We start from the raw sequence: 55232 nt of genomic DNA, 5'->3' as shown, positions 1-55232 counted from the left end.
GGGCACCACGCCGTTCACCGCGGACTTCCAGGACTACATCACCCGCACCGCGTGGGGCGACATCTGGCAGCGGCCGGGCCTGGCCCGGCGGGACCGCAGCCTGCTGACCCTGGCCATCACGATCGCGCTGCGGCACTGGGACGAGTTCGAGCTGCACGTGCGCGCGGCGAAGAACAACGGCCTGCGCGACGAGGAGATCGCCGAGGTCATCCAGCACGCGGCCGTGTACGCCGGCGTGCCCGCGGCCAACCACGCGTTCAAGCTGGCCCGGGCGGTGCTCGAGGAGCTGCGCGGGCGGGGTTGACCGCTGCCCGACCCGGGCCGTCGGTGGGGGAACAGCGACGGCCCGGGCCAGGGGTCGGGGGTCAGGCGACCGGCAGCAGGCTGCAGAACTCCACCGCGTCGGTGGGCGTGCTGAGCAGTTCCACCTCGCCGTCGGCCGAGATGGTCTCGGTGAAGGAGCCCGACGTGTAGTAGAAGTCGGCCGGCAGCCCGGCGGCCTCGAACGCCGCGAGCTCCTCCGGGAAGGCCGAGATCCAGTTCGGGCCAGCCAGGTCGTACTCCTGGCTCCCGTCGGCACCGAGGAACACCGAGCCCTCGCCGGAGACGTCGAGCTCGTCGACGAGCACGGTGCCGTCCGGGCCCAGCACGTCGACGGTCGCCGCCCCGCGGTACTCGATCCGGTCACCGCCGTCGTCCCGGGTCACCAGCCACTCGCCGAGCAGGTCGCCGGAGCTGACGAAGACGCCGCCGCACAGCTCCGGGTAGGGCTCCAGGTAGGCCGTGGCCGGCGCCCACACCCCGCCGGTGTCCTGCGGGAAAGCGACCGGCAGCCCGGCGTCCTCGCTGTCGGCGAAGTCGATCCGCCAGACCTCGCCACCGGGGGTGGCGGGGCTCATCGGCGTCGCCGCGATCCCCTCCGCCGGCGCGACGCTGTACGCGGACACGTAGACCTCGTCGTCCGCGCTGACCGCGACACCACCGGGGAAGGGGACGTCGACCGAGCGGTAGGTGCCGGCCGCGACGTCGACGTCGACCACGTTGCCCGGCACCCCGGTGGGGGCGGCGAGCGGGTCGGAGCCGAACAGCTGCGCGACGTAGAGGTGCTCGCCGGCGCCGTCGACGGCCAGGCCGGTGATCGTGGTGAAGCCGGTCCAGGCCTCGAGCTCCTCACCGTCGGGGCTGTACTTGCGGACCTCGGCCGCGCCCGTGACCTCCGAGCCCAGGCCGCCGACGTAGACGTTGCCGTCGTCGTCGGTGACCAGGGACGTGGGCACGTACTCGGGGGTCACGTCGTCGCCGGCCGGGGTGGGGAAGGCGGCGAAGGCGGTGATCGTGTACGGCGGGATGCACGCGTCGCCGACGCAGTCCCCGGGGACGGCGGCGAAGTCGGGCTCGACCCGCCACACCGTGTTCGCGGCGGCGTCGGCGACCAGTGCGTAGCCGTCCTCACCGGCCGTGCCGTCGGGGGTGGGGTCGACGAAGAGGACGGCGTAGGGGTTGCTCTCGTCCTGGGCGCCGTCGGGGTTCAGCTCGGTCTCCGCGGCGGCGAGGTCGGCGTAGGGCACGACGAGCTGCTGCTCCCCGTCGGGCTCCACGACCACCAGGTGGGCGAGGGTGTCCGCGCCGGCGGCGGCGAGCAGCTCGGGTGGCAGCGGGCCGAACGGGAAGTTGCCCTCGGCGACGAGGTACTCGCCGTCCAGGTCGGTGTCGTCCGCGCCGTTCGAACCGATCGCGAAGCTGCCGTCGGGGCCGGCCAGCGAGAACAGCCCGTCGACCACGCGCCCGGCGGCGCCGTCCGCGCCCCCGGGGTCCTCGATCGCGGTGATCCCGCCGGTCGAGCCGCCGCACAGCCCCTCCTCCGGTGGAGCTCCGGGCGGGGTCACGCAGGCGTCCCCACCGGACCCGGCCTCGGCGACCAGCAGGACCCCGTCGTCCCCCCAGGACAGCTGCCTCGGGTTGTCCAGGCCGGTGGCGACCACGACCTCACCCTGCGCAGCGGCCGGCGGGGCGACACCGACGGCGAGACCGCCGAGGACGAGGGCGCCCACCCCGATGTGGGCGATGGACCTGCGCATGTGTGTGCTCCTCTGCGGGACGGCGTCGTGGCACGTCCGGCCTGGTGGGGGGATCGGCTCCCGGAAACTAGGGGGCGGTGCGACGGTCCGCGGGCCGGTACGGGGCCCCGGCGGCGACACTCCGGTGATGATCACGCACGGTCACCGCGAGCGCGGTGCTGTGCGCCCGGTCACATCCCGCATGACCCGCACCCCGGCGGGGGAGATCCTGTGCACGCCCGGTGACCGTTTGTGAGGATCGGGTCCAGGACGCCCCCGCGCCGACTCGGACGTCCGCCCGCGAACGACCAGCGAGCTCCGGTCGAGCGCCGACACCGGAGGGACCGCACGTCGTTGTCCGAGACCGTCGACCCGCGCCGCGATCCGGCCCGGCCGCTCCGGGTGGCTGCGGTCCCGGAGGCGCACCCGTACCTGCGGGCGGTCCTGCCGGACGGCGTGCAGCACGTCGGCGCGGGCGCCGGCGGCCGCAGCGTGTGGCTGGACCCCCGGCACCTGGCCGGGTCCGCCGCGGACGTCGACGTGCTGCACGTCCTGGCCGGGCACCTGCCGCTGACCGTGCCGGAGATCGACGCCTGGACGACGGCGGTCCGGCGCACCGGCGTGCCTCTGGTGGTCACGGTCCTCGACCTGGCCGGACCCGACGGGCCGGACGCGGGCCCGGCCCGGTCGCGGCACCGCGCGCACCTGCGGGCGCTGCTGGACACCGCGGAGGTCGTGTTCACGCTGACCCCGGGCGCGGCCGACGAGATCGCCGATCGGTTCGGGCGGACGGCGATCGTGGTGGCCCACCCCTCGCTGGCCGAGCCGACCCTCGACGTCGGCCGGGAGACCCGGCTGGTCGGCCTGCACCTGGGCCGGCCGGAGGCGGGCCCGGCCCGGGCGGCCGCCCTGGTCCGCGGCGCGCTGTCGGGCGCGGTCTCCGGCGGCGGCCGGCTGCGCGTCGACGTGCACCCCGAGGCCGACCTCGGCGCCGGCGTGCCCGGACTCGACGAGCTGGCCGCGGCCGGCGAGCTCGAGCTGCGCCGCAGCTGGCCGGCCGACCCGTCGTCGTGGGTGCGGCAGCTGCAGGAGCTGCACGTGTGCGTGCTCCCGCCGGAGACCGGCCGCACCCACTCCGGGTGGGTGGAGCTGTGCCGGGACGCCGGGACCCGGGCCGTGGTGCCCGGGGGCGGCCACCACACCGGGCAGTGGTCCGACGTCGTCGCCTACGGCTGCGATCCGCAGACCGGCCCGGACGCCGCGTCGGTGCACTCCGCGGTGGTGGCCGCGCTCACCCGGCCGGCTCCCGGCCGGGCCGACCGCGGCCGGCGGGCCGCGCAGCGGGCAGCGGTGCGCTCGGTGTACGCCCAGGTGTACGCGCAGGTCGTCGGGGACCGCGCGGCGGTCTGAGCGGGCTCAGCGGTCTCCGCCCGCGCTCACGAGGAGGTCACGACGCGGGCTTGATCACGTACCCGGCGCCCCGCAGCGTGTGGATCATCGGCGTCCGGCCGGCGTCGATCTTGCGCCGCAGGTAGGAGATGTACAGCTCGACGATGTTGCCCTGGCCGCCGAAGTCGTACTGCCAGACGCGGTCCAGGATCTGCGCCTTGGACAGCACCCGCTTGGGGTTGCGCATCAGGTACCGCAGCAGCTCGAACTCGGTGGCCGTCAGCCGGATGTCCTCCCCGCCGCGGGTGACCTCGTGGCTCTCCTCGTCCAGCGTCAGGTCGCCGACCACCAGCCGGCCGTCGTCCGCGACGACCCGGCTGGTCCGGCGCAGCAGGCCGCGCAGCCGCGCGGCGACCTCCTCCACGCTGAACGGCTTGGTGACGTGGTCGTCCCCGCCGGCGGTGAGACCCGCGATCCGGTCCTCCAGCGCGTCCTTGGCGGTGAGGAACACGACGGGGACCAGCGGGGCGTCGGCGCGCAGCCGGCGCAGCACCTCCAGGCCGTCCGTGTCCGGGAGCATGACGTCCAGGACGACGGCGTCCGGCCGGAACTCGCCTGCCGCGCGCATCGCGGCGGCGCCGTCGTGCGCGGTGCGGACGTCCCAGCCCTCGTAGCGCAGCGCCATGGACAGCAGCTCGCAGATCGAGGGCTCGTCGTCGACGACGAGCACCCGCAGGGCGCTGCCGTCCGGCCGGGTCAGCTGCGCCCGGGAGCTGGACGCGGGGGTCGTCGTCGTCATGCCCTCGACGGTGCGCCGCGATCCTGCGCGTTCGCTGTGCGGAGAACAGGAACACCCTGGGCGACCCGATCGGCCCGGAACATGGTTAGGTCTGCCTAGCCTATGTAGTGGGAGGACCGTGCGTGACCAGGCCCCGGCGGGCGACCGCCACCCTCATCTCCGTCGTCGGCCTCGTCAGCGCGCTCGCCGCGTGCGGTGGGTCGGGGGACGCCGCGGAGGCCGAGACGCTCACCGTCTACAGCGCCCAGCACGAGAGCCTGGTCCGCACGATGCTCGAGGACTTCACCGCGGAGACCGGGATCGAGCTGGAGTTCCGCGACGCGAACGACGCCGAGCTCGCCAACCAGATCGTCCAGGAGGGCGACGCCTCGCCCGCGGACGTCTTCCTCACCGAGAACAGCCCGTCCATGGACGTCGTCGACGAAGGGGGGCTGCTCGCCCCGGTGGAGCAGGCGACCCTCGAGCAGGTGGGGGAGCAGTACCGGCCCTCCACGGGCAACTGGGTCGGGTTCGCCGCCCGCTCCACCGTGCTCGGGTACGACCCCGACGCGGTGACCGAGGCCGAGCTGCCGGCGTCCCTCCTCGACCTGGCCGACCCCGCGTGGCAGGGCCGGGTCGCCATCGCCGCGGGCGGTGCCGACTTCCAGGCGATCGTCAGCGCGGTGCTGGCGCTGCGCGGCGAGGAGGCCACCCGCAGCTGGCTGACCGGGCTGAAGGCGAACGCCGACGTCTACGCGAGCAACACGGCGGTGATGAAGGCGGTCGACGAGGAGGAGGTCGACGTCGGCGTCATGTACCACTACTACTGGTACCGGGACCAGGCCGAGTCCGGCCTGGTGGGCGACGACGTCACGCTGCACTACTTCCGCAACCAGGACCCGGGGGCCTTCGTCAGCGTCTCCGGGGCCGGCGTGCTCGCCTCCTCCGACCAGCCGGAGGAGGCCCAGCGGCTGGTGCAGTACCTGACCGGCCCGGAGGCGCAGCGGCGCCTGGCGGACAGCAGCGCGCTGGAGTACGCCGTGGGCAACGGGGTGGCGTCGGCCGAGTCGCTGCCGCCGCTCGCCGACCTGCAGGCGCCCGCCGTCGACCCCGGTGAGCTGAACGCCCCGCTGGTCACCGAGCTCATGCAGGACGTGGGACTCCTCTGAGCACGCTTCCGCGCCAGCTCGAGGAACCCGGGGCGCCGGCCCGGCCGGCGGCCCGGGTCTCCCGGCCGTCGGGCCGCCGCCCCCCGGTGCGCCTGCGGCGGCACCCGGTGGCCCTGGCCTCGGCCGGCTGCGTCGCGGCGCTGGCGCTGCTGCCGCTGGGGTACATCGCCGCCTACACCGTGGACGTCGGGTGGTCCGGCATCCAGGAGCTGGTGTTCCGGCCCCGGGTGGCGGAGCTGCTCTGGAACACCACCCGGCTGGTGGCCGGCACGGTCCTCTGCTGCGTCGTCCTGGGCGTCGGGGCCGCGTGGCTGGTCGAGCGGTCCTCGGTCCCGGGTCGCCGGGTGTGGCACGTCCTGCTGATCGCGCCGCTGGCCGTGCCGGCGTTCGTGAACAGCTACGTCTGGATCTCCCTCCTCCCGGGGCTGGACACCTACGCGGGGGCGCTGCTGGTCGTGACGCTCTCCTACTTCCCCTTCGTCTACCTGCCGGTCGCCGCCGCGTTCCGGGGCCTGGACCCGGCGCTGGAGGAGACCGCCCACGGTCTGGGGCTGTCCGCCTGGGCGGTGTTCCGGCGGGTGCAGCTGCCCCAGCTGCGGGTGGCGCTGCTCGGCGGCGGCCTGCTGGTCGCGCTGCACCTGCTGGCGGAGTTCGGCGCCCTGCAGATGCTGCGGTACCCGACCTTCACCACCGCCATCTACGACCAGTACCGCGCCACCTTCAACGGCCCGGGCGCCACGATGCTCGCCGGCGTCCTCTGCCTGCTGTGCCTGCTGCTGCTCCTGGCCGAGCTGCGGCTGCGCGGGGACCGGGGCTACGCGGGCAGCGGGCGGGGCGCCGTCCGCCCCGGGCGGCCGGTGGCGCTGGGCCCCCTGACGGCGCCGGCGCTGCTCGCGCTCGCCGCGCTCGTCGCGCTCGCCGTGCTCGTGCCGCTGGCCGGCATGGGCCGCTGGATGGCGGTCGGGGCGTCCACCGCGCTGGGCTGGGACGTGTTGAGCACCACGGGGACGACGCTGGCCCTGGCCGCCGCCGCGGCCGTGCTGACCACGGCCCTGGCGCTGCCCACCGCGTGGCTCGCGGTGCGCGCCCGCGGCCGGACCGCCACGCTGCTGGAGCGGAGCACCTACCTGGGCAGCGCCGTGCCGGGCATCGTCGTCGCCCTGGCGCTCGTCACCCTCAGCATCCGGGCCACCCCGTGGCTCTACCAGACCGTCCCGGTGCTGCTGGCCGCCTACGCGATCCTGTTCCTGCCGCGGGCGATCGTGACCGTCCGGGCGGCGGTCGAGCAGTCCCGCCCGCTCTACGACGAGGTCGCCGCCTCCCTGGGGTCCTCCACGCCGGACCGGCTGCGCCGGGTCACCCTCCCGCTGCTGGCACCGGGCATGGGCGCGGGCGCGGCCCTGGTGTTCCTCGCCGTGGTCACCGAGCTGACCGCGACCCTGCTGCTCGCGCCGACCGGGACGACCACGCTGGCGACGGCGTTCTGGTCGGCGAGCAGCGCGCTGGAGTACGGCGCGGCGGCGCCCTACGCCGTGGTCATGGTGCTGCTCTCCGCACCGGCTACCGTGCTGCTCTCCCGCGACGCCCGGCGAGGTCTGACGACATGAGCTCCCTGACGGTGGAGGGCCTGACCAAGTCCTTCGGCGCCACCCCGGTCCTCACCGGGGTCGACCTGCACGTCCCCGAGGGCAGCCTCACCGCGCTGCTCGGCCCGTCGGGGTGCGGCAAGACGACGCTGCTCCGGCTGATCGCGGGGTTCGAGGACCCCGACTCGGGCACCGTCGTCCTCGGCGACCGGGTGGTGGCCGGAGCCGGCCGCAGGGTGGCCGCGCGGCGCCGCGGTGTGGGACTGGTCCCGCAGGAGGGCGGCCTGTTCCCGCACCTGACGGTGGCCGGCAACATCAGCTTCGGGCTGCCCCGGCGGCAGCGGCGGGACGGCGGCCGGGTCCGCGAGCTGCTCACCCTGGTCGGCCTCGACGGCGCCCTCGCCGACCGGGCGCCGCACCAGCTCTCCGGCGGCCAGCAGCAGCGGGTGGCGCTCGCCCGCGCCCTCGCTCCCGAGCCGTCGCTGGTGCTGCTCGACGAGCCGTTCTCCTCGCTCGACGCCGCGCTGCGGGAGGAGACGCGCGGCGCCGTCTCCGCCGCGCTGGCCGCCTCCGGGGCCACCGCCGTCCTGGTGACCCACGACCAGGCCGAGGCGCTGTCGATGGCCGACCAGGTCGCCGTGCTCCGCGGCGGCCGGCTGGTGCAGATCACCGATCCCCGGACCCTCTACCGCCGGCCCGGGGACCTCGACGTCGCGGCCTTCGTCGGCGAGGCCGTCGTCCTGGACGCCGACGTGCGCGACGGGCGGGCGCACTGCTCGCTCGGCGCGCTGCGGTACGAGCCGGCGTCGCCCGGCGGCCTGCCCGGGGGCCGGGCCCGCGTCCTGCTGCGCCCCGAGCAGCTCCGGCTGTCGGCGCCGGTGCCGACCGCGCCGGTCGCGCGGGTGCGCCGCGTGGACTTCTTCGGTCACGACTCACGGGTCTGGCTGGACCTGCCGGACGGCGTGCGGGTCAGCGCGCGGCTGGACGGGGCGGACGTGCCCGCGGCCGGGGACGACGTCTCCATCACGGTCCGCGGTGCGGCCCTGGCCTTCGCCGCTGTCGACGCCGCCGCTGCCGCTGCCGCTGTCGACGCCGCCGCCGTGGGGCCCCAGCCGGGATCGGCCTGACGAACGCGCACACTCGACACCCGGCAGATGCTTAGGCCAGCCTAAGCTCACCCCGTGGACCTCTACCTCTTCACCACCGACGAGCGGTGGGGCGCCGACGTCGTGGCGGCCGGCGCGGCCGGGATCGTCGTCGACTGGGAGCGCCGCGGAAAGGCCCGCCGGCAACTGGGGGAGGGCACGCAGATCAACGCCGACACCCCCGCCGACCTCGCCCGGGTGCGCGCCGCGACCGACGGGCGGCTGCTGTGCCGGGTCAACGGCTTCGGTGCCTGGACGGCGGCGGAGGTCGACGTGGCGGTGGGCTGCGGCGCCGACGAGATCATGCTGCCGATGGTCCGCACGACCGACGAGGTCGACCGGACGCTGGAGCTCGTCGCCGGCCGGTGCGGGCTGGGCATCCTGATCGAGACGCAGGACGCCGTGCACCGCGCCGCGGAGCTGGCCCGGCGGCCGCTGACCCGGATCTACGTGGGGCTCAACGACCTGCGCATCGACCGGCGGTCCGACCAGCTGTTCCGGCCCCTGGTGGACGGCACGGTCGAGGACGTCCGGGCCCGGGTGACCCAGCCGTTCGGGGTCGGTGGCCTGACCCTCCCCGGCGGCGGCTTCCCGGTGCCGGGCGACCTGCTGGCCGCCGAGCTGGTGCGCATGGCGACCGACTTCACCTTCCTGCGCCGCTCGTTCACCGCCGACATGGCCGGCCGCGACCCGTTCACCGAGGTGCCCCGCCTGCTCGCGTCCCTCACCGCGCTGCGCAGTGCCCCGCCGGCCGAGGTGGCCGAGCGCCGGGCCCGGTTCGTCGCCGCCGCCGCGGCGGAACGGGACGTCGCCGGTGCACCGGTCGCCGCGCTGGCCCGGCCGGCGTGAGGGCCCTGGTGACCGGTGCCGGCGGCTTCGTCGGCCGGCACCTGACGGCCCGGCTGCGCGCCGACGGCTGGGAGGTCGTCGCGCTCACCCGGGCGAGCGTGGACCTCGCCGATCCGGCCGCCGCAGCCGCCGCGGTGCGGACGGCCGACCCGGACGTCGTGTTCTCCCTGGCGGCGGGCCGGGCGAAGGCCACCGCCGCCGAGCGGGCCGCAACCGTCGCCGTCAACACGAGCCCGTGGCTGGTGGACGCCCTCCCGGACCGGTGCCGGACGGTCGTGCGGCTCGGTTCCTCCACCGAGTACGCCGCCTCCCCGCGCCCGCTGACCGAGGACGCCCGGCTCGAGCCCCGCGGCTTCTTCGGGGCCACCAAGGCCGCCGGGTCGCTCCTGCTGCAGGCGGCCGCCGCCGAGCGCGGCATCCGGGCGGCGGTGCTGCGCGCGTTCCAGGTCTACGGGCCCGGGGACCACCCGACCCGGCTGGTCCCCGTCGTCCTCGCCGCGGCGCGCACCGGCGCGGCGGTGCCGCTGCCGGCCCGGCTCAGCCGGCGCGACTGGGTGTGGGTCGGGGACGTGGTCGACGCCTGCGTCCGCGCCGCCGAGCGCACCGCCCTGCCGGCCGGCACCGTGCTCAACATCGGCACGGGGCTGCAGACCAGCACGGAGGAGCTGGTCGCGACGGCGCAGCGGGTGACCGGCCGCCCGATCGCGACCTCGCCGGGCGCGCATCCCGGCCGGGACTGGGACACCGCGGACTGGGTGGCCGACCCCGCCGCCGCCCGGCGCGCGCTCGGCTGGGCACCGACCGTCGACCTCGCCGAGGGGCTGGCCCGGACGTGGGCGGCGTGACCGGGCCGCGGGTGGCGGTGGTGTCGCCCGTTCACGGCAACGAGGCGACGCTGCCGGCGCTGGCCGACCGGCTGGCCGCGGCGCTGGCCGGGCGGCCCTGGCGGCTCCGCCTGGTGATCGACGCCTCGCCCGACGGCAGCCTGGCCGTGGCCCGGGCGCTCGCCGAGGCCGACCCGCGGATCGCCGTCACCGACCTGCCCGTCAACGTCGGGCAGCACGCCGCGCTGGCGGAGGGGCTCGACGCGGAGCCCGACGCGGACGTCTGGGTGTGCCTGGACGCCGACCTGCAGGACCCGCCGGAGGCCGTGCCCGGTCTGCTGGACCGGCTGGCCGCCGGGGACGTCGGGGCCGTGTTCGCCGGACGGCGAGGCGGCTACGAGTCGCCCGCGCGGCGGCTCACCGGGACGCTGCACCGGCGGCTGGCCGCCGGGTTGACCGGCCTGCCGCCGGACGCGGGCGCCTTCCTCGCCCTGGACGGCCGGGTGCGCGCCGCCGTCCTGACCGCGATGGCGGACGAGGCCGCGCCGAGCGTCGTCCTGGGGGTGGCGCGCGCCCGGGTCCCGGTGGCGAGCGTGCCGGTGGCGCGGGACCGGCGGCCGGTCGGCCGCTCGGCGTGGACGGGCCGGGCGCGGCTGGCGCAGTCGGCCCGCTCGCTGGGCTGGGCGCTGCGGGTGCGGGGCCGACCGGCGGTCAGCGTTCCCAGCGCTGGAGGACCAGCACGGTCTTGCTCCCGGGGAGGGTGACCTCGTCGACCTGCCGGAAGCCCGCCGCGGCCAGGACGGCGTCGTCGTCCGTGGGCTCCGGCTCCCAGTCGACCAGCCGGCGGACCAGCCACACCACGTCGCCGGCGTCGGCGGGGGCGTCGTCCGGCGGCAGGACCACGTCCGGTCGCAGCCCGGGCTCGAGGGTCCGGACGTAGTGGTCCAGCCCGATCGCCGAGCGCTGGTCGGCGGCGACGATCGGCTCACCGGGCCGGTGCACCTCGGCGAGCAGCCGGACGACGTCGTCCGCCCGCTCCCGCGGGGCGCGGTCGAACATCGTCAGGCTGGCCCCCAGCGAGAAGGCCACCAGCAGGGCCGCCACCGGACCGCGGGCGGCGCGGGGCAGCGTGCGGACGCCGGCCGCGGCCAGCACGCCGACGCCGAGCAGGCCGGTCAGCAGGTACCGCGGCAGGTAGACCGGGCGGAGCAGCTCGGCGGCCAGGAGCAGCAGGAGCGGCACCAGCGCCCACGAGGCGGCGACGCCCCGCAGACCGGAGGGACGGAGCGCGCCCAGCACCGCCAGGCCCACGGTCAGGCAGAGCAGGGGCGTCTGCCCGCCCGACCAGTCGCGCAACGCCAGGCCGGCCAGCTGCCCGCCGGTGCCGCGCAGGTGCTCGGCGTTGCGCCCACCGGTGCCGTTGAGCAGGTTCAGCGCGACGAGCCCGACCACGGGCAGCGCCGCCGCGCCGCCGGTGAGCAGCAGCGGCAGCGCGGACCGTCGCCGCAGCAGCAGCCCGGCGACGACGAACGCGGCCAGGACGGTGACCGCGTACCAGTGCGCCAGGCCCATCCCCGCGCCGGCGAGGCCGAACAGCACCAGTCCCCGGGGCGGGTCCTGCAGCCACCGGACCAGCCCGAGCGCCGTCCCGCCGGTGGCCAGGACGGCCAGGCCGTAGCTGCGCGCCTCCACCGCCTGCTCCAGCACCAGGGGGCTGCACGCCAGGACGGTCCCGGCCAGCACGCCGGTGGCCCGGCCCGCGAGCCGGGCCACCGCCCGGGTCGTCAGTGCCAGCCCGCCGGCCGTGGCGAGGAGGGACAGCACGCGCAGCGAGGTGTCCCCGCCGAGGCCGGGCAGCGCCGTCCAGCCGTGGGCCACGACGTAGTAGGGCGCGTTGTAGGACGGCGGCACCCCGGCCAGGTAGCTCGTCGTCCCGGCGCCGGTGACCACCGCGGAGAGGATCTCGCCGAGCGGCAACCGGGCCACCTCGGCGGTGAACAGCTCGTCGAACCACAGGCCGTGGCGGGGCCGGAGCAGCAGGGTGCCGAGCAGCAGCACGAGCAGCGGGGGGAGGAGCTCCAGGGGATGCCACCGGCGGCTGGTCCCGGGGGCCGGCGAGGGCCGCGCGCCGATCCGGGGGCGCGTGGACGTCACCGGCACAGGTTAGGGGAGCCTTCCCGAGCAGCGCGGGAGGACGGGGATGGAGGTGGGCAGGGGCGGGGTCGAACCGCCGACCTCTCGCTTTTCAGGCGAGCGCTCGTACCGACTGAGCTACCTGCCCCGGCCGGAACCGGGTGGGACATCTGGCGCCGGATGGCGACCCTGACGGGACTCGAACCCGCGACCTCCGCCGTGACAGGGCGGCGCGCTAACCAACTGCGCTACAGGGCCTTGCTGGTCGTGCTGGTGGTGCTCGGTCGTGCGTGCCCCCAACGGGGTTCGAACCCGTGCTACCGCCTTGAAAGGGCGGCGTCCTGGACCGCTAGACGATGAGGGCTCGTGGAGCGCCGGAGGCAGGTCGAACTCTACATGCCCCTCGGAAGGGGGGTTCACCGGGGGGTCCCGGGCGTGGCACTGGGGGCGCGGGACCGGGCCGTGTCAGCATCGACCCGTGCGCATCCGTCCTCGCTCCACCGCTCCTGCCGTCACCCTCGCGGCCGTGCTGCTGCTCGCCGGCTGCGGCGGGACCACGGGGACGGAGTCCGTCGCCTCGACCGGCGAGGCACCCGCCTCCTCGTCCGCGGCCGGGAGCCCGTCCGCGTCGTCGGCCGCGCCGGCCCCCGCCGACCCCGCGGACGCGGAGGTCGACGCCGCCGCGCCGGCCTTCCCGGCGGACACGAGCGCCGACACCTCCGACGCCGTCTCGCCCGCCGGCCTGACGCTCACCTCGGTGCGCACCGGCAGCCACGACGGCTACGACCGCGTGGTGTTCGAGTTCGCCGGCAGCGGGACGCCCGGCTGGCGGGCCGAGTACGTCGACGGCGCGGTCGCCCAGGGCAGCGGGGACCCGGTCGAGGTGCCCGGAGCGGCCACCCTGCAGCTGGACCTCAACGGCATCAGCTACCCCTACGAGACCGGCGCGACGGAGGTCGCCCGCGGGCCGCTGGCCGCCTCGGGGACCGACGTCGTGCAGGGCGCCTTCTACGACGGCACCTTCGAGGGTGTCGCCGTCGCGTGGGTGGGCACCGCGGCGCAGACGCCGTTCCGGGTGTTCGCGCTCAGCAACCCGACCCGCGTGGTGGTCGACGTCGTCGACGCCCCCTGAGGCCCTGAGGTCTGACGCCCGCGGCCTCAGCCGGCCGAGGCGGTCAGCTCCACCGAGTTCTCGGTGACCGTGGTGCAGGTCAGGGACAGCGGGCCCAGCGAGACGCGCTCGCCCTGCGCGCAGGTGACCGACGCGTCCCCGAGGGACAGGCCCGCCCGGCCGTCCTGCGTGCCGGCGAAGCCGATCTCGTTGCCGAGGATGTTCGCCGAGGCGCCGTTGCCCTCCAGCGTCACGGTGCACTGGCTGCCCGAGCAGGAGACGTTGTCCGACGTGAAGCTGCAGGCACTGAGCGGCAGCGCGAGGAGGCCGCCGGCGAGGGCGAGACGTGCGGGCCCGAGGAGTCGCGTCGGCATGCCGTCAGCCTAGGACGGTCCGGGACGACGCGCCGGGACGGCGGCTCAGTGCTGCTGCTGGGCCCCGGCGAACACCCAGCTGCGCAGCACCAGGAACTTGATCAACCCGATCAGTCCGGTCACCGCGGCGACGAGGCAGAGCTGGGGCACGGTGCCGACGTCCCCGACGAGGCCGTGCACCCCGGCCAGCGCGAGGGAGGTCGCGACCAGACCGATCCCGGCCAGCCCGCCGGCCTCCCACTGCGCGGTGAACCAGGAGACCCGCTCCCCGGCGTGGAAGGTGAGCCGGCGGTGCAGCTCGTTGGCCAGCAGCGTCGACCCGACCACGCCGGCCAGGTTGGCGGGCTGGGCACCCCAGCGCTCGAGCGTCACGAACAGCAGCGCGTACAGACCGCTGGACAGGCCGCCGACGACGACGTACCGGGTGAACTGCGCGGTCCCGGTGTCGCCGCGCAGTCGCCTGCGGAGCGTGACCGCCGCCCGGGGCGCACGCCCGGCCGGGTCGCCGGCCTGACCGTCCGCCGACCCGGCCGGCGCGCCGTCCCCGGGGGAGCGGCGCAGCAGGGCCGGGCAGGTCACGGGGGTGCTCCTCGGTCAGGGACGGCGGACGTGCGGGCCGCACTGTCCATGCTCCGACGGCAAGGCGGCCAAATAGCTGCACATTCCCGGAGCGTCGGCCGCAGCCCCGGTGATGCCGCTCACCGAGCGTGGTCCCCGGACCGGGTCCGACCTGCGGGTTCCCGATCCGCCTCCGCGGGGTAGGAGCAGCCGCATGAGCCTGTTCGGGATCCTCGACCGCCTCGCCGACGTCCCTTCCTTCGACAAGGTGATCGAGCCCGTGCGTTCGGCCGTGGACAAGGCGCTGCAGCCGCAGGCGTTCAAGGACCTGCTGCACGGCAGCTGGCTGGGGCACCCCGTGCACCCGGTCCTCGCGATGGTGCCGGTCGGCACCTGGCTGTCGGCGGGGATCCTGGACCTCACGCCGCCGACCCGCCCGGCGGCGACCGCGCTGATCGGCACCGGTGTCGCCGCCAGCCTGCCGACCGCCCTGGCCGGCGCGGCCGACTGGTCGGAGCAGGAGATCGGCGTGCGCCGGCTCGGCGCGGTGCACGCGGTCGCCAACGTGGCGGCGCTCGGCCTGTACATCGGCTCGCTGGTCGCCCGGGCGAAGGGCCGCGGCGGGCTCGGCCGGGCGCTGTCCTACACGGGCCTCGGCATCGCCGGCGGGTCGGCGGCCATCGGCGGGCACATGTCCTACGCGCAGTCCTCCGGCGCCTCGCACTCCGCCGCCGCGGCCCGGACGCTGACCACCGACTGGATCGACCTCGGCCCGCTGGACGACCTGCCGGACGGCCGCCCGGCGGTGCGCACCGGCGAGGGCAGCGGCGGGGCGCCGGTCCCGCTGGCCGTCGTCCGCCGGGGCACGCGGGTGGACGCGTTCGTCGGCGCCTGCACGCACCTGGGAGGGCCGCTGGGCGAGGGGACCGTGGAGGAGGTGCGGGGCCGCACGTGCGTGGTCTGCCCCTGGCACGGCTCGGCGTTCGACCTGGAGGCCGGCCAGCCGCGGCGGGGCCCGGCGGCCGACCCGCAGGTGAAGCTGGAGGTCCGCTACGAGGCGGGCCGGGTGTTCGCGCGGCTGCCGGGACGCCACCGGCAGCCCTGACCGGCCTAGGGTGCCGCCATGGGGCGGACACCCGTCGTCGTGGTGGTGCTGCTGCTGGCCGGGTGTGCCGCGGAGGACGGCGCCCCGGCGGGACAGGGCACACCTCCCGTCGGGGCGCCTCCCGTCGGGGCGCCCACCGTCTCGGCACCCCCGGCGGTGGCCGGCATCGAGGCCGAGGCGGTCCGGCTGCGCAGCGACGTGACGGCCGGTCGCCGGCTGCAGGTGCGGATCTCCGACACCGGCCCGGCGCCCTTCACCGTGACGTCGGTCCAGCTGGACACCCCCGGCTTCGCCGCGCTGCCGCCCCGGGACACCGCCACCGAGTTCACCCCCGGCCGGGTCATCGACCTGCCGGTCGAGCGCGGCGCCGTCGACTGCGCGACACGGCCGGAGCCGGCGGCCGCGCGGCTGACCGTGGTGCGCCCCGACGGCACCACCGAGGAGCTCCGCGTGCCGCTGGGCGGGGACACCCTGGCCCGGCTGCACGCGCAGGAGTGCGCGGCTGAGGCGCTGCTCGCCGTGGTGGACGTGCGGGTGGAGGACCTGGCCGGGGAGGGGGACACGCTCGCCGGGGACGTCGTCCTCACCCGGCGGAGCGGGGACGACGAGATCGTGGTGTCCGAGCTGTCGCCCAGCGTCGTCCTCGCGCCGGTGCCGCACCGGCAGCTGCCGCTGCGGCTGGCCCCCGGCGAGGAGCGTCTGGAACTGCCGGTGACCTTCGACGCCACGCGGTGCGACCCGCACGCGCTCGCCGAGACAAAGCAGCCGTTCGTCTTCCCCGTGCGCGTGACCGTGGGGGACGGCGAGGACGCCCTCGTCGACCTCCCCCTCGACGACGGCCAGCGCGCCCGGCTGCAGGAGTTCCTGACCAGCGCCTGCCGCTGACCGCTGCGGCGGAACGTGCTGCGCGGTTCCGCGGTCGCGGCAGTGCTGATGTCCTCGGGGACTCTCCAGCAGCCGCAGCTGCCCCCGCGCGGGTTGTTGCGGTCGAGCTCCGCCGCTCCAACACTGTGGTGCGGCGGGGCCGCCCTGCTCGGATCCGCTGGAGCCGTCCCGCGGATCACTCAGGGCGGCCGCGGCTGGGATGGTGTGCTCGTGCGGTCGGCGCCCGGGCGCCGGATCCCGGCACCTGGAGGGTTGCCGTGACCGAAGACGTCACCTTCAACGAAAGGCTCGCCGCGATCGCCCGCGCCCTGCTGCACGAGCCGGACGTGCAGGCCACCCTGCAGCGCGTCGTGACCGACGCCGCAGCGACGCTAGACGGCGCGCTGTACGCCAGCGTCTCGCTCGTGCTGCAGCGCAGGCAGGTGGAGACCCCGGTGTACACCGACGAGCGAGCGCTGCGAGCCGACGAGTTGCAGTACGAGCTCGAGGTGGGGCCGTGCCTGGACGCGGTCTGGAACCAGGACGTGTTCCAGATCGACGACCTGGCCACCGAGCCGCGCTACGTGCAGTGGAGCCGCCGCGTCGTCGCCGAGACCGGCATCCGCAGCAGCCTGTCCCTGCAGCTGTTCACCGACCCTGCGGGCGTCGTCAGCCTGGGGGCGCTGAACCTGTACTCGCTGGAGCCGCGGGTCTTCGACGTCGACACCCGGGGCGAGGCCGTGGCGTTCGCCGCCCACGCGGCCATTGCACTGCAGAACGCGCGGACCGAGGCGCACCTGCGCAGCGGGCTGGTGACCCGCACCGTCATCGGTCAGGCGGAGGGCATCCTCATAGAGCGCCTGAAGATCACCGCGGACGAGGCGTTCGGGGTGCTGAGCCGTTTGTCCCAGCGCAGCAACCGCAAGCTGCGGGACGTGGCCCGGGCCCTGGTGGAGACCGGGGAGGTCCCCAGCACCTGAGCCGCCGTGTCTGGCCGTGGCCATGCCGTGGCGCGTTAGCCTCGCAGCGGGCCGCGGATGCCCCAGACGGCCCGTGCGTCGTCTGGAGGTCTCCCTGCGCCCACCGGGCCTCTAGCTCAACTGGCAGAGCAGCGGACTTTTAATCCGCGGGTTGTGGGTTCGATCCCCACGGGGCCCACCGTCCTGACCTGCGCCTTCGCCCGATTCGGCCACCGTCGCGGTGGTCTCGCGGGCCGATGTGGTCGCAGTGTGGTCGCGGGCTGCCGCTGCGGTGGTCTCGAAGGCCTGCTCGAGCGCGGCGGCCATGGCGTCCGACGCGGTCCGGGCAGTGTCCTCCGACAGGTGGCCGTAGGTGTCGACTGTGATCCCGATCGAGGAGTGGCGCAGCATCTTCGACTCATGGGGACGCCGGCCGCGAGCATCAGCGACGCGGCACCGTGCCGGAGGTCGTGCAGCCGCACTTGGCGGAGGCCGGCGGCCAAGGTCAGGGCGACGAAGCGGCGGTGACGTACTCCGGCCGCAGCGGCAGCCGCTGTCCTTCGCGCTGACCGACGCCATGCGTCGGGTGGCCCTCGGCGCGGACATGCCCGGGGTGTCGCTGACCCGCCGCGCCACCGAGCGGCTGGCCGTGGTGCGTGAGGACGTCGCGCCGACGGTGTCCACGGACACCAGCCTGGTTCTGCCGCACGACAGCGGCCAGGCGCGCTGGTGGACCTGGGCCGGTGGCCGGGCGAACGGCGTCCTGGCCGCGGCACTGTCTGCTGCGGCTCCCGGGCTGGTCGACGAGCTCGAGCGTTACGACAACCGGTACGTGAAGCTGCGCGGCGACGCGACCACCGGCGCGGTGCGGCAGGCCGTCGCCGAGGCGCGGAAGCGGCTCGGGGACGACCTGGCTGGCGTCGAGCCGAGTGTGTCGGACGAAGCACTCAAACAGCTGAAGTTCGCCGACCTGCTACCGGCTGACCTCGCCAGCTCGACGCTCGGTTGGCGCGGTAGCGATCATGACGGCGCAGCGAGGGTGCTGCGTCGCCCGGTGGCCTGACGGAGGGCCGAGTGTGCTACTTCCAGTCGCGCTCGGGTTCGGCGCCGTGGTGGGAGGGTTCGGCTCGGCGCGGCGACGACTGAGCGCACCGCGAGTGCAAACATGGGCGCGGTACCAGCGGCGTGGCGCAGTCGAGGTTGTGCGATGGAAGTTCGACGGCTTGCCACGTCGCCGGCCTCGTCCTCGGTCCTCGGTCGGCACAGCAAGGTCAGCACGCCGTCGATGCTGCCCGCTTTGGCTACGCCTCCGTCGCGGGGTCGGGCAACGCCGGCGGCAACGTCCTCAGGTGCTCCGTGAGCCGGCCTGACCCTGTCCGCAGGCTCGCACAGGTGAGGCCCCCGGACACGATGCCACCGACCAGAGGCACGACCTTGGTCACCGTCCTGGCGAAGATCTGCTTGTTGATCTGTACGCCGACCCGCTTCAGCGTCTGCTTGACCACCGGGTAGCAGGCGGTTCTCGTGAGCGCCTTGCTCGCCAGCTGCTTCTGCAGCGCCGGGCGGGCGACGTTGCTGGCGAAGCCGGTCAGTGCCGTGCTGGCACCGGCGACACCCAGCATCACCCCCAGAAATGCGCCCAGTTCACCCAGCGTCTCGTCGTCCACCTCGAGGCAGTCGTCGAGCAACGACTGCCACCCGTAGAGGTAGGCGAGCTCTTGCATGACGCGGAACGCGTGGACGTAGTACTGGGCGATGTCGGCTGGCACGGTGCCGACGAGAGCGAAGCCTCCGGGCAGTCCCGCGGCGAACGCCATCGTCGCGGACTTCTCCGTCTCGAAGGCGATCGAGTGGCGGGCTATGTCGTCGAGGGTCTCGGCTGCCACGCCGGCAGCGGCGGGGCGGTCGGCGACGGCTCGCACGATGACGTCCTCCGCCACGCGCCTCCTGCGCAGCTCGGCGGTGAGGAAGTGCTCCCGGTCGATGCGTACGCCGCGCAGGCGCAGGAGCTTGCCCATGAAGGCCAGGGCGAAAGCCTCCCCATCGCCGTCCTGCGCACGAATCGTCGCGCCGATTCCCCCAGCCGCCGGGACGAGTGCATCCGGATCCCCGCCTGGGCGGACGATCTCCGCGTGCGCGCCCCCGTTGTCTCCGCTCACTCGCGCCTGTCCTTTCCAATGCGGCCCGCCGACTGGCCCCCGGTTCCGGAGGCCAGTACCAGGACCGCTTCACCAACCCCGCTCCCGCCACTCCGGCAGGTGCAGGCCTTCTGCGCTGAGCACGATGTCCGGGCGCAGCTGGGGTAGACCGACGCCGAGTCGGGCGCCGCCGAACAACCGCTAATCCGCGGCGTCGCCCAGGCTCGCGAAGGGGCTGGGCGTGATGACCGTCGAACTGCGCTTCGAGCCTGCGGATCAGGTATCCGCAGGCGCACCCACTGACCTGCGGTTATGGGCGGTGTGGTCGCGGTGTGGTCGCACGGTCCTGTGGCTGGACGGGGACCTTCGGCCGTCCGGCTGGACTGCCTGGAGTATTGCGTTCCGCCGCTCCCGAACCGTTACTCGGCTGCTCGGCCAGGGGATCAGCTCTCCCCGGGTCACGGGGTCATACCCCGACGGCCCAGCCTCCGCCGGCCTGCTCGAGGGGACGCTTTGGGAAGTGGGTCGCCCGGTACACGCCCTGCTCGGCAATGAGTTCGGTGCCGACCAGCTGCCAGCCCTCGCGGCCGTAGTCGTTGAGCGCCCGCAGCGTGCGCTTCAGGGTGTTGCTCTCCGGGTCGATGACCTCCGTGCCTCCAGTCGGTGTGTAGGCGACGATCTGCCGTCCGGTGCCGGTCGACCTGGACTCGATGGCCATGTGCTCCCACTGCTGCAGTCGATGGTGCCTTGACGGCAGTTGCCGCCGACGATGTGAGGGCTGGTGGTGCCCGGCCACATCTTCGGCTTCACAAGTGAAGCGGGCAGTCCGATGACATAGTCGCTTCAGAGCAGGATTCTGAGGCGTTCCCCGGCCCGAGGACGACCGTGCAATCGCCTATCCGTACCTGTGTTGAGTGCGCCCGGCAGGACGGGTGGCGGGTAGCTTCGCGAGCCCTCGTGGCCGTCGTGATCGCGTTCGGCCTCCTGCTGCTGACCCTCCGGCCGGAAACCAGTAGCGCCTCGGCCGGCTCGGCCGACTGTCCCTGCACCATCTTCGGCGAGGCCGTCCCCGAAACGCCCTCCTTTCCCGATCAGCAGGCCGTCGAACTCGGCGTCAGGTTCCAGGCGGATCAGCCCGGCTGGGTCACTGGCGTGCGCTTCTACAAGGGAATCGACAACGAGGGGCCGCACACCGGGACCTTGTGGTCCTCGGATGGGAGCCTGCTCGTAAGCGGTTCCTTCTCCGAGGCGAGCTCGGAGGGGTGGCAGCAACTCACCTTCTCCGCGCCCGTCGCCGTCGCGGCGGGGACCATCTACGTAGCGTCCTACCACGCACCTCACGGCGGCTACGCCGCCGACCACCACTACTTCGCGGATTCCGACTCCGGGGGTACGCCGATCCGGGCCGTCCACGGTGGAGCGGACGGGTCGAACGGCGTATTTCGCTACGGCGAACAGTCCGGCTTTCCGTCCGAGAGCTACCGCTCCACCAACTACTGGGTGGACGTGGTCTTCACCCCGCAGTCCCCGGACGCTGCCACCCCGACGCCGACGTCGGTCCCGGCCACCCCGACGCCGACGTCGGTCCCGGCCACCCCGACGCCGACGTCGGTCCCGACCCCCCCGACGCCGACGTCGGTCCCGGCCACCCCGACGCCGACGTCGGTCCCGACCCCCCCGACGCCGACGTCGGTCCCGGCCACCCCGACGCCGACGTCGGTCCCGACCCCCCCGACGCCGACGTCGGTCCCGGCCACCCCGACGCCGACCCCCCCGACGGCGGCCACTGACGAAATGGGAGCGGCGCCCGGCCCCGCCGCTTCCGCGAGCCTCGGTGTGGAGCCCCTGTCCGCGGGCATCCCCCGGGCACGGACGCCACCGTCGAGCGATCCGAGGACTGGACCTCCGGCCGGGCCGAACGGGTACGGCGAGGCCGCGCAGACCACACCCGGCGTGGCCGCTCCTGCGGTGACGGCTCCTGTCGCCGGACGGCCGACGACCCACTTGGCCGGTGGTGTTCAGCCGGGATCCAGCCCCGGGGTTGCCGGGCCCCTCGTCGTGATGGGTCTGCTAATCGGCGGCGGTAGCACGCTGGGTCTCAAGGTGTGGCGCCGATCCAAGGTGTCGTGAGCCCGAGGTACGCGGCGTCCTGTACGGCGACATCTCCCCCTTGTCCCCGCCGGCGACTCAGCCTCCGATGATGCCGTCCATCGCCGTCACGAGCGGTGACAGACCGCACCCGGGGGAGGCAACGGTGAGCGCGGGGGCCGTCGTGGTGATGCGGCTCACGATGGCTCAGCTCGGGGCACGGGCCCCTGCGCAACGTGGTGACCGCGGCACGCAGCTGATTGCCACGGCGCTCAGCGACCTCGACGACAGCGTCCCGGTCGATGGGCAGCGGTGACCGCCCAGCCCGCCCGAGACGGGCTGAGCGGGCTCGGCATCTCTACGAGGATGGGCTGCCGTTGCGGGAGCTGGCGGCGCAGCTCAGGGTGTCGGTGCTGCCGGCGGAGTGGTACCTACTCGGGGGGTGCGTGCAGACCGTGCCCGGCCGGTCGGAGGCGATGAGTGCCTCGAGCTCTTCCACCGAGGGGCCGCCGGGCTGTCACGCGGCCTCGCGCGGGGTCCTGGCCGCCTGCTCCCCGACGACGAGGGCGAGGTACGCCCCGGCTGCGGCGATGCGCGCGTCGCGAGTCGGCCACGGGTCACTGAACGTCCCCGGCCTGTCAGGCGCGAATCCCCGCCTCGAACCCGGCGACCGCGGGGCCGCCGGGTACGTAGGCCACCAGCGCGGCCTCGTGCGAATCACGCGTCGCCAGCCGCTCCATCGCCGCGGCGTGCGCTGCGCCGGCGCGGGCGATGGCCTCCTCGCGAGTGTTCGGGAGGTCACCGAAGTCGTCTCGTCCGTCGCTCATGCCGGTAACTTCGCCTCGAGGTCTGAGGACTCCGTGTGGTCGCCTTGTGGTCGCGGACTACGCGCTAGTGGGGGACCGGGGCAGTACCGCGCGGCAGCGCGCGCGGCTCTGACCTGCAGGGACGGCATCATGCGGCACCGTCTGGCACGCCCTGGTCGGGACTTTGATCCGCGGGTTGTGGGTTCGATCCCCACGGGGCCCACCGCCTTGACCTGCAATCCCATACCGGGACGAGGTGCCGGTTGGGGCGCGCGCGCCCTGAGGTGCCCATGCCGGCTCTTGTCCGGGACCGGGGGCTGTGAGCCGGCTCAGGTGCGCGGGGTGACCCGCAGCAGCCGGTCGGTGCCCCCGCCGTTGTCGGTGGTGACGTACAGCGCGCCGTCCCCGCCCTGCTGCACCGTGCGGATCCGGCCGTACACCCCTTCGAGCTCGGGCAGCCGGAACTGCTCGAGCAGGGTGCCGTCGTCATCCAACCGGAGCGCGAGCACCCCCTGGTCCTTGAGGACGCCGAGCAGCAGCAGCCCCTCGTAGTCGCCCCAGTGCGGCCCCGCGAGGAAGGTCGACCCGCTGGTGGCGATCGTGGGGTCACCCGAGGCCCAGTTGGGCAGCATCACGTCGGGCAGCGACGGGTCGGTCATCGGCACGCTCTCGTCGTAGTCGCCGCTCCCGACGGGGTTCCACCCACCGTTGCCGCTGGGGCGCAACAGGGTGACCTCGTCGTCACGGTAGCTGCCCTGCTCGGTCGAGTAGACCTGTCCGGAGCCGGGGCGCACGGCCAGCCCCTGGACATTGCGGTGCCCGTAGGTCCACATGTAGGCCGCCGCCCCGGACTCGTCGGCGGACGGGTTGTCGGAGGCGGGCTCGCCGGTGGCCGCGTCGATCCGCAGCACCTTGCCCGCGAGGGTGTCCTGGTCCTGCGGAGTGGTGCCCACGACGGTGTCGCCGGTGCCGACGAGGAGCGCGCCGGTCGGGTCGAAGCGCAGCCGGCAGCCGCTGTGCGAGCCGATCTGCTCGTTGACGGGGATGTCGTCGAGCAGCGGGTCGGCGACCCGGGTGGCCGTGCGCCACCCGGCGTCCACGATCCAGGCGACCACCTCGACGTCGGCCGAGTCGCCGTCGCGGGCACCCTGGCAGGTGTAGAAGCGGCGGTTCTCCGCGAACGCCGGGTCGAGCACCAGGCCCATCAGACCGGTCTCGCCGAGGACGAAGAGGTCGGCGAAGTCGGCCTCGACCTCCCGGACGGTGCCGTCGGGCAGCACCGCGGTCAGCCCACCGGGCCGCTCGTCGAGCAGGAGCGTGCCGTCGGCGGCCTGGGCGACGTCCCAGGGGTGGTCCAGGTCGTCGACGACCACCGCGACGTCCAGCGCCGGTGCTGCGGCGGCGATCGCCAGCGGCGGCACCGGGACCACGGCGGCTCCGGCCGGCGCCACCGCGCAGGCCACCAAGGGCGGGACAGCGAGCAGGGCGATCAGCGAGCGGCGCATCGCGACAGCATGCACCCGTCGGGCCGCCGAGGCACCGCCCTCGGCGGCGACAACTACGTACTGCGGTCCCGAGACGAACGGACGTGCCCTCCACGCGGCGAACGCGACAGCCGATGACTCCCGCGCGCTGGGGCAGTCGATCCTGTGTGTGCAGCGCAGGAGGAGCGGACGCCGATGGGCGGGACCGGGCAGTCGTGGGTGACCGGCGGCCTGCCGGCCACGACGGGTGGGTTCTGACATGGCAGTGATCGATGACGTCCGGCCGCTGGGCGCCGAGCTGGAGCGCTCGTACCCGGTGTACGTCCGCGGCAGGCTGAAGTTCCGCGTGGGGCAGATCGTCTACGTGGCGTTCTCCCTGGACGAGCGCGTGATGGGCTTCGCGTTCCCCAGGGAGGAGCGGGAGGCGCTGGTCCGGGGCGAGCCGGGCAAGTTCCAGCTGCCGACGGCGTCCGACATGCGCTTCAACTGGGTCTCCGCCGACCTCGCTGCACTGGACCCGACCGAAGCGCGCGAGCTCGTCGTCGACGCCTGGCGCATGGTCGTCCCCAGAAAGGTCTCGGTCGCTCACGACCTCGTCCACCCGATCGGCCCGGGCTGAGGTCCGGTCTCCACGACTCCCGTCGGTTCCCCGGTCGGTGGCGCGTCCGGCCGCGTCCCGACGGCGGCCGGATGCCAATAGCGTGAGGTGGCCACTGGTCGCAAAGATCGGATTCGCTCATGGAGATCCTGCACTCCGCCATCGCGATCCTGGGCGCGATCGTGCTCATCATCCGGTTCAAGGTCGACCCGGTGATCTCCCTGCTGATCGCCTGCGTGTACCTCGGACTCGCCACCGGACTGGGCGCCGAGGGCACGGTGGCGCAGATCACCGGGGGGTTCGGCGAGATCATGGCCGAGGTCGGCCTGCTCATCGGCTTCGGCGTGCTGATCGGCGCACTGCTGCACTCGATGGGCACCTTCAGCGACCTAGTGGAGCTCCTCGCGCGCAAGGTGGGCCGCCGACTGCCGTACGCCATGGCCGGCACGCTGTCCACGATCTTCCCGTCGATCTACGTCGACGTGCAGGTCGTCCTGGCCGCGCCGATGGCCAAGGAGTCGGCGCCGGCGGTCGACCGCCGCATCGGTCTGCCGTGGCTGGCCGGGGCCATGGCGATCGGCATCTTCGCCGGGTACGTCTTCGTCGTGCCCGGCCTGGCAGCGGTTGCGATCGCCGGGCTGATGGAGGTGCCGCTGGGCACCTACCTGCTGTACGGGCTGCCGATCGGCCTGACGACCGCGCTGGTCACGACGTTCCTGTTCCGGCTGCTGCTGGGGCGGGGCTACTGGAACGACGAGACCGACTTCGACCCGGACGTGGTCGTCGAGGAGGGCCGACCCCACGACGAGACGGAGGACGTGCCGCGGGCCGAAGGCGCCGCGCGGTTGCCGCTGGGGGTGCGCCTGTTGCCCATCCTCGTGCCGCTGGTGCTGATCGCCACCGGGGCGATCGCCGGCCTGGCGGAGTTCTCGAACCCGGTGATCACCTTCCTCGGCGACGCCAACATCGCGCTGTTCATCGGGCTGCTGATCGCCTTCGGCATGGTCCGGCCGTCGCTGGGCGCCGGAGGGGTCGGCACGGTCCTCACCGCCGGGTTCCACACGACCGGCGAGATCCTGCTCGTCACTGGCGTCGGCGGGTCCCTGGGTGCTGTCATCGCCGAGAGCGGCATGGACGAGACGCTCACGACCCTGTTCTCCGCCGATGAGAACGCGCCGGTGATCCTCAGCATCCTGCTCGCCTGGTTCATCGCCGCGGTGCTGCACTTCGCGATCGGGTCGGTGTCGGTCGGGGCGATCACCGCCGCAGGCATCATCGCGCCGATCGTCGGCTCGCTGGCGGTCGATCCCGTCGTCATCGCACTGGCCATCGCATCGGGCGCCATGTTCGCGCTGCACGTCAACAGCAACTTCTTCTGGATGTTCAGCACCCTGCTCGATCTCTCCACCAAGGGCAGCCTGAAGACCCTGACGATGGCGACCTCGCTCGGGGCCGTCGTCTCCCTGCCACTCGTCCTGGTAGCCAGCCTGGTGGCCGCGGCCGTCTGAGCCCGGTCGAGGTCGGGGGCGGGCCGCGGACCGAGCGCGCGGCGTGCCGCGGCCCCGGCGCAGGGACCTACCGCCTCACCACTCGACCCAGGCCGACCGGGCGTCCGGCGCACTCGCGGGGCACGGTGACGTGGTGGCGTAGACCACGGCCCCGTTGGGCGCCCACGTCCAGGCCGAGTAGGTGACCGCCTGTCGTTCCCCGCACTCCTGCACCACGCGGAAATGGGTTCCCCCGGACGCGCCCCGGCAGGCGCCCGTGGACTGGCTGCCCCGCACGTGGGCCCACCAACTGCTGCACGTCCCCGGCGCCGCCTCCGCGGCGGGGACGTGGACGGCCGCCGGCGCGAGGAAGGCGGCACCGAGCAGGAACGCGACGACGATGCGGCGGAGCGGACCACGCGTGATGGACATGCGGCGGACGGTAGGACCGGAAGCCGCCCGTGCCCAGACATTCCTGTACCGGAACGAAGAAGACGGTGTGCCGTGCCGGCCCCACGGGCGCAGCGGGGCCCGTGGCGCCGCCGTCCGGGGCTAGCGTCGTCGTCCCTCGGGGCGCATGCAGGCGGACAAGGGGGCCGGACGATGCCGCTCTACCTCACCAGGTTCAGCTACACGCCAGAGACGTGGGCCCGGTTGATCAACAACCCGGAGGACCGACGGCAGGCGGCGCGGACCTACATCGAGTCGATCGGCGGGCAGCTCCACGGGTTCTGGTACGCCTTCGGGCCCCAGGACGGCTACACCCTCTGGGAGGCCCCCGACAACGTGTCGATGGCGGCGGTCGCCGTGGCGCTCGCCGCCGGCGGCGCGCTCAGCCCGGTAGAGACCACCGTCCTGCTCACCGTCGACGAGACGATGGAGGCCATGGCCAGGGCGCAGCAGGTGCGGTACCGACCGCCGGGCAGCTAGGCGCCGGCGGGCGCGGCAGCCGTGCTGAGCACCGCGGCCACGGCGTCGAGGGCGCCGGGGACGAGCGCGTAGTACGCCCACACGCCGCGCTTCTCCCGCCGCAGCAGGCCGGCGTCCACGAGCACCTTCAGGTGGTGCGACACCGTCGGCTGGGAGAGGCCGAGCGGCTCGGTGAGGTCACAGACGCACGCCTCCCCGCCGGCGTGCGCGGCGACCAGCGAGAGCAGCCGCAGCCGGGCCGGGTCGGCGATCGCCTTGAGGACCCGCGCGAGATCCCCGGCCTCCTCGGCGGTCAGCGCCCGGCCGACCAGCGGTGCGCAGCAGGCGACGGCGGCCGTGGGGGAGGGGAGGACGTCGACGCTCACATGAACAGTATGCAGACGACATTGACCACCGTCGATCTCTCGTGCAGGCTGGGGCATCGATGGACGTCGATGACGGTCTCCTGCCACCGAAAAGGAACAGCGCTGCACGTGAGCGACACCGTCGCCGAGCACCCCCGCCCCGGCACGTCCCTGGACGCCCCGGTCCTGACGCGGTTGTCGACGCTGGACCGCTTCCTGCCGGTGTGGATCATCGCGGCCATGGCCCTCGGCCTGGCACTTGGCCGCTGGGTACCGGGCCTGGACGACGCGCTCTCGGCCGTCGAGGTCGGCAACGTCAGCCTGCCGATCGCGGTCGGCCTGCTGCTGATGATGTACCCGGTGCTTGCCAAGGTCCGCTACTCCGAGCTCGACCGCGTCACCGGTGACCGGAGGCTGCTGGGCGCGAGCCTCGCGCTCAACTGGCTGGTCGGCCCGGCCCTGATGTTCGCGCTGGCCTGGCTGCTGCTGCCGGACCTGCCCGAGTACCGCACCGGGCTGATCATCGTCGGCCTCGCCCGATGCATCGCCATGGTGCTCATTTGGAACGACCTGTCCTGCGGTGATCGCGAGGCCGCCGCAGTACTCGTGGCCCTGAACTCGGTCTTCCAGATCCTCGCCTTCGCCGTGCTGGGCTGGTTCTACCTGCAGGTGCTGCCCGGCTGGCTGGGCCTGTCGACGACGTCGGCGGAGTTCAGCGTCTGGGCGATCCTCCTCAGCGTCCTGGTCTTCCTCGGCATCCCGCTGGTGGCCGGCTTCCTCACCCGCACGGTCGGGGAACGTGCGAAGGGCCGCGACTGGTACGAGCGTCGCCTCCTCCCGCGGATCGGCCCCATCGCCCTCTACGGCCTGCTCTTCACGATCGTGATGCTCTTCGCCCTGCAGGGCGACGCCATCACGTCACGTCCCTGGGACGTTGCCCGGATCGCGCTGCCACTGCTGGCCTACTTCTCCCTCATGTTCGGCGGTTCGTTCCTCCTCGGCATGCGTCTCCGACTCGGCTACGCGAAGACGGCCACGCTGGCCTTCACGGCAGCCGGCAACAACTTCGAGCTGGCGATCGCCGTGGCCATCGGCACCTTCGGGGTGACCAGTGGGCAGGCGCTCGCCGGCGTCGTCGGGCCGCTGATCGAGGTGCCGGTCCTGGTGGCCCTCGTCTACGTCGCCCTGTGGGCGGCCCGCCGCTGGTTCCCCGCAGATCCCACCGTCCCCGACGCCGTCCGGAGCGCGCGATGACCGCAGACAAGGCCCTGTCCGGCCTGCTGACCCCCGAGGCCGCGCTGCACCGGCTCGCCGACCGGCTCGCCGAGCGGTTCACCGGCGTGTTCGCCCGGGAGACGATCGACCGCTACGTCTTCGAGTCCTACACCGCGCTGGCCCGCAGCGCGTCGGTGACGACGCACCTGCCGGTGCTCACCGAACGGTTCGCCACGGACAGGTTGACCGCGCTGGCGCAGGCCAAGGGGGCCATCGAGAGCAGCGTGTGCGAGGTCCTCTTCGTCTGCGTGCACAACGCCGGCCGGTCGCAGCTGGCCGCCGCGCTCCTCGCCCATCGAGGCGCCGGGCGGGTGCACGTCCGCTCCGCCGGCTCGCTGCCTGCGGCCAGCATCGACGACGCCGTCGTCGTGGCGATGGCCGAGATCGGCATCGACATCACCGCGGAGTTCCCCAAGCCGCTCACCGACGATGTCGTCCGGGCGGCCGACGTCGTCGTCACCATGGGCTGCGGCGACGCCTGTCCGATCTACCCGGGCAAGCGCTACCTGGACTGGCAGGTCCGCGACCCGGCCGGGCTGACGCTCGGTGAGGTGCGCGCCATCCGCGGTCAGATCGACGAGCGCGTCCGAGCGCTGCTCGCCGAGCTCCAGCCCGCCACCGCCTGACCACCCCCACGACCACCCGAGAGGTACCCGTGATCGACAAGCCCAGCGTCCTGTTCGTCTGCGTGCACAACGCCGGCCGCTCGCAGATGGCCGCCGGCTGGCTGCGGCACCTCGCCGGGGACGGCGTGGAGGTCCGCTCGGCCGGCTCCATCCCCGGCGACCAGGTCAACCCGGCCGCCGTCGCGGCCATGGCCGAGGTCGGCATCGACATCGCCGACCAGCGGCCGAAGGTCCTGACCACCGAGGCGGTCGAGGCCTCCGACGTCGTCATCACCATGGGGTGCGGTGACGCCTGCCCGGTCTTCCCCGGGAAGCGCTACCTGGACTGGGCCCTCGAGGACCCGGCGGGCAAGGGCGTCGAGTCGGTCCGCCCGATCCGCGACGAGATCGAGTCGCGCATCCGCGGCCTGCTGACCGAGCTGGACGTGCCGGTCCGCGGCTGAGGGTCAGCGGGTCCGGCTGCTGATCGCGGCGAGCGCCACGGCCACGCCCACCAGCGCGGCGAGCCACCAGAACATCGCCGGATGGCTGCCGGTCAGCTCGGCCAGCGCGGTGCCTCCCCACGGCGCGAGCGCGGCCGCCGCCGTGATCGGGGCGGAGAACCACCCGGCGAGCGTGCCGTAGCGCGCCGTGCCCCACCGGTCCGCGACCACGGTCGCCTGCAGCAGCGTGCCGGCGCCCCGGACCGCGCCCGTGGCGATCGCCGCGGCCACGAGCAGGGCCGGCGGGCCGGTCAGCGCCGCGAGCAGGGCGACCGAGACCGCCGAGGCCGCGACGATGGACATCGTCCGCCCGGTCGCCGTGGTCCGCGCCGTCAGCGGTGCGTAGCCCAGGCGGCCCAGCAGCTGGCCGGCTCCCAGCAGGCCGAACGTGGTGGCGGCCAGCCCGGCCGACAGGCCGCGGGAGGTGAGCAGCGGGATGAGCGTCAGGCTGGCGGCGTACATGCCGAACGCGGTGAGGGTCAGCGCCGCGGAGAGCAGCACGAAGCCCGGCGTCCGCGCCTCGGCCGGCAGCCGCCGGCCGCGGTGGTGCGCCGGGGGCTCCGCTGCCGGCGTCCACGGGGGCGTGAGGGCGAGGGCGTGCAGCGGCACGGTGACGACGGCGAGGACGCCGGCCAGCACGAGGTACGTCGTCCGCCAGTCGAGGCGTTCGAGCAGTGCGTGGGTGAGCGGGGCGAAGACCGTGCTCGCGAGACCCGCGACCAGCGTGACCGCGGTGATCGCCTGCACCCTCCGGTCCCCGTACCAGCGGGTCAGCGCGGCGAAGGCGGCCTGGTAGAAGACCGCGGCCATGGCCACCCCGGCCACCAGCCAGGCGACGACGAACCACGCGTACGTCGGGGCGAGGGCGATCCCCACCGTCGCCGGGACGGCGAGCAGCGAGCCGCCGGTCATCACCCGGCGGGGCCCCCAGCGGTCGAGCCAGTGCCCGATCGGGATGCCGGCCAGCGCGGAGACGACCAGGCCGGCCGAGAAGGCCGCCGTGGCCGCGGGAGCCGACCAGCCGGTGTCCTCGGTGATCGAGGCAAGGGCGACCGGGAAGGCGTAGTAGAGGACGCCCCAGCTGGTGATCTGCGTGATGCAGAGCGCCACCAGGGCCCGCCGGGGCGTCCCGACGCCCGCCGCGGTGGTCTGCAGCCGTTCCACGCCAGGGTCAGCCGCGGCCGCTGATCGCCACCGGTTCCGGCGCACCGCTCGCGCAGCAGCCCGCGGCAGCGGGCTCCTCGGCTGAGCGGCCGTGGGCCGAGCCGGTGGCGAAGCCGACCCCGCCCGTGCCGCACGAGGCCGACGCGGTCTCGGCGGCCTCCCGGTCGCCCAGGTCGGTGGAGCAGACGCCGGTCGAGGGCAGGTGCAGAGCCACCCGCTCGGCGGCGGCGGTGTCGCCGGCCAGCGCGGCGGCGATGGAGCGGACCTGCTCGTAGCCGGTGGCCAGCAGGAAGGTCGGGGCGCGGCCGTAGGACTTCATGCCGACGACGTAGATGCCCTCGTCGGGGTGGGCCAGCAGCGCCTCGCCGTGCGGGGGCACGGTGCCGCAGGAGTGGAAGTCCGGGTCGATCAGCGGCGCGAGCCGGGCCGGGGCCTCCACTCCGGGGTCCAGGTCGAGGCGGACCTCCCGCAGCACGTCCAGGTCCGGGCGGAAGCCGGTGGCCGCCGCGAGCGCGTCCACCGCGAGGTGGAACGCCGCGCCGTCCCGCCCGGTGCCGGTGACCTGCAGCTGCCCGGTCCCAGCCGGAGCCAGCGCGGTGAGCGTGACCTCGCGGTGCAGCTCGACGCGCCCGGCCTGGACGGCCGCCTTCAGCGTCGAGCCGAGCAGGCCGCGGGCGGGCAGGCCGTCGGCGTCGCCACCGCCGTAGAGCCGGGCGGGGGAGCGACCCCGGATCGCCCAGCCGATCCGGGTGCCGGGCTCGCTGCGCTGCAGCTCGACCAGCGCCAGCAGCGTGTTGGCCGCCGAGTGACCCATGCCGACCACCAGCGTGTGCCGGCCGGCGAAGCGCGCACGGTCCGCGCCCAGCACGTCGGGCAGCGGCCCGGCCAGCCACGGACCGGCCTGCTCCTCGCCGAGGGCCGGCAGCCCCGCCGGGCCCAGCGGGTTGGGTCGACCCCAGGTGCCCGAGGCGTCGATCACCGCGCGGGCCTTCACGTCGAGGATCGAGCCGTCGCGGACGGTGCGCACCAGGTAGGGGCGGCCGGCGCGGCCCACGGTGCGCGTCTTGTCCACGCCGTCCCGGCTCACCGCCAGGACGCGCGTACCGGTCCGGATCCGCGGCGCCAACGGCGGCGTCGCGGCGAGCGGGGCGAGGTAGGCGTCGACGAGCTCCGCGCCGGTCGGCAGCGCGTCGCGGTCGGGGGACTCCCACCCGACCTGCTCCAGCAGCCGGACGGCGGCGAGGTCGACGTCGTACTCCCACGGGGAGAACAGGCGGACGTGGCCCCACTGGCGGACCGCGGCGCCGACCCGGTCGCCGGCCTCCAGGACGAGTGGCTCGAGGCCTCGCTCCAGCAGGTGGGCCGCGGCGGCCAGCCCGACGGGCCCCGCTCCGATCACCACGACCGGCAGCTCCGACGTCATCCCGACCAGCTCCCAAGACATAGACGGCCATCGATGTAAGAAAGGTAGCAGAGGAGCTCCCCTCCTGCTGCGGGATGGAGCGCTCCTCAGGCTTGACCTTGGACCGGACTCCGAGGTCTAGCGTCCGCCGCATGACCACCACGGCGGTGCGCGGCCTCCGGGTCGCCGAGCTGGCGACGGCCGCAGGCGTGCGGCCGGACACCGTCCGCTACTACGAGCGCGCCGGGCTGCTGCCGGCGCCCGAGCGCACCGCCGCGGGCTACCGCAGCTACGACGCCGCGGCGCTCGACCGGCTGCGGTTCATCCAGGGAGCGCAGCGGCTCGGCCTCCGCCTGGCCGACATCCGCACCCTGCTCACCGTCCGCGACACCGGCACGTGCCCCTGCGAGCCGGCCGAGCAGCTCCTGCGGCGGCGGATGGCCGAGGTCGACGCCGAGATCGCCCGGCTCCTCGCGCTGCGCGCGGAGATGGCGGCCATGGCCGACGCCCTGCCCAGCGCCGACTGCCCGCCCCCGAGCCCCGGCACCTGGTGCCCGCCCGCGGGAGGAGGTGATCCCTCATGCCCGAGCTGACCTGTCCGTGTGACCCGGACTGTGACGACGAGACCTGTGGCTGCTGAGCAACGCCAGCGGTCGGGCGGACGCCGGGCACCCGGGACCGGCGGACGTCCCACCGGTCGGCCCGCGTCGGGGGCCGTCAGGTGCGGGCGAGGGTGACGGACCACTCCACGGAGGTGGCACCGCAGTTGAGGGACTGCCCCGTGGACTGCTCGTAGCTGCCCACCAGCCGGCCGCCGGAGACGACGAGGTCGAGGCGCCACATGGCGCTTGTGGACGGCGCCCCGACGCAGGCGGGCGCGACCTCCGCCCGCACGGGCCCGGCCGCCCGGTAGCGGCCGGCCTCGAACCTCAACGGTGGACTGCCGGCGCCCCGGCCCACGGCTGTCACGGTGCAGGACTCCCCGGGGCAGCTGATGGCGAGCGTGAGCGAGGGCGTCCGGGGGCAGTCGTCGAACCCGGCGCAGTCGGTCAGCGACCCCGTCCCGGACCACCGTCCCGCCAGCTCGGAGGGCGGCAGTGCCGGACCGGCCGCCGGCGCGGGGATCGGCCGCGAGAGGGTCCTCGGCCGGTCGTCGACGACGGCGGCGACCACCACGGCGAGGATCCCGGCGAGCGCCGCCATCACCCACCGGGGCGGGCGCCCGGGACCCGGTGGCCGACCGGTCGAGGAGGCGGGGCCCACCGGCTCACCTCCGGATGCGGGGGCTGTCCGGCGCACGCTACGCGCGTCCGGCCGCATGGCGTGTGCCGCTGCGGGGCAGGAGGGGGCTCCGGACCACGCCAGGAGGACGACGATGACCCCCCGCTCGATCGCCGACCAGACCGTCGAGGAGCTCGGCGGCCCCAGCAGCGTCCTCGTGCGGCAGCGCCGCGACCACGAGGAGCTGGACCGGCTGCTGCACGAGCTCGACGGCACCACCGGCCGCGCGCAGGAGCGGGTGCTGCGGAAGATCGACCAGCTGGTGTTCAGCCACGCGTTCGCCGAGGAGACCGTGCTGTGGCCGGTCCTCCGCCGGGTGCTGCCGGACGGCGACGCGCTCACCCTGCAGGTCGAGGAGGAGCACCAGGAGGTCAACGAGCTGGTCAGCGAGCTGGAGGCGCTCCCCCACGACGACCCCCGCCGGGCTCAGCGGATCGCCCGGCTGGTGGAGGTGCTGCGCGAGGACGTCCGGGACGAGGAGGACGTGCTCTTCCCCCGGCTGCAGCAGGCCCTCGACCCGAAGGCGCTGCGCCGGCTCGGCCTGCAGTGGGAGGTGGCCCGGCGGGTCTCGCCGACCCGGCCGCACCCGACCGTGTCCCGCCGTCCACCGGGCAACGCCGTCTCGGGCCTGCCGCTGTCGCTGATCGACCGGACCCGCGACCTGGTCGACGCGGGCGTGCAGCACGCCCCCGAGCGCATCGCCCCCGCCGGGGAGGCGGTCAGCAAGGTGCTGGCCGCCGCCGCAGGCTGGGTCGAGCGCGTGCCGCTCGCCCGACGCGGCGACCGGCCGCCGACCAGCCGGTGAGGCCCGTGGTCTGATCGGCCGGACACGGGCGGGCACCGGCGCCGGCCCGGGAGGGAGCTGGCATGGCATCCGACGAGGTCCTGCTCGAGGTCGACGGGGCGGTCGCCGTCGTCACGCTCAACGCCCCCGAGCGGCGCAACGCGCTGACCCCCGCCATGGCCGCCGAGCTCATCGCCGCCTTCGACGAGGTCGACGCCCGCACCGAGCTGGGGGCGGTCGTCGTCCGCGGGGTCGGGAGGTCGTTCTGCGCGGGCGGTGACGTGCAGACCCTGACCGACGCCGGCCGGGACCCCGCGGCCCCCGACGCCTACGCCGGCATGGGCGCGATCTACGACTCCTTCTACCGGCTCGGCCAGGTGCACGCGCCGACCATCGCCGCCGTCCGCGGTTCCGCCGTGGGCGCCGGGATGAACCTGCTGCTCGCCGCCGACCTGCGGATCGTCGCCCGCGATGCCCGGCTGCTCTGCGGGTTCCTCAAGCGCGGCATGCACCCCGGCGGTGGCCACTTCGTGCTGCTGTCCCGCCTCGTGGGCCGCGAGGCGGCGGCCGCGATGGCGCTGTTCGGCGAGGAGGTCGACGGGGAGACCGCCGTCCGCCTGGGGCTGGCCTGGGAGACCCTGGACGACGACGCCGTGGAGGACCGGGCGCTGGAGCTGGCCGCCCGGGTCGCCCGGGACCCGTCGCTGGCCCGGGTGGCCGCGGCCAACTTCCGCAAGGAGACGGGCCCGCCGCACGTCAGCTGGGAGATCGCCACCCAGTTCGAGCGCCCGGCCCAGATGTGGTCGATGCGCCGTCCCGCCCCGTGACACGCGTCGGGCCCGGCTCCCGCAGGAGCCGGGCCCGACGTCGGGCCGGAGGGCAGATCAGGTGGTCTGCTTGTCCTTGGGCGTGGCCCGGGCGTCGAGCTGGATCTCCTTCTCCGCCCGCGGCACGCCGTCCTTCAGCTCCTTCGTGCGCTCGATCTCGGCGTCGAGCTCGATGCCGAACAGCAGCGCCAGGTTGATCAGCCAGAACCAGATCAGGAAGATCACCACACCGGCCAGCGTCCCGTACGTCTTGTTGTAGCTGCCGAAGTTGGCGACGTAGAAGGCGAAGGCCGCCGACGCCACGACGGCCACCAGGATGGCCACGAGGGCACCGGGGCTGACGAACTTGAAGCCGCGCAGCTTCACGTTCGGGGTCGAGTAGTAGAGGACGGCGATCATCAGCGCCAGCAGGACGAGCATCACCGGCCACTTGACCCAGGTCCACACGGTGAGCACCGTGTCGCCCAGCCCGATGGCCTGACCGATCGCGTCGACGACCGGGCCGCTGAGCACGAGCATCGCCAGGATCAGCGCGGCGAACAGGATGCCGATCAGCGTGATGAGCAGCTGCAGCGGCTTCAGCTTCCAGACCTTCCGGCCCTCGGGCGTCTCGTAGACGATGTTGGCCGCCCGGGTGAAGGCGCCGACGTAGCCCGAGGCCGACCAGACGGCCGCCGCGACACCGATGATCAGGCCGAGGCTGGCGGCGCCCGAGTTGCCGGCGATCTGCTGGATCACCGGGTTGAGCGTCTCGGCCGCCTGTGCCGGCACGACGGCGGTGATCGCCTCGGTGAGCTGCTGCGGGTTGGTGAGCAGCCCGACGATCGACAGCAGCGCGGTCAGCGCCGGGAACAAGGCCAGCACGCCGTAGTAGGTGAGGGCGGCGGCCCAGTCGGTCAGCCCGTCCTCGCTGAACTCCTTCAGCGTGCGCTTGATCGTGCCGCCGGTGGTCGGCTTGGGGTCGGCGCCGGTGGGCGCGAAGTCGGCCCGCTCCCGGCTGATGTTCTCGTCACCGGGTGCGGTGTCGTGCGGATCGCGGTCCTGCTGCGCGGTGCCGCGCGCGCCCTCCTCGGGGCGGTTCTCTCGTGCTCCGGCCATGCGTGGCCTCCGGGGTAGACGCGGGCTTGTCCTCCCCGCTGTTCCCCGGAGGGGCGCCGGCCACGCGTGACGGAGGTGGCAATCCGGTCACGACGCGAGCGCAGCGTCACCACGGAACCGCGCTGAGCTGCGCGACGCCATGCCGCCCGGTCCAGTGACGCGACGATCGTCACACAGTGTTCACCGAGGAATTCGCCGCGTGCAGGATTCACCGTGTGGTCAGCCGGGCACCCTGCCGCTCAGACGAGAGCCGCCGGCTCCCCCCGGCGGACGCGAGAGGACGTGGAGCGCACAGATGGTGATCTGGCCGACGCTGACCCTGATCGGGTTCCTGGTGCTGACGGCGCTGGTGATCGCGATGGGCACCCGGTCGACCGCCCGCTACGAGGCCGAGCAGCGCGCGGCCGCGGCCCGACCGTCCCGGGCCCGCAGCGCGGCTCCCGAGGCGGCCACCGCGACCGCACTGCTCTGAAGAAGGACCCTCCTGCCCCCCGCCACCCGCAAGCTCGCGACGGGGCCCTGCAGCGGGGCCGGAGCTTAGTACCAGTCGCTGCGCATCTCCAGGACGGTTGAGTCCATCGACGCGAGCAGGGCCAGCTGCGGGCCCACCTTCGGCAGCTCCCAGCGCTGGAAGAACCGGGCCGCCTGCCGCTTGCCGGCGTAGAGGTCGCCGTCCCGGCCCTCGGCGGCCAGCGCCTGCTCCAGCCACAGCCAGCCGACCACCACGTGCCCGGCGGCCTCCAGGTAGACCGTGGCGTTGGCCAGCGCCTGCTCCGGGTCGCCCGCCGACCACAGGGTCGCGGTGACCGTGCCGAGCTGCTGCACCAGGTCCTCGAGGGTGTCGGCCAGCTCGGCCCACGGCGTGCCGGCCGCCCGCCGGGTGGTGGCGGTGATCGTCTCGCCGAGCAGGGTGAGGCCCGCGCCGCCCTGCATCACCACCTTGCGGCCGAGCAGGTCCAGCGCCTGGACGCCGTGGGTCCCCTCGTGGATCGGGTTGAGCCGGTTGTCCCGGTAGAACTGCTCGACCGGGAAGTCGCGGGTGTAGCCGGCGCCGCCAAGCACCTGGACGGCCAGGTCGTCGGCGGCCAGGCACCACTGGGAGGGCCAGCTCTTCGCGATCGGGGTGAGCACCTCCAGCAGCAGGTGCGCCCGGGCGCGCTCCTCCTCGGTCTCCGCCGTCCGCTCCTCGTCGACCAGGCGTGCGCAGTACAGCCCCAGCGCCAGGCCGCCCTCGACGTAGGACTTCCCGGCCAGCAGCATCCGCCGCACGTCCGGGTGCTCGATGATCGGCACCGGCGGGGCCGCGGGGTCCTTGCCCGCCAGCGCCCGGCCCTGGGTGCGGGTGCGCGCGTACTCGACCGCGTGCAGCCAGCCGGTGTAGCCCAGCGCCGTCGCGCCCATCCCGACGCCGATCCGGGCCTCGTTCATCATGTGGAACATGTAGGTCAGGCCGCGGTGCAGCTCGCCGACCAGGAAGCCGACCGCGCCGGGCCGCCCGCCGGGGGTGTGCCCGCCCTCGCCGAAGGACAGCAGGGTGTTCGTCGTCCCGCGGTAGCCCATCTTGTGGTTGAGCCCGGCCAGCACGACGTCGTTCCGCTCGCCGAGCGAGCCGTCGTCGTCCACCAGGAACTTGGGGACGACGAACAGCGAGATGCCCTTCACGCCGGGCGGACCGCCGGGGACCTTGGCCAGCACCAGGTGGACGATGTTCTCGGTCAGCTCGTGGTCGCCCCCGGAGATCCACATCTTCGTGCCGGTGAGCCGGTACGTGCCGTCGTCCTGGGCCGCCGCCCGCGTGGTGATGTCGGCCAGCGAGGACCCGGCCTGCGGCTCGGACAGCGCCATCGTGCCGAACCAGCGGCCCTCGGCCATCGGCGGGACGTAGGTCCGCACCTGCTCCGGGCTGCCGTGCGCGACCAGCAGGTTCGCGTTCGCGATGGTCAGGAACGGATAGGCCGAGGTGGCGATGTTGGCCGCCTGGAACCAGGCGTGCACGGCCATGTTCACCACCGCCGGGAGCTGCAGGCCGCCCAGCTCCTCCGGCAGGGCCGCCGCGGTCATCCCGGCCTCGGCGAACACCCGCAGCGCCGCGGCCACCTCCGGGACGAGCACCACCTTCCCGTCGACCAGGTACGGCTCGTGCTCGTCGGCCTTCCGGTTGTGCGGGGCGAAGTGGTCGGTCGCGATCTCCTGCGCCAGCGCGAGGACGGCGTCGAAGGTCTCCCGCGAGTGCTCGGCGTAGCGCGGCCGCTTCGTGAGCGTCACCACCTGGAGCCACTCGTGCAGCAGGAACTCCAGGTCGCGGGAACTCAGGATCGAGGACGCGGGCACGGGCACTCCAGGCGGTGTGGGGGCGGGCCGGTGCCCGTGCCGCCAGGCTAGGCCCGGGGTTCGCCCGCGGGCGCTCGGGTACGGGCGCGCCATGGACCTGGCCACGATCATGTCGCGCGCGGCGGGGCTGGCCGGCGGTGCCGGTGGTGAGGCGCTCAAGCGGCTCCAGCACGTGCGCCTGCCGGGTGTGGGGCAGTCGTCGGTCACCGACGACGCACGCACCGCCGCCCGCCGCTGGCGCGCGGTCACCGTTCTCACCGAGCCCGCCCGGTTGCAGGAGGCACTGCCCGCGCCGCTGGCCGCCTTCGGCGACCGGCTGGAGGTGCGGGTGACGCCCGCGCCCGGGGACCGGGGTGCCGAGCTGGCCGCCCGGTTCCGCGGCCCGGTCACCGAGGAGGACATCGGGCAGCTGCGCGCTGCGCTGCGGGAGGCCAAGGCGTTGGTCGAGGTGGGTGAGGTCCTGCGCGTGGACCCGCAGCCGCACGGTCATCGGAAGCCGACCCCGCAGGGCGCGGCGGTCGAGGGGATGGCGGCCAAGGCTCCAGAGGAGGGTGTGCTGTGAGCGGACAGCGGCGTGAGCGTCGCAGCGAGGAACGAGCGAGGAGCGGAGCGGCGCGCCGGAGTGAACGGGGGGCATCGTGAGGGCCGCGACCTGGACCGGGGTCAACGAGGTCTCCGTGGAGGAGGTGCCCGAGCCGACGATCCTCAACGACCACGACGTGATCGTGAAGGTGCGGCTGAGCACCACCTGCGGCTCGGACCTGCACCTGCTCGGCGGTTACATCCCGTTCATGCGGGCCGGTGACGTGCTCGGCCACGAGTTCATGGGCGAGGTCGTCGAGGTCGGCCCGGGCGTCCGGCAGCGCCGGGTCGGTGACCGGGTCGTCGTCAACTCGTTCATCGCCTGCGGGAACTGCTGGTACTGCCGGCAGCAGCTGTTCAGCCTCTGCGACAACGGGAACCCCAACCCCGGCATCACCGAGGGCCTGTGGGGCCAGAGCCCGGGCGGCTGCTTCGGCTACTCGCACGCGGTCGGCGGGTTCGCCGGCAGCCACGCCGAGTACATCCGGGTGCCCTACGCCGACGTCGGGGCCTTCGTCGTCCCGGAGGGGGTCTCCGACACCCGCGCCCTGTTCGCCTCCGACGCGGTGTCCACCGGGTGGATGGGTGCGGAGCTCGCCGGGACGGAGCCGGGGGACGTCGTCGCCGTGTGGGGAGCCGGCGGGGTCGGCCAGATGGCCGCCCGCGCGGCGATGCTGCTGGGCGCGGAGAGGGTGTTCGTCATCGACCGCCTCCCCGAGCGGCTGGCCCAGGTGCGGCAGCACGTGGGCGCGGAGGCCATCGACTACTCCGCAACCGACGTCCTCGCCGAGCTGCGGGAGCAGACCGGCGGCCGCGGGCCGGACATCTGCATCGAGGCGGTCGGGATGGAGGCGCACAGCCCCGGCACCCACGGCGTGTACGACCAGGTCAAGCAGCAGCTGCGGCTGCAGACCGACCGGCCGGCCGCGGTCCGGGAGGCTGTCCTGGCCTGCCGAAAGGGTGGGACCGTCTTCGTGCTCGGCGTCTTCGCCGCCGCGGTGGACAAGTTCCCGTTGGGCGCGGTCATGAACAAGGGGCTGACCGTGCGCGGTGCGCAGGTGCACGGTCAGCGGTTCACCCCGCGGATCCTCGAGCACATGGCCCGCGGTGAGCTGGTGACCGAGCACCTGGCCACCCACGTGCTGCCGCTGGACGAGGCCCCGCGGGGCTACCAGATGTTCAAGGACAAGACCGACGGCTGCGTCCGCGCCGTCTTCACGCCCCACGGCTGACCCGCGACCCTCGCGGTGTGGCCGCCACCCTCGCCGCGTGCCGCGGGGGTCGCGACCACACGGCGAAGGTGGACGGTGCGTCAGCCCTGCCTGAGACGGACGTCCTCGGGCAGGTGGTCGGCCGGGACGCTGGCCAGCCCGGTCGGCTGGTCGGGCGCCGCCTCGTGCCGGCCGCCCCGGCCCGGGACGTCGTCGTCCTCCCGGGCCTCGTGCCGGTCGACGCCGTCGACCGGCGGGGCCGTGGACGTCGGCGCGGCGGCACCGGCCGCGTGCGCCGCTGCCTCGGCCGGGGTGCCGTCCGCCTCGCCCGCCCCCGCCTGGGCGGCCTGGATGCCGGACTGGGTCCGCAGGGCCAGCTGGGGCAGGAAGATCAGCACGAAGAAGCCGAGCGCCACGATCGCCGCCGCGATGAGGAACACCACGTCGAGGGTGTCGCTGAAGCCGGTCTTGAACGGCAGGGCCAGGTGGCCCGGCAGCTCCGCGATGAACGAGGTGTCGGACAGGTCGCCGCCGGTGTTCAGCTGGCCGCTCTGCACCGCCTGGGCGACCCGCGGGTCGTCGGCCGCCGCGCGGGTGAATGCGCTGGTGATGTCGCTGGGCAGCCGGGTGAACAGGACGGAGAGGAAGATCGCCGTCCCCAGCGTGCCGCCCATCTGGCGGAAGAACGTCACCGACGAGGTGGCGACGCCGATCTCCCGCGGGCTCACCGCGTTCTGCACGGCCAGGATGACCGGCTGGAAGTTGAAGCCCAGCCCGAGACCGAGCATGACCATGAACGGCACCAGGGTCCAGATCGCGGTGTCCGCGCCCACGACGACGGACAGGCTGACCAGCGACGCGACCATCAGCACGATGCCGACCAGCGGGAAGGGCTTGTAGACCCCGGTCCGGGCGATCGTCTGCCCGGAGACCACCGAGCCGACCATGATGCCGAGCACCAGCGGGATCATCTGCAGACCGGCCACCGTCGGGCTCGAGCCGTGCACGATCTGCAGGTACTGCGGGAGCAGCAGGATCCCGCCGAACATGCCCATGCCCAGCACGATGCTGGACAGGCCGCTGACCGCGAAGGTGCGGTTGCGGAACATCCGGATCGGCAGCAGCGCCTCGTCGCCGTAGGCCCGCTCGGCCAGGAAGAACAGCACGAAGCCGACCGCGCCGATCGCGTAGCAGACCAGCGACGTCGGGTCCGTCCAGCCCCAGGTGCGGCCCTGCTCGGCGACGATCAGCAGCGGCACCAGGAAGGTGATCAGCGCCAGCGCGCCGGGGTAGTCGATCCGGTGGTCGCGGCGGGTGTGCGGCAGGTGCAGGACCTTAACGACGACGGCGAAGGCCAGCACGCCCAGCGGCACGTTGACGTAGAAGATCCAGCGCCAGCCGGTGATGCCGAGGATCGACTCCTGCCCGGAGAGCAGCCCGCCGATGACCGGCCCCAGCACGCTGGAGGAGCCGAAGACGGCCATGAACCAACCCTGGTACTTGGAGCGCTCCCGGGGCGGGACGATGTCGGCGATGATCGCCAGCGCGAGGGACATCAGGCCACCGGCGCCGATGCCCTGGATCGCCCGGTAGACGGCCAGCTGGTACATCGTGTCGGCGAGACCGCACAGCGCCGAGCCGATCACGAACACGGCGATGGCGAACAGGTAGAAGCCGCGCCGGCCGTACATGTCGCTCAACTTGCCGTACAGCGGCGTGGCGATCGTCGAGGTGATGAGGAACGCCGTGGTGGCCCAGGCCTGCAGGTCGTAGCCCTGCAGGTCGTCGGCGATCACCCGGATGGCGGTGGACACGACGGTCTGGTCGAGGGCGGCCAGGAACATGCCGAGCAGCAGGCCGACCAGGATCGTCATGATCTGGCGGTGCGTGAAGGAGCCGGAGGCGTCCGGGGCCGCCGCGGCGGCGCGGGCGCCGCGCCGCTCGGCCGCGGTCCCGCGGTCGGAGGTCTGGGTCATCGGTCCGTCTCGGTGCGGGGGAGGGGTGCGCCGGCGGCGGCACCCAGGCTGGGGAGGTGGTCGGTGAGGTCGTCCACGAAACGGCGGAGCTGACCGGTGAAGCCGGCCAGCTCCGCGGGGGACCAGTCCGCGGTGACGGCGGCGAGGAGCTCCTCGCGCTCGCGCCGCATCTGGTCGAGCACGGCCTCACCGGCCGGGGTGACCACCAGCCGGCTGACCCGGCCGTCCTGCTCGTCGGCGACCCGGCGCACCAGGCCCCGGTCGACGAGCAGGGTCACGTGCCGGCTGACCGTGGAGGGGTCGGCGTGCACGAGCTCGGCGAGCGCCCCCTGCCGCATCGGGCCGAGCCGGGTGAGCGGGAACAAGAGCACGTGGGCGGCGCGCTCGCGGGCCTCGGTGCCCGAGCCGACGGCGGACTTGAGCGCGTGCAGCACCCGGGAGAGCCGGGCCAGCTCGTCGGACAGCAGGTGGGCGGCGGCGTCGGCACCGGCCGACACGGAGCCGGCGGAGGACGCGGGGTCGGTCACGGGGACTCCCAGGACGGCGAGGGGAGCGCGACGGTGCGCCGGGGAACAGGTGCACGATACGAGCCGTTGTGCCGCGCATGCAACAAGTTGCAGTCAGCATGGACTGTGACGTGGGCAACCGGGTCGACGGGGGTGGGACCCTGGACGCGACCCCCCTCGGAAGGAAGCGCGAGAGCTCCGTGACCACCCCGCACGACGACCTGCGCGCCCGGCTTTCCGCGCTGACACTCGCGGACGAGCACCGGTTGCGCCGCCGGCTCGACGGCACCCGGCGCACCAAGGACCCGGCCACCCGCGCCCGGCAGCAGGACGCGATCGCGACCGAGGTCGCGGCGGCCGAGCAACGGATCGCCCGGCGGCGCGCCGCCGTGCCCGCGGTGACCTACCCCGACGAGCTGCCGGTCAGTCAGCGCCGCGACGAGATCGCCGCCGCCCTGCGCGACTCCCAGGTCGTGGTGGTCGCCGGTGAGACCGGGTCGGGCAAGACCACGCAGCTGCCGAAGATCCTGCTCGAGCTGGGGCGGGGCGTCCGCGGCCGGATCGGGCACACCCAGCCCCGACGGATCGCCGCCCGCACGGTCGCGGAGCGGATCGCCGAGGAGCTCGGCAGCCCGCTGGGCGACGTCGTCGGCTGGAAGGTCCGCTTCACCGACGAGGTCGGCGACCGGACGCTGGTCAAGCTCATGACCGACGGCGTGCTGCTCGCCGAGATCCAGCGCGACCGGGCGCTGCGCCAGTACGACACGATCGTCATCGACGAGGCCCACGAGCGGAGCCTCAACATCGACTTCCTGCTGGGCTACCTGGCCCGGCTGCTGCCCCGCCGTCCCGACCTCAAGCTGGTCATCACCTCCGCGACCATCGACGTCGACCGGATCGCCAAGCACTTCTCGATCGACGGCGCCGACGTGCCCGTCGTCGAGGTCACCGGCCGCACCTACCCGGTCGAGGTCCGCTACCGGCCGGTGGTCGACCCGGACGGGGTGGGTGGGGAGGCGGCAGCCGACGAGGACCGCGACCAGGTCAGCGCGATCGTCGACGCCTGCGCCGAGCTGGTCGCCGAGGGCCCGGGCGACGTGCTGGTCTTCCTCGCCGGCGAGCGGGAGATCCGGGACACCGCCGAGGCGCTGGGCGGGCTGACCGAGCGCGGCGGCGCACCGATCGACGTCCTGCCGCTCTACTCGCGGTTGAGCGCGGCCGACCAGCACAAGGTCTTCGCCCCGCACACCGGACGGCGAGTGGTGCTCGCCACCAACGTCGCCGAGACGTCGCTGACCGTGCCGGGCATCAAGTACGTGGTCGACCCGGGCACCGCCCGGATCTCCCGGTACAGCCATCGCACCAAGGTGCAGCGGCTGCCGATCGAGCCGATCAGCCAGGCCTCGGCCCGGCAGCGGTCCGGCCGGTGCGGCCGCACCAGCGAGGGCATCGCGATCCGGCTGTACACGCAGGACGACTTCGACGCCCGGCCGGAGTACACCGACCCGGAGATCCTGCGCACCAACCTGGCCTCGGTGCTGCTGCAGATGGCCGCGCTCGAGCTCGGGCACGTCGCGGACTTCCCGTTCGTCGACCCGCCGGACCGGCGCGCGGTCGCCGACGGCGTGGCGCTGCTCGAGGAGCTCGGCGCACTCGACGAAGCCGGGAAGCTGACCCCCACCGGTCGGGCCCTGGCCGCGCTGCCGCTGGACCCCCGGATCGCCCGGATGGTCGTCGAGGCCGACCGCCGCGGCGTCCTGGAGGAGGTGCTGGTCATCGCCGCGGGCCTCACGGTCCAGGACGTCCGCGAGCGCCCGGCCGAGCACCAGCAGGCCGCCGACGAGCTGCACGCCCGGTTCGCCGACGAGAACTCCGACTTCCTGGGCCTGCTCGACCTCTGGCGGTACCTCGGCGAGCGGCAGGAGAGCCTGTCGGGCAGCCAGTTCCGGCGCACGGTCAAGCGCGAGTTCCTGCACTACCTGCGCATCCGCGAGTGGCAGGACCTGCACGGACAGCTGCGCAGCACCGCCCGCCGGCTGGGCATGGCCACCGGCTCGCTGGCCGCCGAGCCCGACGAGCGCGGCGTGCACGCCGCGCTGCTGTCCGGGCTGCTGTCGCAGATCGGTGTCCAGGCCGAGCCCGCCAAGGGCCAGAGTCGCGACAACGGCCGGGCGCGGGGGAGCCGGGAGTACCTGGGCACCCGCAACACCCGGTTCGTGATCGCGCCGGGCACGCCGCTGGCGAAGAAGCCGCCGCGCTGGGTGGTCGCCGCCGAGCTGGTCGAGACCAGCCGGCTGTTCGCCCGGACCGTCGCGCGGATCGACCCGGAGGTCGTCGAGCGGCTGGCCGAGCACCTGGTCAAGCGGCAGTACAGCGAGCCGCGCTGGGACGCCAAGCGCGGGTCCGTGGTCGCCACCGAGCGGGTCACCCTCTACGGCCTGCCGCTCGTCGTCGGCCGGCGCGTGCAGTACGGCTCGATCGACCCGGTGGTCTCCCGCGAGCTGTTCGTCCGGCACGCGCTGGTGCAGGGGGAGTGGACGACGCACCACCGCTTCTGGGCCGACAACGCCCGCGCGATCGAGCGGGTCGCGGAGCTGGAGGAGCGGGCCCGCCGCCGCGACATCCGGGTGGACGACGAGACGCTGTTCGAGCTCTACGACGCACGGATCCCGGCCGACGTCGTCTCCACCCGGCACTTCGACCGGTGGTGGAAGCAGGCCCGCCGCGAGACCCCGGACCTGCTCACCTTCACCCCGGAGATGCTCACCAACGCGGCGGTGGCCGGCCAGGTCGACCCGGAGGACTACCCGGACCAGGTCGAGCTGACCCGGGGGCTGACCCTGCCGCTGTCCTACGCGTTCAACCCGGGCGCGGTCGAGGACGGCGTGACCGTCGACGTGCCGCTCGGCGTGCTCGACACCGTCGCCGCGGAGACCTCCGGGGAGTCGCTGGCCTTCACCGTGCCCGGGCTGCGCGAGGAGCTGGTCACCGAGCTGCTCCGGTCGCTGCCCAAGCAGCTGCGCCGCGGCCTGGTGCCGATCCCCGACCGGGTGCGCGAGGTGCTGCCGCACATCCGCCCGACCGAGCCGCTGCTCCCGGCGCTGGAACGGGAGCTGCGCCGGGCCACCGCCGTGACCATCCCGCCGGACGCCTGGCGTCCGGCCGAGGTGCCGGCCCACCTGCGGGCCACCTTCCGGGTGCTCGACGACCAGCACCGTCCGCTGGCCGAGGGCAAGGACCTGACGGCGCTGCGCGCGCAGGTGGCCCCGCAGGCGCGGGCCGGCCTGGCCCGCGCCGCGTCGGAGCTGGAGCGCACCGGGCAGACGTCGTGGACCTTCGGGGAGCTGCCGCGCAGCGTCGAGGTGCGCCGCGGGGGCCACGTGGTCACCGCCCACCCCGCGCTGGTCGACGAGGGGGAGACCGTCGGCGTCCGCGTGGTGCCCACCGAGGCGGAGGCGACCCGGCTGAGCTGGCGCGGCGCGCGCCGGCTGCTGCTGCTGGAGGTGGGCACGCCGGTGAAGCAGGTGGCGAAGGGGCTGTCGCCGCGGTCCCGGCTGGCTGTGCAGTTCAACCCGGACGGTGAGATCCCCGACCTGGTCGCCGACTGCGCCGACGCCGCCGCCGACGAGTTGATCGCCGCGGCCGGCGGGCCGCCGCGCGACGCCGAGGCCTTCGCCGCGCTGGTGCGGACGGCCCACACCGAGCTGCTGCCGCTGACCAGCGACGCGTTGCGCCGGGTCGAGGCGGTGCTCACCCAGGCGCGGGAGGTGGCCGTGGCCATCGGCGCGGCACCGGGACGGCGGGTGCCCGAGGCGGCGATCGCCGACCTGCGCCGCCAGATGGCCGGGCTGCTGCACAAGGGGTTCGTGGCGGCGGCGGGCCGGCGCCGGCTGCCCGACCTCGTGCGGTACCTGACCGGGATGGCGTACCGGCTGGAGAAGCTGCCGGCGAACGCCGCCCGGGACGCCCTCTGGATGGACCAGGTCGCCGCGGTGACCGCGGAGTACGAGCAGCTGCGGACCCAGGTCCCCGCCACGGGCGGCCCGGACGACCCGGTGGCCCGGGTGCGCTGGATGATCGAGGAGCTGCGGGTGAGCCTGTTCGCGCAGGGGATCCGCACGCCGCGGCCGGTGTCCGAGCAGCGGGTCTACAAGGCGATCGACCAGCTGACCGCCTAGCCCCGCGACCGACGGGTTTGCCCGCTCGACGCGGCGGGGAGGGTCCCGGTGACCCAGTCGCCGTACCGAGGAGTCGTCGCATGAGCGAGCCGACCGGCAGCACCCGTGCCGCGGGCGAGGGCCTGACCGACGAGGAGATGGTGGAGGTGGTCGCCGGGCAGACCGACAGCGCCTCGGAGAACGCGGACAAGGCGGGCAAGGACTGGGACGGCGACCCGTCCCAGGCGCCGCAGCAGTAACCTGCGGCAGCGGTCGGACCGGCCGCGTCCCGCCGGTGCGACGGAGGGCTGAGCCCGTGGCGATGACGATCCCCGAGCGCGCGCGGCTCGCTCCCCGGACGGTCCTCCGCTGGGGGGTGCGCCACGGGATCCCCGGGGCGTTCCTGCAGCGGGCGGCCGCGCGCGGGGACCTGGTCGGCCGGTTGCTGCGCGACCCGGCGCAGCGGGCGGACCCGCACCCGCTCTACGAGCAGCTGCGCGCCCAGGGGCCCCTGGTGCCCAGCAGCCTCGGCCTGGTCACCACCTCGCACGCGATCGCGTCCGAGGTGCTGCGGTCCGCGGACGTCGGCGTCGGCTTCGACCGGTCGCTGGCGCCGCGCTGGGCGCAGTGGGTGCTGCGGGTGACCGACGACCCGTCGGCCGACGGGGTCGCCGAGCCGCCGTCGATGATCGTCGTCGACGCGCCCGAGCACACCCGCTACCGGCGCCTGGTGAGCAGGGCGTTCACCCCGCGCGCGGTCGCGGCCAGCGAGCCGATGGTGCAGCGCACCGCCGACGCGCTGCTCGACCGGCTCGCCGCCACCCCGGGCCCGGTCGACCTCGTGACCGGCTACGCCGCGCCCTTGCCCGTGCTCGTCATCGCCGACCTCCTCGGCGTCCCGGGTGATCGGCGGGAGGACTTCCTCCGCTGGGGCGCGGCGGCCGCCGCCACCCTCGACCCGGGGCTGCCGTACCGGCGGTACGTGGCGGCCGAGCGGTCGATCCGGGAGATGCACGGCTTCCTGGCCGACCACTTCGCGAAGCTCCGCCGTGAGCCCGGGGAGGACCTGGTGAGCCGGCTGGTCGGCCTGCCGGACGACGAGGCGCTCACCGAGCGGGAGCTGCACGCCACGGTGCTGCTGCTGCTCGGGGCCGGCTTCGAGACGACGGTGAACCTGCTGGGCAACGCGGTCGTGCTGCTCGACGCGCACCGCGAGCAGTGGGAGGCGCTGGCAGCCGACCCGTCCGGCTGGCCGAACGCCGTCGAGGAGGTCCTGCGGATCGACAGCCCCGTGCAGATCACCGGGCGGACGGTGCTCCGCGACCTGACCCTGGACGGCCGGCCGGTGCCCGCCGGCAGCCGGGTGACGATCCTGCTCGGCGCGGCGAACCGCGACCCCGGCGTCTTCGAGCGGCCGGACCGGTTCGACGTCCGCCGGGACAACGCCCGGGAGCACCTCGCGTTCTCCGCCGGCGCGCACTACTGCCTCGGCGCGGGGCTGGCCCGGCTGGAGGCGGTCGTCGCGCTGCGCACGCTGGCCGAGCGGTTCCCCCGGCTACGGGTGACCGGCACCCCGGAGCGGCGCGACCTGCAGACGTTGCGCGGCTTCGAGCACCTGCCCGTGACGCTCGCCTGACCCCGCCCCCGGCGGGGGGCGGGGTCCTTCGGTCAGCGGCGCGGGGGTGTGAGCATCCCGGCGCCCACCGTCGCGTTGGTGGACTCGTCGATGAGGATGAACCGGCCGGTCTCCCGGCTGCGGTGGTAGTCGTCGACGAACAGCGGCTGCGTGGTGCGTAGGGTGACCCGCCCGATGTCGTTGAGACCGAGGCGACCGGCGTCCTGCTCCCGGTGCAGCGTGTTCACGTCCAGCCGGTACTGCACGTCCTTCACCATGGCGCGGACCGACCGGGTCGTGTGCTTGATCGCGAGCCGCTGGCGCGGCTGCAGCGGCTGGTCGGTCATCCAGCAGACGAACGCGTCGAGGTCCTGGGTCACCTGCGGGGCGTTGGCCGGGCGGCAGATCATGTCGCCGCGCGAGACGTCGAGGTCGTCGGACAGCCGGACGGTCACCGACATCGGCGGGAACGCCGCGTCGACCGGGCCGTCGGGGCCGTCGATCCCGGCGATCGTCGTGGTCAGGCCGCTGGGCAGCACCTGCACCTCGTCGCCGGGCCGCAGCACGCCGCCGGCGACCCGGCCGGCGTAGCCGCGGTAGTCGTGGAAGGCGTCGGACTGCGGCCGGATCACGTACTGCACCGGGAACCGGGTGTCGACCAGGTTGCGGTCGCTGGCCACGTGCACGTGCTCGAGGTGGTGCAGCAGCGAGGTGCCCTGGTACCAGGGCATGTTCGTCGAGCGGGTCACCACGTTGTCGCCGAGCAGCGCGGAGATGGGGACGACGGTGACGTCGGTGACCTCGAGCTTCGTGGCGAAGGCGGTGAACTCGTCCCGGATGCGCTCGAACACGTCCTCGGACCAGTCGACCAGGTCCATCTTGTTCACCGCGACCACCAGGTGCGGTACCCGCAGCAGGGAGGCGAGGAAGGCGTGCCGGCGGCTCTGCTCCACCATGCCCTTGCGGGCGTCCACCAGCACGATCGCCAGGTCCGCGGTCGAGGCACCGGTGACCATGTTGCGCGTGTACTGCACGTGGCCGGGGGTGTCGGCCAGGATGAAGGTGCGCCGCGGGGTGCTGAAGTACCGGTAGGCGACGTCGATGGTGATGCCCTGCTCGCGCTCGGCGCGCAGGCCGTCGGTGAGCAGCGCGAGGTCGACGTAGTCGCCGCGGCTGGCCCGCTCGATGGCGGCGTACTGGTCCTCGAAGACCGCCTTGCTGTCGAACAGCAACCGGCCGATCAGCGTGCTCTTGCCGTCGTCCACCGACCCGGCGGTGGCGATGCGGATGATGTCCTTCCGGGCGACGGCGAGGTCGTGGGCCTGCTCGGCGGCAGCCGAGCGGACGTCGACGGGCGTCTCGGGCGAGGCCATCAGAAGTACCCCTCCTTCTTCCGGTCCTCCATGGCGGCGTCGCTGACCTTGTCGTCCCCGCGGGTGGCGCCCCGCTCGGTCAGCCGGGTCACCGCGATCTCGGCGATGACCTCCTCCACCGTGGTCGCGGTGGACCGGACGGCGGCGGTCAGGTTCGCGTCGCCGACGGTGCGGTACCGGACGCTCTCCCGGAACACCGTCTCGCCGTCCCTGGGCGTGATGAACTCGTTGACCGCGTAGAGCATCCCCTGCCGGTCGACGACCTCCCGCTCCTGCGCCAGGTACAGCGGCGGGATCTCGATCTCCTCCTGGGCGATGTAGCCCCAGATGTCCAGCTCGGTCCAGTTGGACAACGGGAACACCCGGATCGACTCACCGAGGTGGATGCGGCCGTTGTACAGGTCCCACAGCTCGGGACGCTGGTTCTTCGGGTCCCACTGGCCGAACTCGTCGCGGAAGGAGAACACCCGCTCCTTGGCGCGGGCCTTGTCCTCGTCCCGGCGGGCGCCGCCGAACAGCGCGGTGAACCCGTGCTGCTCGACCGCGTCCAGCAGCACGGGCGTCTGGATCCGGTTGCGGGAGCCGTTGGGCTCCTCGCGGACGGTGCCGGCGGCGATCGCGTCCGGCACGGAGGCCACCACGAGCTCCACGCCGAGCGCCGCCACCCGCTTGTCCCGGAACTCGAGCACCTCGGGGAAGTTCAGCCCGGTGTCCACGTGCATCACCGGGAACGGGATGCGGGCGGGCGCGAAGGCCTTGCGGGCCAGCTCGAGCATCACGATCGAGTCCTTGCCACCGGAGAACAGCAGCACCGGGCGTTCGGACTCGGCGGCCACCTCGCGCAGCACGTGGATGGACTCGGCCTCCAGCGTCTGCAGCTGGGTCAGCCGGTGGTCGGGCAGGGTGTCGAGCGGTCTCACGCTGACGGACTCCCGGGGACGGCGGTGGAGCGGGCACGCGACATCGGCAGACGTCGCGTCTGGGGTGGGCCAACCGCATCGGGTCGATGGGCATTCCCGCCACCAGTGTCCGGCATGCCCCGGTCGGCCCGGCGGTCGGTCGCCTCGGCCTTTCCCGCGGATCGGAGCAGCTGCCGGCCGACCCGGTCAACCGGGGGCGTCGCCGTCCGCGGGGGTGGCCGGGCCGGAGCGCGGCAGCCGGACGGTGAAGGTGGCGCCTTCGCCCGGGGCGGTGGTCACCTCCACCCGCCCGCCGTGCGCCCGCACCAGCGACGCGACGATGGACAGCCCGAGCCCCGTGCCGCCGGCCGCCCGGGTCCGCGACGTGTCGGCGCGGTAGAAGCGCTCGAACACCCGCTCGGCGTCGGCCGGGGCCATCCCCGGGCCCTCGTCGCGCACGGCGAGGACCACCACGTCCGGGTCCGCGGGGTCGGCCGCCAGCCGGACGACGACCCGGGCGTCGGGCGGTGTGTGGGTGAGCGCGTTGGTCAGCAGGTTGCCCACCACCTGCCGCAGCCGCGCCTCGTCGCCCTGCACCACCGGGGCGTCGGGCAGGGAGTCGTCCAGGTGGAGGCTGACCGGCCGGTCCGGCTGGACGGCGCGCGCGTCGTGCACCGCGTCCCCGGCGACCTCGGCCAGGTCGACCGGGCCGAGGGACAGCGGCCGCTGCTGGTCCAGCCGGGCCAGCTGCAGCAGGTCCTCGACGAGCAGGCCCATCCGGGTGGCCTCTGACTCGATGCGCTGCATCAGCCGGGCGGTGTCCTCCGGCCCGTGCACGGCGCCCTGCCGGTGCAGCTCGGCGAAGCCGCGGATCGAGGTCAGCGGGGTGCGCAGCTCGTGGCTGGCGTCGGCGACGAACCGCCGCATCCGGCTCTCCGACGTCCGGGCCTGCTCCTCGGAGGCCTGCTGCGCGCGGAAGGAGGCCTCGATCCGGGCGAGCATCCCGTTGAGCGACCGGGACAGCCGCCCGATCTCGGTCCGGTCGTCCCCGGCCGGGACGCGGCGCGACAGGTCGCCGGCGGCGATCGCCTGCGCGGTGTGCTCGACCTCCACGAGGGGGCGCAGGCTGTTGCGCACCACCAGGGAGCCGGTGACGCCCAGCACCGCCACGACCAGCAGGCCGACCCCGACCTCCAGGACTACGAGCCGGGTGAGCACCGCCCGGTCGTCGCTGAGGTCGGTGCCCACGACGACGGCTGAGCCGCCGCTCATCTGGGCGACCGCCACCCGCCAGGACGTGGACCCGTCCTCGGAGCGGAGATGGAACGGTGCGCGGTCGTAGCCGCCGATCGACGCCCGGTCGATGTCGTCCACCTCGGGGAGGTGGGCGTCGGACCTCGGGCCCTGGATGACCGACACGGTCGGCTCGACGGAGGTCAGGTCGATGCAGGCGATGTAGACGTTGCTCGGGATGCGCAGCTCGGTGAGCGCGCAGGCGCGGGCGAGCTCGCCGGACTGCTGCTCCAGCTGTTCCAGCGTGGCGGTCAGCCGGGCGTCCCGCTGGTCGAGCAGGAAGCCGCGGAGCAGCGAGGTGGCGGCGAAGCCGGTGGCGGCCAGCGCCAGGGTGAGCAGCGCGATCAGCAGGGCGACGAGGGTCACCCGCAGCGGGATCCGCGGGGCCGGCGCCGCCGGTCGCGCCGGGGGCGGCCCGGACGCGACGTCGGCGCCGGGGCCGTGGGGCCCCGGCGCCGGGTGGCCGGACGGAACGGGGGTGGGTGCGCCGTCCGGCCGGGTGCCGGCCGGTCGGCTCACGTGCCGCGGGGGAGGCGCAGCGAGTACCCGACGCCGCGCAGCGTGTGCAGCAGCCGCGGCTCGGTGGTGTCCACCTTGCGGCGGAGGTAGGAGATGTAGGACTCCACGACGTTGGCCTCGCCGTTGAAGTCGTAGTTCCAGACGTGGTCGAGGATCTGCGCCTTGGACAGCACCCGCCCGGCGTTGGTCATCAGGTAGCGCAGCAGCTTGAACTCGGTGGGCGAGAGGCTGACCAGCTTCCCGGCCTTGAGGACCTCGTGGGACTCCTCGTCCAGCTCGATGTCGGCGAAGGTGAGCCGCGGCGCCTCGCCGGCCCGCTGGGCGGCCTGGCTGCGGCGCAGCACCGCCCGGATCCGGGCCAGCACCTCGTCGAGGCTGAACGGCTTGGTGACGTAGTCGTCGCCGCCCAGGGTGAGCCCGGTGACCTTGTCCTCGCCCGCGTCGCGCGCGGTGAGGAAGAGCACCGGCGTGTGGGTGCCGTTCTGGCGCAGCCGGCGGACGACGCCGAAGCCGTCCAGCCCGGGCATCATCACGTCGAGCACGAGCAGGTCGGGGCGGAACTGCTCGGCGACGGCGAGGGCCTGCTGGCCGTCCGCGGCGGTGGCCACCTCGAAGCCGGCGAACCGGAGGCTGGCCGAGAGCAGTTCGCGGATGTTGGGCTCGTCGTCGACCACGAGCAGCCGGGCCTCGGGTGCCTGGGGCTTGCTGGTGCTGCCGGGCACGACCCCTCCCGATGGACCCTGTGCGGCCGTCGTCGTCATGCCACCAGGCTCCGCCGGGGGCCTGCGGACGAACTGGACGGTACCTGTGAGGACCCTGGGTGTCCTCCGTCCGGCTCCCCGGGCTGAGCCGCCTGCCCGACCGGGGAGCCGCGTCGTGTCCCGGCTCCCCGGTCGACGAGGCGGCTTGACCCCGGTCGTCAGCCGGCGGGGGCCATCGCGCGGCCACGCCGCCAGTAGCCGATGGCGTGGTGCTGGCCGCGCCGCAGACCCCATCGGCCGCGCAGGTCGGCACGGACGGCCCGGACGGCGGCGGACTCCGCCGCCACCCAGGCGAACAGGTCCTCCCCGTCCGGGCGCGGCAGCGCGGCCACCGCGTCGGCCAGCAGCGTGCTCAGCCCCGGCCCGGTGCCCGCGCGGTGCAGCCAGCGCAGCTCCACCCCCTCCGGTGCGGACAGCGGCTGCTCCTCCTCCGGGCCGGCCACCTCCAGCAGGGCCACTCCCCGGGTGGTCGGCGCGGCCGAGGCGAGGATGCGGCTGATCGCCGGCAGCGCCGTCTCGTCGCCGGCCAGCAGCAGCCGTCCGGCGGGCGCGTCCCCCAGCGGCGCGCCGCTGGCCACGCCCAGCAGGGCACCGGGCGCGGCGGCCGCGGCCCACGACGCGGCCGGACCGTCGCCGTGCAGCACGAAGTCGACGTCCAGCTCGCCGGCGGCGGGGTCCTGACGGCGGGCGGTGTAGCTGCGCAGGCTCACCCCGTGGCTGCCCTGCGGCCACACGATGCGCCCGTCCCGGGCGATCTGCGGCCAGGCGGGTGCGGCGTCGCCGATCCGCGGCACGAGGAGGGAGATGGTCGGGCCGGCCGCCGCCACGGCCTCGGCTGGCGCGGTCAGGGTGACCCGGCGGACGGCCGGGGTCACGTCCCGGACGGCGCTGACGCTGAGGACGTCGACCGGGCGGACGTCGCCGGCGTCCGGGATCGCGCGGGCCGGACGTCCGGCCGCGGGCTGCTCGTCCAGGGGCGTGCTCACGGTGCTCCAGCCTAGGGCGGGCTCGGCCGGGCCCGGACGCGCGCGGGCCGACCCGACCAGCCCCGGGGGAATGGGGCCAGCCGGGCCGGCGATCGCGGACGGGACCGTCACGGAATGTGGCCAGCGGCGTCACCCTGACCAGCGGTTGTCCTCCGTGGAGCCCGTCGGGTGGCAACGCTACGTGATCGTCGACGGCTGTCGAGGCCCTGGTGATCACGGCTGACCCGGAGGGGTGAGCCCGATCGGGCGTCACCCCCGCCGCAGCGGGCACGCGCTCGGCGGCGCACCTGATGTGTGCGGGCCCGCGGGCGCGGGCAGGGCTGTGCCCACGCGACCAGACGGGAGGCCGGGGATGGCCGAGGAGTTCTCCGAGGGCGACCACGTCTCGTGGAAGAGCCACGGGAGCAAGGCGGAGGGCACCGTGCAGCGGGAGATCACCTCGGACACCGAGGCGGCCGGCCGCACCGTGCGGGCGAGCGAGGACGACCCGCAGTACGAGGTGGAGAGCGACAAGAGCGGCAGGACCGCGGTCCACAAGCCGGGCGCGCTGGAGAAGGACTGACCGGCAGCAACGCTGCCGCTGAGCGAGGAGGACACATGAGCGAGACCGACGGCACGTTCGCCGCCTCGAGCCGGAGCACCACGCACAGTCCCCGGGTCGACGAGCAGCTCGAGCACGAGGTGCAGGGGATGCTCAAGGGCGGGCGGGCGACCCGGGCCGAGGAGTGGCGGGAGGTCGAGCCGTCCGGCGAGGACCAGCCGGACATCGACGCCAACCCCGGGGGCACGCTCACCGGCGGCGTCCCGGTGGGCATGACCCCCGACGCCGTGGTCGCCCGCGCGGAGCTCGCGCGCTGGCTCGACCGGGCCGACTTCCCGAGCACCGGAGCCGACCTGGTCGAGGCGGCCCGTGACCACCGGGCTCCCGACGCCGTCGCGGACGAGCTGTCCCGGCTGCCCGAGGGGGAGACCTACGAGCGGATCGGGGACGTCGTCCGGGCCCTCGGGTACCCGACCGAGACCTGACCGCCGGGCCGGCGCCGTCCCACGGGGCGGCGCCGGCTCACCCCTGGCCGGCCGCAGCCTCCTCGTCCTCCTCCTCCGCGGCGATCTCCTCCGCCCCGCGACGCCGGAACAGCCTCGAGCCGGGGAAACCCTTCACCACCTGCCGCATGTCCTGCACCGTGTCCAGCAGGGCGTGCAGGTCCGGGGCGACGTCCCGCAGCGTGACGAGCACCGGGATCACGTCCTCGTCCAGGTGCACCACCAGCGCGGGCATCCGGTCGATCAGCGTGACGAACGCCTGCA

Annotated in this window: 55 protein-coding genes, 4 tRNA genes and 1 pseudogene (2 of these 60 only partly in view); 32 read left to right on the top strand and 28 right to left on the bottom strand. The window is 74.4% G+C overall.

The window, feature by feature from the left end:
- On the top strand, nucleotides 1–304 hold the 3' portion of the coding sequence (gene pcaC, locus HL189_RS07395; RefSeq protein WP_369133036.1) for a 4-carboxymuconolactone decarboxylase. Its footprint begins 101 nt before the window's first position; 304 of the gene's 405 nt are visible here — the last part of the coding sequence; its start codon lies off the left edge, out of view; it ends in the stop codon at nucleotides 302–304.
- 61 nt (nucleotides 305–365) lie between these two features.
- Here the strand turns inward: pcaC and HL189_RS07390 are convergent, their stop codons facing one another.
- Nucleotides 366–2078 (bottom strand): ScyD/ScyE family protein, encoded by a 1713-nt coding sequence (locus HL189_RS07390; RefSeq protein WP_369133035.1) that lies wholly within the window; start codon nucleotides 2076–2078, stop codon nucleotides 366–368.
- A 333-nt stretch (nucleotides 2079–2411) separates the two neighbouring features.
- On the opposite strand from HL189_RS07390, the gene HL189_RS07385 reads away from it, so the two are divergent.
- Nucleotides 2412–3467: a hypothetical protein gene (locus HL189_RS07385; RefSeq protein ID WP_369133034.1), complete on the top strand. Its 1056-nt coding sequence runs from the start codon at nucleotides 2412–2414 to the stop codon at nucleotides 3465–3467.
- Between the two features lie 37 nt (nucleotides 3468–3504).
- On the opposite strand, the gene HL189_RS07380 is transcribed toward HL189_RS07385, so the two are convergent.
- Entirely contained in the window at nucleotides 3505–4245 is a 741-nt protein-coding gene (locus HL189_RS07380; RefSeq protein WP_369133033.1) for a response regulator transcription factor, read from the bottom strand.
- Between the two features lie 122 nt (nucleotides 4246–4367).
- Between HL189_RS07380 and HL189_RS07375 the strand changes: the two genes are divergently transcribed.
- The 6 genes from HL189_RS07375 (at nucleotide 4368) to HL189_RS07350 (ending at nucleotide 10561) form a co-directional block, all read left to right on the top strand.
- Complete coding sequence (locus tag HL189_RS07375; protein ID WP_369133032.1) at nucleotides 4368–5393, top strand: iron ABC transporter substrate-binding protein; 1026 nt, start codon at nucleotides 4368–4370, stop codon at nucleotides 5391–5393.
- 86 nt (nucleotides 5394–5479) lie between these two features.
- Nucleotides 5480–7000 (top strand): ABC transporter permease, encoded by a 1521-nt coding sequence (locus HL189_RS07370; protein ID WP_369133031.1) that lies wholly within the window; start codon nucleotides 5480–5482, stop codon nucleotides 6998–7000.
- Complete coding sequence (locus HL189_RS07365) at nucleotides 6997–8106, top strand: ABC transporter ATP-binding protein (RefSeq protein WP_369133030.1); 1110 nt, start codon at nucleotides 6997–6999, stop codon at nucleotides 8104–8106. Before HL189_RS07370 ends, HL189_RS07365 begins: the two co-directional genes overlap by 4 nt.
- 54 nt (nucleotides 8107–8160) lie before the next feature.
- Nucleotides 8161–8973 carry an aldolase gene (locus tag HL189_RS07360; RefSeq protein ID WP_369133029.1) on the top strand — a complete coding sequence of 271 codons (813 nt, stop codon included), beginning with the start codon at nucleotides 8161–8163 and terminating at the stop codon, nucleotides 8971–8973.
- Nucleotides 8970–9818 carry an NAD-dependent epimerase/dehydratase family protein gene (locus HL189_RS07355; protein WP_369133028.1) on the top strand — a complete coding sequence of 283 codons (849 nt, stop codon included), beginning with the start codon at nucleotides 8970–8972 and terminating at the stop codon, nucleotides 9816–9818. The genes HL189_RS07360 and HL189_RS07355 overlap by 4 nt, the downstream gene beginning before the upstream one ends.
- Nucleotides 9815–10561 (top strand): glycosyltransferase, encoded by a 747-nt coding sequence (locus HL189_RS07350; RefSeq protein WP_369133027.1) that lies wholly within the window; start codon nucleotides 9815–9817, stop codon nucleotides 10559–10561. Before HL189_RS07355 ends, HL189_RS07350 begins: the two co-directional genes overlap by 4 nt.
- Here HL189_RS07350 and HL189_RS07345 read toward each other — a convergent pair.
- The 4 genes from HL189_RS07345 to HL189_RS07330 all read right to left on the bottom strand — a co-directional run bounded on the left by HL189_RS07345 (nucleotide 10509) and on the right by HL189_RS07330 (nucleotide 12294).
- Nucleotides 10509–11951: a glycosyltransferase family 39 protein gene (locus HL189_RS07345; protein WP_369133026.1), complete on the bottom strand. Its 1443-nt coding sequence runs from the start codon at nucleotides 11949–11951 to the stop codon at nucleotides 10509–10511. The two genes, HL189_RS07350 and HL189_RS07345, sit on opposite strands and share 53 nt — an antisense overlap.
- 53 nt (nucleotides 11952–12004) lie before the next feature.
- A tRNA-Phe gene (locus tag HL189_RS07340) sits at nucleotides 12005–12078 on the bottom strand.
- A gap of 33 nt (nucleotides 12079–12111) precedes the next feature.
- Nucleotides 12112–12188: transfer RNA gene (locus tag HL189_RS07335), tRNA-Asp, on the bottom strand.
- Between the two features lie 33 nt (nucleotides 12189–12221).
- A tRNA-Glu gene (locus HL189_RS07330) sits at nucleotides 12222–12294 on the bottom strand.
- Nucleotides 12295–12408: 114 nt separating this feature from the next.
- On the opposite strand from HL189_RS07330, the gene HL189_RS07325 reads away from it, so the two are divergent.
- Nucleotides 12409–13062: a hypothetical protein gene (locus HL189_RS07325; RefSeq protein WP_369133025.1), complete on the top strand. Its 654-nt coding sequence runs from the start codon at nucleotides 12409–12411 to the stop codon at nucleotides 13060–13062.
- A 26-nt stretch (nucleotides 13063–13088) separates the two neighbouring features.
- On the opposite strand, the gene HL189_RS07320 is transcribed toward HL189_RS07325, so the two are convergent.
- Both HL189_RS07320 and HL189_RS07315 read right to left on the bottom strand, forming a co-directional pair.
- Nucleotides 13089–13415: a hypothetical protein gene (locus HL189_RS07320; protein WP_369133024.1), complete on the bottom strand. Its 327-nt coding sequence runs from the start codon at nucleotides 13413–13415 to the stop codon at nucleotides 13089–13091.
- A 45-nt stretch (nucleotides 13416–13460) separates the two neighbouring features.
- A complete protein-coding gene (locus tag HL189_RS07315; RefSeq protein ID WP_369133023.1) occupies nucleotides 13461–13994 on the bottom strand; it encodes a GtrA family protein in 534 nt (177 codons plus the stop codon).
- Between the two features lie 193 nt (nucleotides 13995–14187).
- Here HL189_RS07315 and HL189_RS07310 point away from each other — a divergent pair, with 193 nt between their 5' ends.
- The 5 genes from HL189_RS07310 (at nucleotide 14188) to HL189_RS07290 (ending at nucleotide 17964) form a co-directional block, all read left to right on the top strand.
- Nucleotides 14188–15078, top strand: a complete 891-nt coding sequence (locus tag HL189_RS07310) for a Rieske 2Fe-2S domain-containing protein (protein WP_369133022.1) — start codon at nucleotides 14188–14190, stop codon at nucleotides 15076–15078.
- Nucleotides 15079–15096: 18 nt separating this feature from the next.
- Complete coding sequence (locus HL189_RS07305) at nucleotides 15097–15963, top strand: hypothetical protein (protein ID WP_369133021.1); 867 nt, start codon at nucleotides 15097–15099, stop codon at nucleotides 15961–15963.
- 257 nt (nucleotides 15964–16220) lie between these two features.
- On the top strand, nucleotides 16221–16922 hold the full coding sequence (locus tag HL189_RS07300; RefSeq protein ID WP_369133020.1) for a GAF and ANTAR domain-containing protein: 702 nt from the start codon (nucleotides 16221–16223) through the stop codon (nucleotides 16920–16922).
- A 105-nt stretch (nucleotides 16923–17027) separates the two neighbouring features.
- Nucleotides 17028–17100: transfer RNA gene (locus HL189_RS07295), tRNA-Lys, on the top strand.
- Nucleotides 17101–17487: 387 nt separating this feature from the next.
- Complete coding sequence (locus HL189_RS07290) at nucleotides 17488–17964, top strand: hypothetical protein (RefSeq protein WP_369133019.1); 477 nt, start codon at nucleotides 17488–17490, stop codon at nucleotides 17962–17964.
- 238 nt (nucleotides 17965–18202) lie between these two features.
- Here the strand turns inward: HL189_RS07290 and HL189_RS07285 are convergent, their stop codons facing one another.
- On the bottom strand, nucleotides 18203–19060 hold the full coding sequence (locus HL189_RS07285) for a hypothetical protein (protein ID WP_369133018.1): 858 nt from the start codon (nucleotides 19058–19060) through the stop codon (nucleotides 18203–18205).
- Between the two features lie 445 nt (nucleotides 19061–19505).
- Nucleotides 19506–19757, bottom strand: coding sequence for a hypothetical protein (locus HL189_RS07280; RefSeq protein WP_369133017.1), 252 nt, complete (start codon nucleotides 19755–19757; stop codon nucleotides 19506–19508).
- A 167-nt stretch (nucleotides 19758–19924) separates the two neighbouring features.
- Between HL189_RS07280 and HL189_RS07275 the strand changes: the two are divergent.
- A pseudogene (locus tag HL189_RS07275) lies at nucleotides 19925–20482 on the top strand (DUF4082 domain-containing protein); the annotation flags it as partial.
- 50 nt (nucleotides 20483–20532) lie between these two features.
- On the opposite strand, the gene HL189_RS07270 reads toward HL189_RS07275, so the two are convergent.
- The 3 genes from HL189_RS07270 to HL189_RS07260 form a co-directional block, all read right to left on the bottom strand.
- Complete coding sequence (locus HL189_RS07270; RefSeq protein ID WP_369133067.1) at nucleotides 20533–20826, bottom strand: hypothetical protein; 294 nt, start codon at nucleotides 20824–20826, stop codon at nucleotides 20533–20535.
- Nucleotides 20827–21765: 939 nt separating this feature from the next.
- A complete protein-coding gene (locus HL189_RS07265; protein ID WP_369133016.1) occupies nucleotides 21766–21954 on the bottom strand; it encodes a hypothetical protein in 189 nt (62 codons plus the stop codon).
- A gap of 308 nt (nucleotides 21955–22262) precedes the next feature.
- Complete coding sequence (locus tag HL189_RS07260; protein WP_369133015.1) at nucleotides 22263–23438, bottom strand: PQQ-dependent sugar dehydrogenase; 1176 nt, start codon at nucleotides 23436–23438, stop codon at nucleotides 22263–22265.
- Between the two features lie 238 nt (nucleotides 23439–23676).
- On the opposite strand from HL189_RS07260, the gene HL189_RS07255 reads away from it, so the two are divergent.
- Both HL189_RS07255 and HL189_RS07250 read left to right on the top strand, forming a co-directional pair.
- On the top strand, nucleotides 23677–24036 hold the full coding sequence (locus tag HL189_RS07255) for an MmcQ/YjbR family DNA-binding protein (RefSeq protein WP_369133014.1): 360 nt from the start codon (nucleotides 23677–23679) through the stop codon (nucleotides 24034–24036).
- A gap of 119 nt (nucleotides 24037–24155) precedes the next feature.
- Entirely contained in the window at nucleotides 24156–25523 is a 1368-nt protein-coding gene (locus tag HL189_RS07250; RefSeq protein WP_369133013.1) for a GntP family permease, read from the top strand.
- Between the two features lie 75 nt (nucleotides 25524–25598).
- Here the strand turns inward: HL189_RS07250 and HL189_RS07245 are convergent, their stop codons facing one another.
- Nucleotides 25599–25934 (bottom strand): hypothetical protein, encoded by a 336-nt coding sequence (locus tag HL189_RS07245; protein ID WP_369133012.1) that lies wholly within the window; start codon nucleotides 25932–25934, stop codon nucleotides 25599–25601.
- 171 nt (nucleotides 25935–26105) lie between these two features.
- Here HL189_RS07245 and HL189_RS07240 point away from each other — a divergent pair, with 171 nt between their 5' ends.
- Nucleotides 26106–26432 carry a GYD domain-containing protein gene (locus HL189_RS07240; RefSeq protein WP_369133011.1) on the top strand — a complete coding sequence of 109 codons (327 nt, stop codon included), beginning with the start codon at nucleotides 26106–26108 and terminating at the stop codon, nucleotides 26430–26432.
- On the opposite strand, the gene HL189_RS07235 is transcribed toward HL189_RS07240, so the two are convergent.
- Nucleotides 26429–26797, bottom strand: a complete 369-nt coding sequence (locus tag HL189_RS07235) for an ArsR/SmtB family transcription factor (RefSeq protein WP_369133010.1) — start codon at nucleotides 26795–26797, stop codon at nucleotides 26429–26431. The genes HL189_RS07240 and HL189_RS07235 overlap by 4 nt on opposite strands.
- Before the next feature lie 108 nt (nucleotides 26798–26905).
- Here HL189_RS07235 and arsB point away from each other — a divergent pair, with 108 nt between their 5' ends.
- Genes arsB through HL189_RS07220 form a run of 3 tightly spaced genes read left to right on the top strand, consistent with a single transcriptional unit; the run spans nucleotide 26906 to nucleotide 29120 of the window.
- Entirely contained in the window at nucleotides 26906–28030 is a 1125-nt protein-coding gene (gene arsB, locus HL189_RS07230) for an ACR3 family arsenite efflux transporter (RefSeq protein ID WP_369133009.1), read from the top strand.
- Nucleotides 28027–28677 (top strand): arsenate reductase ArsC, encoded by a 651-nt coding sequence (locus HL189_RS07225; protein ID WP_369133008.1) that lies wholly within the window; start codon nucleotides 28027–28029, stop codon nucleotides 28675–28677. Before arsB ends, HL189_RS07225 begins: the two co-directional genes overlap by 4 nt.
- Nucleotides 28678–28706: 29 nt before the next feature.
- A complete protein-coding gene (locus tag HL189_RS07220) occupies nucleotides 28707–29120 on the top strand; it encodes an arsenate reductase ArsC (RefSeq protein WP_369133007.1) in 414 nt (137 codons plus the stop codon).
- A 3-nt stretch (nucleotides 29121–29123) separates the two neighbouring features.
- Here the strand turns inward: HL189_RS07220 and HL189_RS07215 are convergent, their stop codons facing one another.
- Nucleotides 29124–30323, bottom strand: a complete 1200-nt coding sequence (locus tag HL189_RS07215) for an MFS transporter (RefSeq protein ID WP_369133006.1) — start codon at nucleotides 30321–30323, stop codon at nucleotides 29124–29126.
- Between the two features lie 7 nt (nucleotides 30324–30330).
- A complete protein-coding gene (locus tag HL189_RS07210; RefSeq protein ID WP_369133005.1) occupies nucleotides 30331–31746 on the bottom strand; it encodes an FAD-dependent oxidoreductase in 1416 nt (471 codons plus the stop codon).
- Between the two features lie 131 nt (nucleotides 31747–31877).
- Here HL189_RS07210 and HL189_RS07205 point away from each other — a divergent pair, with 131 nt between their 5' ends.
- A complete protein-coding gene (locus HL189_RS07205; RefSeq protein WP_369133004.1) occupies nucleotides 31878–32318 on the top strand; it encodes a heavy metal-responsive transcriptional regulator in 441 nt (146 codons plus the stop codon).
- Nucleotides 32319–32442: 124 nt separating this feature from the next.
- Here HL189_RS07205 and HL189_RS07200 read toward each other — a convergent pair whose 3' ends face one another.
- A complete protein-coding gene (locus HL189_RS07200; protein ID WP_369133003.1) occupies nucleotides 32443–32928 on the bottom strand; it encodes a hypothetical protein in 486 nt (161 codons plus the stop codon).
- A gap of 172 nt (nucleotides 32929–33100) precedes the next feature.
- Here HL189_RS07200 and HL189_RS07195 point away from each other — a divergent pair, with 172 nt between their 5' ends.
- Nucleotides 33101–33811 carry a hemerythrin domain-containing protein gene (locus HL189_RS07195; RefSeq protein ID WP_369133002.1) on the top strand — a complete coding sequence of 237 codons (711 nt, stop codon included), beginning with the start codon at nucleotides 33101–33103 and terminating at the stop codon, nucleotides 33809–33811.
- A 62-nt stretch (nucleotides 33812–33873) separates the two neighbouring features.
- The gene (locus HL189_RS07190; RefSeq protein WP_369133001.1) at nucleotides 33874–34617 is read left to right on the top strand and encodes an enoyl-CoA hydratase/isomerase family protein; all 744 of its coding nucleotides are present in this window, start codon (nucleotides 33874–33876) and stop codon (nucleotides 34615–34617) included.
- A gap of 57 nt (nucleotides 34618–34674) precedes the next feature.
- On the opposite strand, the gene HL189_RS07185 is transcribed toward HL189_RS07190, so the two are convergent.
- Nucleotides 34675–35715, bottom strand: a complete 1041-nt coding sequence (locus HL189_RS07185) for a YihY/virulence factor BrkB family protein (protein ID WP_369133000.1) — start codon at nucleotides 35713–35715, stop codon at nucleotides 34675–34677.
- Between the two features lie 295 nt (nucleotides 35716–36010).
- Between HL189_RS07185 and HL189_RS07180 the strand changes: the two genes are divergently transcribed.
- Nucleotides 36011–36187: a hypothetical protein gene (locus HL189_RS07180; RefSeq protein WP_369132999.1), complete on the top strand. Its 177-nt coding sequence runs from the start codon at nucleotides 36011–36013 to the stop codon at nucleotides 36185–36187.
- 65 nt (nucleotides 36188–36252) lie between these two features.
- Here HL189_RS07180 and HL189_RS07175 read toward each other — a convergent pair whose 3' ends face one another.
- Complete coding sequence (locus HL189_RS07175; RefSeq protein ID WP_369132998.1) at nucleotides 36253–38046, bottom strand: acyl-CoA dehydrogenase; 1794 nt, start codon at nucleotides 38044–38046, stop codon at nucleotides 36253–36255.
- A 91-nt stretch (nucleotides 38047–38137) separates the two neighbouring features.
- Here HL189_RS07175 and HL189_RS07170 point away from each other — a divergent pair, with 91 nt between their 5' ends.
- Together HL189_RS07170 and HL189_RS07165 are read left to right on the top strand one after the other, a co-directional pair.
- A complete protein-coding gene (locus tag HL189_RS07170; protein ID WP_369132997.1) occupies nucleotides 38138–38608 on the top strand; it encodes a hypothetical protein in 471 nt (156 codons plus the stop codon).
- Between the two features lie 76 nt (nucleotides 38609–38684).
- Entirely contained in the window at nucleotides 38685–39860 is a 1176-nt protein-coding gene (locus HL189_RS07165) for a zinc-dependent alcohol dehydrogenase (RefSeq protein WP_369132996.1), read from the top strand.
- Nucleotides 39861–39940: 80 nt separating this feature from the next.
- Here the strand turns inward: HL189_RS07165 and HL189_RS07160 are convergent, their stop codons facing one another.
- Together HL189_RS07160 and HL189_RS07155 are read right to left on the bottom strand one after the other, a co-directional pair.
- A complete protein-coding gene (locus tag HL189_RS07160; protein WP_369132995.1) occupies nucleotides 39941–41815 on the bottom strand; it encodes an MDR family MFS transporter in 1875 nt (624 codons plus the stop codon).
- Nucleotides 41812–42342, bottom strand: a complete 531-nt coding sequence (locus HL189_RS07155; RefSeq protein WP_369132994.1) for a MarR family winged helix-turn-helix transcriptional regulator — start codon at nucleotides 42340–42342, stop codon at nucleotides 41812–41814. Before HL189_RS07155 ends, HL189_RS07160 begins: the two co-directional genes overlap by 4 nt.
- Before the next feature lie 179 nt (nucleotides 42343–42521).
- Here HL189_RS07155 and hrpA point away from each other — a divergent pair, with 179 nt between their 5' ends.
- The 3 genes from hrpA (at nucleotide 42522) to HL189_RS07140 (ending at nucleotide 48114) form a co-directional block, all read left to right on the top strand.
- On the top strand, nucleotides 42522–46499 hold the full coding sequence (gene hrpA, locus HL189_RS07150) for an ATP-dependent RNA helicase HrpA (protein WP_369132993.1): 3978 nt from the start codon (nucleotides 42522–42524) through the stop codon (nucleotides 46497–46499).
- A gap of 80 nt (nucleotides 46500–46579) precedes the next feature.
- Complete coding sequence (locus HL189_RS07145) at nucleotides 46580–46738, top strand: hypothetical protein (protein WP_369132992.1); 159 nt, start codon at nucleotides 46580–46582, stop codon at nucleotides 46736–46738.
- A gap of 62 nt (nucleotides 46739–46800) precedes the next feature.
- Entirely contained in the window at nucleotides 46801–48114 is a 1314-nt protein-coding gene (locus HL189_RS07140) for a cytochrome P450 (protein WP_369132991.1), read from the top strand.
- A 32-nt stretch (nucleotides 48115–48146) separates the two neighbouring features.
- Here HL189_RS07140 and HL189_RS07135 read toward each other — a convergent pair whose 3' ends face one another.
- The 5 genes from HL189_RS07135 to HL189_RS07115 all read right to left on the bottom strand — a co-directional run bounded on the left by HL189_RS07135 (nucleotide 48147) and on the right by HL189_RS07115 (nucleotide 53924).
- Entirely contained in the window at nucleotides 48147–49466 is a 1320-nt protein-coding gene (locus HL189_RS07135) for a sulfate adenylyltransferase subunit 1 (RefSeq protein WP_369132990.1), read from the bottom strand.
- Complete coding sequence (gene cysD / locus HL189_RS07130) at nucleotides 49466–50368, bottom strand: sulfate adenylyltransferase subunit CysD (protein ID WP_369133066.1); 903 nt, start codon at nucleotides 50366–50368, stop codon at nucleotides 49466–49468. Before cysD ends, HL189_RS07135 begins: the two co-directional genes overlap by 1 nt.
- 204 nt (nucleotides 50369–50572) lie before the next feature.
- Nucleotides 50573–52024, bottom strand: coding sequence for a sensor histidine kinase (locus HL189_RS07125; RefSeq protein ID WP_369132989.1), 1452 nt, complete (start codon nucleotides 52022–52024; stop codon nucleotides 50573–50575).
- Between the two features lie 149 nt (nucleotides 52025–52173).
- Nucleotides 52174–52899, bottom strand: coding sequence for a response regulator transcription factor (locus HL189_RS07120; protein ID WP_369132988.1), 726 nt, complete (start codon nucleotides 52897–52899; stop codon nucleotides 52174–52176).
- Between the two features lie 197 nt (nucleotides 52900–53096).
- On the bottom strand, nucleotides 53097–53924 hold the full coding sequence (locus tag HL189_RS07115; RefSeq protein WP_369132987.1) for a siderophore-interacting protein: 828 nt from the start codon (nucleotides 53922–53924) through the stop codon (nucleotides 53097–53099).
- Nucleotides 53925–54276: 352 nt separating this feature from the next.
- On the opposite strand from HL189_RS07115, the gene HL189_RS07110 reads away from it, so the two are divergent.
- Together HL189_RS07110 and HL189_RS07105 are read left to right on the top strand one after the other, a co-directional pair.
- Complete coding sequence (locus tag HL189_RS07110; protein WP_369132986.1) at nucleotides 54277–54486, top strand: DUF2945 domain-containing protein; 210 nt, start codon at nucleotides 54277–54279, stop codon at nucleotides 54484–54486.
- Between the two features lie 35 nt (nucleotides 54487–54521).
- Nucleotides 54522–54950, top strand: a complete 429-nt coding sequence (locus tag HL189_RS07105; protein WP_369132985.1) for a DUF2795 domain-containing protein — start codon at nucleotides 54522–54524, stop codon at nucleotides 54948–54950.
- Between the two features lie 37 nt (nucleotides 54951–54987).
- On the opposite strand, the gene HL189_RS07100 is transcribed toward HL189_RS07105, so the two are convergent.
- Nucleotides 54988–55232, bottom strand: partial view of a hypothetical protein gene (locus HL189_RS07100; RefSeq protein WP_369132984.1) — the 3' end only. Its footprint extends 562 nt past the window's final position; the window shows 245 of its 807 coding nt (coding positions 563–807); the start codon falls outside the window, past its right edge; it ends in the stop codon at nucleotides 54988–54990.

Source organism: Modestobacter sp. I12A-02662 (assembly GCF_041028325.1).
In the GTDB taxonomy this organism is placed as follows: Bacteria; Actinomycetota; Actinomycetes; order Mycobacteriales; family Geodermatophilaceae; genus Modestobacter.
The sequence above is the reverse complement of the archived record's forward strand: the minus strand, read 5'-3'. Positions and strand labels throughout refer to the sequence as shown.

Coding starts and splice junctions, on each gene's coding strand:
- HL189_RS07245 (WP_369133012.1), bottom strand. CDS start 25,934: ATGTCCATCACGCGTGGTCCGCTCCGCCGCATCGTCGTCGCGTTCCTG.
- HL189_RS07265 (WP_369133016.1), bottom strand. CDS start 21,954: ATGAGCGACGGACGAGACGACTTCGGTGACCTCCCGAACACTCGCGAG.
- HL189_RS07380 (WP_369133033.1), bottom strand. CDS start 4,245: ATGACGACGACGACCCCCGCGTCCAGCTCCCGGGCGCAGCTGACCCGG.
- HL189_RS07105 (WP_369132985.1), top strand. CDS start 54,522: ATGAGCGAGACCGACGGCACGTTCGCCGCCTCGAGCCGGAGCACCACG.
- HL189_RS07225 (WP_369133008.1), top strand. CDS start 28,027: ATGACCGCAGACAAGGCCCTGTCCGGCCTGCTGACCCCCGAGGCCGCG.
- HL189_RS07210 (WP_369133005.1), bottom strand. CDS start 31,746: ATGACGTCGGAGCTGCCGGTCGTGGTGATCGGAGCGGGGCCCGTCGGG.
- HL189_RS07280 (WP_369133017.1), bottom strand. CDS start 19,757: ATGGCCATCGAGTCCAGGTCGACCGGCACCGGACGGCAGATCGTCGCC.
- HL189_RS07390 (WP_369133035.1), bottom strand. CDS start 2,078: ATGCGCAGGTCCATCGCCCACATCGGGGTGGGCGCCCTCGTCCTCGGC.
- HL189_RS07250 (WP_369133013.1), top strand. CDS start 24,156: ATGGAGATCCTGCACTCCGCCATCGCGATCCTGGGCGCGATCGTGCTC.
- HL189_RS07145 (WP_369132992.1), top strand. CDS start 46,580: ATGAGCGAGCCGACCGGCAGCACCCGTGCCGCGGGCGAGGGCCTGACC.
- HL189_RS07305 (WP_369133021.1), top strand. CDS start 15,097: ATGGGGCGGACACCCGTCGTCGTGGTGGTGCTGCTGCTGGCCGGGTGT.
- HL189_RS07180 (WP_369132999.1), top strand. CDS start 36,011: ATGGTGATCTGGCCGACGCTGACCCTGATCGGGTTCCTGGTGCTGACG.
- HL189_RS07205 (WP_369133004.1), top strand. CDS start 31,878: ATGACCACCACGGCGGTGCGCGGCCTCCGGGTCGCCGAGCTGGCGACG.
- HL189_RS07240 (WP_369133011.1), top strand. CDS start 26,106: ATGCCGCTCTACCTCACCAGGTTCAGCTACACGCCAGAGACGTGGGCC.
- HL189_RS07260 (WP_369133015.1), bottom strand. CDS start 23,438: ATGCGCCGCTCGCTGATCGCCCTGCTCGCTGTCCCGCCCTTGGTGGCC.
- HL189_RS07310 (WP_369133022.1), top strand. CDS start 14,188: ATGAGCCTGTTCGGGATCCTCGACCGCCTCGCCGACGTCCCTTCCTTC.
- HL189_RS07195 (WP_369133002.1), top strand. CDS start 33,101: ATGACCCCCCGCTCGATCGCCGACCAGACCGTCGAGGAGCTCGGCGGC.
- HL189_RS07365 (WP_369133030.1), top strand. CDS start 6,997: ATGAGCTCCCTGACGGTGGAGGGCCTGACCAAGTCCTTCGGCGCCACC.
- HL189_RS07170 (WP_369132997.1), top strand. CDS start 38,138: ATGGACCTGGCCACGATCATGTCGCGCGCGGCGGGGCTGGCCGGCGGT.
- HL189_RS07320 (WP_369133024.1), bottom strand. CDS start 13,415: ATGCCGACGCGACTCCTCGGGCCCGCACGTCTCGCCCTCGCCGGCGGC.
- HL189_RS07160 (WP_369132995.1), bottom strand. CDS start 41,815: ATGACCCAGACCTCCGACCGCGGGACCGCGGCCGAGCGGCGCGGCGCC.
- HL189_RS07190 (WP_369133001.1), top strand. CDS start 33,874: ATGGCATCCGACGAGGTCCTGCTCGAGGTCGACGGGGCGGTCGCCGTC.
- HL189_RS07135 (WP_369132990.1), bottom strand. CDS start 49,466: ATGGCCTCGCCCGAGACGCCCGTCGACGTCCGCTCGGCTGCCGCCGAG.
- HL189_RS07110 (WP_369132986.1), top strand. CDS start 54,277: ATGGCCGAGGAGTTCTCCGAGGGCGACCACGTCTCGTGGAAGAGCCAC.
- HL189_RS07200 (WP_369133003.1), bottom strand. CDS start 32,928: ATGGCGGCGCTCGCCGGGATCCTCGCCGTGGTGGTCGCCGCCGTCGTC.
- HL189_RS07255 (WP_369133014.1), top strand. CDS start 23,677: ATGGCAGTGATCGATGACGTCCGGCCGCTGGGCGCCGAGCTGGAGCGC.
- HL189_RS07140 (WP_369132991.1), top strand. CDS start 46,801: ATGACGATCCCCGAGCGCGCGCGGCTCGCTCCCCGGACGGTCCTCCGC.
- HL189_RS07185 (WP_369133000.1), bottom strand. CDS start 35,715: ATGGCCGGAGCACGAGAGAACCGCCCCGAGGAGGGCGCGCGCGGCACC.